The sequence below is a fragment of the Caballeronia zhejiangensis genome (assembly GCF_000698575.1).
Classification (GTDB): domain Bacteria; phylum Pseudomonadota; class Gammaproteobacteria; order Burkholderiales; family Burkholderiaceae; genus Caballeronia; species Caballeronia zhejiangensis.
The window spans coordinates 1-57,671 of record NZ_JFHD01000002.1 but is presented as its reverse complement, the minus strand read 5'-3'; the positions used below and the strand labels follow the sequence as shown (position 1 = coordinate 57,671).

Sequence of the window (57,671 nt, the reverse complement as noted above, 5' to 3'; positions counted from 1 at the left end):
GTTTGCTGTAGACGGTAGTCGCGCGCGTGCTGCGCGTTTTCCGCCACTTCCACAACATGGCCTTCGTCGCTCAGGATCTCGGAGAGCAGTTCCCGGATCCCCATTTCATCGTCTACCACCAGGATGGTTGCCATTTACGCTGCCCTTGTCTGCACTGTTGCTTTTGTCGTTCCATGATTCGCCGGCGCACCGGAGCCAGGCGTCGCGCCGGGCGCCGCGGTATCGTCCGCGAGTTGTAGAAACAGAATCGATATCTGCGCGCCTTCGATCACATCCGCGCTCTTCGAGCGGTTGCGTATGTCGATGCGCGCGCCGTGCTCGTCGACGATCTTCTTCACGGTCGCAAGTCCCAGGCCCGTGCCTTTCGCTTTCGTCGTCACGTAAGGCTCGAAAGCACGCGAAAGAATACGCGCCGGAAAGCCCGAGCCGTTGTCCGACACAGTCAGGCGAACCGCGACGCGCGCATGACCCGATGCATCGGGCTCGCCATATTCTACTGTCCTCGTTTCGAGCAGCACGCGCGGCTCCGCGACTTCGGCCACCGCATCCTGCGCGTTCTGCAACAAGTTGTGGATGACCTGGCGGATCTGCGTCGCATCGCCGCGTATCACCGGCAGCTTCGCGAGATCGACTTTGATCGGCGTCTTGCCGTCCTCGATGCCGTACAACGTCAGCACTTCCGCGACGAGATCGTTCAGTTGCAGATTGCCGAGCACCGCGGGCGGCGTGCGCGCGTATTCGCGGAAGTCGTCGACCATCTGCTTCATCGCCTGCACCTGATTGACGATGGTCGTCGATGCGCGCTTCAGCACGTCCGCATCCGGCGGCGCGAGCTTGTCGGCGAGCTTCATCTGCAGACGTTCGGCTGAAAGCTGAATAGGCGTGAGCGGATTCTTGATCTCGTGCGCGAGACGCCGCGCGACTTCGCCCCACGCGACGGAACGCTGCGCGGAGATGACATCCGATATGTCGTCGAACACGACGACGTAGCCCGTGGTTTCCGCGTCGTCGGTGTCGCTCTCGGTCACTCTCAACAACTGCGTGCCGCGCACGAGCAACGTGAGCGGATCGCTCTCGCCCGGCACCGTCACCGCAACCTGCTGCTGCCAGTGACCGCGATCGCCGACAGGATGATCGCTGCCGACCGCCGCCGCGTCGCGCTCGGCGAACGCCTTTTTGACCATCGCGCCGAACTCGGCGAGCACCTCGATCTGATCGAGCGGCTGATTGAGCAACGCGGCGAACGGTTGGCGGAAGATGCGCTCCGCGCCGCGATTCGCGGTGGAGAGACGGAACTGCCGGTCGAACACGAACACGCCCGCGGTGAGGTTCGCGAGAATGCTCTCCAGATACGCCTTCGAATGCTCCAGTGCGATGCGATTGTTCTCGACCGCCGCGCGCGCCTCGGAAAGCTGGCGCGTCATCGCGTTGAAGGACTGCGTGAGAAAGCCGAGTTCGTCGCGTGAATTGATCTCGCGTTTGGGCGTGTAGTCGCCTTCGGCCACTTCCTTCGTGCCCTGCGCCAGCAGGAACAACGGCCGCGCGAGCTGATTGCCGAGCGCGAGCGCGAGCATCATCGCGATGAAGGTCGCGAGAAAAAGCGCGAGCGTCAGCGTGCCGATATACATCTTGCGCAAGCCGGTGCGCCCGAGCCGCTTCTCCTGATATTCGCGATACGCGCGCTGCACGGCGTCGGCGTTGCGCGCGAGCTCCTGGCTCACAGGCTGCTCGATCTGCAGGAAACGGTCGACGTGCTGAAATTCGGTGGTCGTCGTCGGATCGGGAATCTTCGTGAGCACGCGCAATCGCAATGCGCCCTTCGGCCCGTTCGATTTCGGATCGCCGTCGATCTCGCCTTCGATCGCGCCGTACGGATGATCCTGCGCCTCCCGCACCATCGTGCCGGTCGGCTCGTTGGCCGGCAGGAGCGCGTAGTAATTGCCCGATGCCTGCGCGACCGTGCGCAATCCGGGCACGCGTTGCGAACTGTTGTTCGCCGCGAGATCCTCGCGGTTGTACTGATCGCGCGGCCGCTCGAACACGACGGCGTCCTGCACGCCGTACTGATCGCGCAGCCGCAAAAGCGACAGCGTGAGACTCGATGGATCGGCGCTCGCGAGCTGATCGCTCATCTGCCGGCCGCGGTTCTTGAAATCGGCGAGCGATGTCTGGAGCATGCCGCGCCCGAGCGTCAGACCGGAGGTGAGCGCGGTTTCGACATTCACGTCGAACCACGACTCGATGCTGCGCGACACGAACTGATACGAAACCACATAGATGATCGCGCCCGGCACCACGCCAACGAGCGCGAAGATGAACGCGAGCTTGGCGAGCAGGCGCGTGCCGAAGCGCCCTTGCCTCACCCTCGACACGATGATGATGAACAGGCTGATGACGATCAGCATGAAGACCATCGCCACCGCGACATTCGCCGCGTAGAGCCAGCCGTAGTAGCGGTCGAAGAACTCGGTGTTCGCGCTCGCGAGCGCGAGCATCACGAGCAGCAGGACTGCCGTGAGCGCCACCGTGGAGACCAGCAAGCGGACGACGAAACTCTTCATGTCCGTGCGGCCGCGTCGAAATCTATTTCGCACGTTCTGCCGCCGTAAAAGTAAAACGCTTCCAGTCCGAGGAAAGGTTCCAGTCGCGATTGTTCACCGCGTCGATCTGGAACGGCTTGGGCATCAATGCGATGTCGAGCTGCATACGCACCGATGCGGTATAGGTTTCGCCGCCATGCACCTGATTACGGTCGATGACATGCCATGAAGTCACATGCTTGATGACCGCGAGCGCTTCGTTCAACGATGCGAAGCGCAACTGCAGGCCGCCCGTCGACACGCGATATTCGTTCGTGAGCGGTTGAAATGACAGACGGATGCTCTGCGACACGTTGACCGGCTCTTCATCGAACCAGTACCAGCGCGGTCTCGACAGGTTGAAGTCGATCGTGAAATAGAGCGGCACGCTGCGGTTCACGGCATCTTCGAGGCTGTTGTTCAGGTCGAAGTCGAAATGCGCGTCCAAGCTCCAGCCGGCATTGTCCGCTTGCAGCGACGCGCGCTGCACGGCGATCGTCTCGGCGAACGCGGAATCGGCCGCGGCGAACGTCAGCCAGAGCGTCAGCGCAGTCCAGATGACGGCCGCGAGCCGAAGCGGAAAAAAGCGTTTGATCGTCACCGTTTCTGAAAGCGCGCGTAGAAGAATCCGTCGTGGTCCGCGAGAGTCTCCGCGTCCCGATGCGGGCTCGCGAGATTTGTACTGTCCGGTGAACCTTGCGCCGCGACCGCGCTTGCGCGCGCCGCTGTCGGCAACAATTGGCCCGGCGCGTCCAATCGTACCGCATCTTCATGTGCGGTTCCAAACCAGCGGGCCTGCTCTTCGCCCTCCTCGGGAAAGATGGAGCACGTCACGTAGAGCAGCTCGCCGCCCTTCGCGACGAGCGGCCACAGCGCGCTCACGATGCGCCTTTGCTCGGCGACGAGCGCATCGATATCCGATGCGCGCCGCAGCCAGCGGATATCCGGATGACGCCGCACGATGCCCGACGCCGAGCACGGCACGTCCGCGAGAATGCGGTCGAAGGGCGCGCCGTCGAACCATTGCGCGGGATCGCCCGCGTCGCCGATCTTGATTTGCGCGTCGAGTTTCAGACGCTGCAAGTTTTGTCCGATGCGGCCAGAACGCTCGGCGTCGCTTTCGAGCGCGATCAGATCGACGTTCGCGAGTTCGAGAATGTGGCCCGTCTTGCCGCCCGGCGCGGCGCAGGCATCGAGCACGCGCATGCCGTCCTTCACGCCGAGCAGTTGCGCGGCGAGCTGCGCGCCGGCGTCCTGCACCGACACGACGCCTTCGTCGAACCCGGGAATGCGATCGACGGGCATCGGCGTTCTCAGGCGCACCGCGTGCAGGCCGGCGGCGTCGGCTTCGATACGCGCGTCGCGGAGGCGCGCGAGATAGTCGTCGACGCTCGCGTGCCGCGCGTTCACGCGAAGCGTGAGCGGACCTTGCGCGTTGCCCGCTTCGAGGATGCGCTCCCAGGCATCCGGCTGGCCGCGCTTCACCGCGTCGATCCACCATTGCGGATAATTCCAGCGCGCGACTTCGCTTGTGCGCGCTTCGTCGATCAGCATGTCGCGCTCACGCAGAAAATTGCGCAGCACCGCGTTCACCAGGCCCTTCGCAAACGCGAATTCGCGGCGCGCGGCGATCGCGCTCACCGCCTGATCGACCACGGTGAAGGGCGAGTAAGCGGCATGCGCTTCGTCGTCGGTCAGCAGCGCGAACGCGCAGACGAGCACGTTCGCCACATGCGGCGGCGGCGCCTTCTTCACGAGCCTGTGCAGCAGCGCATCGGCGAGCGCGAGACGGCGCATGGTCCGATACGCGATGTCCTGCACCGCCCCGCGCGCGCTCGCGTGCTTCGCCGACGCGACGACCGTCTGCAACGCCGCCGGCAGCCCCGAGCCCGCGCGCACCGCGCCGACGGCCTGCGCCGCGCTGTCGAGCGCGAACGCGAGCGAATCGGGCGCGAGACGCAACGCGCTCAGACGGAAATGCGCGGCGGCGGGCCGGCGGGAAGGCTTGTCGGTCATGGCGAAACGGGGACGGTCAACGGCGACGCGCAGAGTTCGCGCGAACGGGGAATTGTAACGTGCGGGAATTGCGCGCCCGGACGGCGGCGGCCGAACAGGAAAAAGGCCGCTCCGGCGTAACCGGAACGGCCTTGCTTTACGACGTTGCAGGTTTTAGAAGCGGCCGGTGCGCGCCATTTCCATCAGGCGGGCGACGCGCTCTTCGGTCGCCGGGTGCGTCGAGAACAGATTCGCGATGCCGCCGCCCGACAGCGGATTCATGATCATCATCTGCGCAGTCGCCGGATGCTGCTCGGCGGTCGGGAACGGCACGCCGGTCGCGTATGCGTGAATCTTCTCGAGCGCACTCGCGAGCGCTTGCGGATCGCCCGAAATTTCCGCGCCGCCGCGATCGGCTTCGAATTCGCGCGCGCGGGAAATCGCCATCTGGATCAGCGCACCCGCGATCGGGGCGAGAATCGCCACCAGAATGCTCGCGATGGGATTCGCCGGACGACCTTCGTCGTCGCGACCGCCGAAGAACATCGCGAAGTTCGCGAGCGCGGAAATCGCGCCGGCCATCGTCGCGGAGATGGTCGAGATCAGGATGTCGCGGTGCTTCACGTGCGCCAGTTCGTGCGCCATCACGCCGCGCATTTCACGCTCGGACAGCACGCGCAAAATGCCCGTGGTCGCCGCGACCGCCGCGTGCTCGGGATTACGGCCCGTGGCGAACGCGTTCGGCGCGTCTTCGTTGATCAGATAGACGCGCGGCATCGGCAATTGAGCGCGCGTCGCGAGCTCGCGCACCATGCGATAAAACTGCGGCGCGGTGGTTTCGTCGACTTCCTGCGCGTTGTACATGCGCAGGACCATCTTGTCCGAGAACCAGTACGAAAAGAAATTCATGCCGAGCGCGACGATCAGCGCGAGCATCATGCCCTTCGATCCGCCGATCATTCCGCCGATCACGACAAAGAGGGCCGTGATCGCAGCCATCAGCATCGCGGTTTTGACCCAGTTGAACATGTCCGGAGCTCCTCTCCCTGTATGCAGTGCGCGAAGTGCGCGGTTGCCCCGGCCAACATGACCGGGACGACAATTGTAAGCAAAATGTTAGATAGTGGCAGCCGGAAATAATTCAATCCGAGATTGCGCGATTTATCGATGCGTCGTCGCGAGTTTGATACCGAGTCCGACGAACGCGCTGCCGACCCCGCGATCCAGCCACTTCTTCACGCCCGATTTGCCCGCGAAGCGCTCGGTGACGCTGCCCGCGATCCACGCGACGAAGCTGTTCCAGACCGTGCTCATCGCGATGAACACGACCCCGAGCGCGAGAAACGCGAGCGTCTTGTGCTGGCTGTCGGCGGCGACGAACTGCGGAAAGAACGACACGAAGAACAACACGACCTTCGGATTCAGCACGTTCGTGACGAAGCCTTGCGCGAAAAGCTGGCCGAGCGATTTCGGCGTGGCTTTTTCGTTTTGCGTCTCGCGCGCGGTTTCGGTGTCGTCGTGCTTCGCGAAAATGAGGCGCACGCCGAGATAAATCAGATAAATCGCGCCGGCAATCTTGATGACCGTGAACGCCGTCGCCGATGCAGCGAGAATCGCCGTCAACCCGAAGGCGCACGCGAGCGTATGGACGATGCAGCCAGCGGAAATCCCGAGCGCCGAAACGATGCCCGCGCCGCGTCCTTGAGCGACGCTGCGTCCGACGATGTAAGCCGTATCGGGGCCGGGCGTGACGTTGAGAAGAAAGACGGCGACGAGAAAGAAGGTGAAACCGGTAATGCCGAGCATCGAAAAACTCCAGACAGACAGGCGCGCGTTGACAACGATTTATTTTAGCGCTGCGTCTCTCCTGCCGTCCTTCACTGCAGCGTGAAACGCTGGCCCTTCGCGAGCGGCGCGCCCGCGAGAAATTCCCGCGCGGGCAAGCGCTTGCCGCCCGGTTTCTGAAGTTGCGTGAGCTTCAGCGCGCCGCTGCCGCACATAACGACGATACCGTCCGGGGAAAGCTCGGCGATGGCGCCCGGTTCGCCCGCACCGTCGACCGGTTGCGCCGCCCAGATCTTGATCGGCGCACCGTCGAGCGTGCCGAACGCGCCGGGAAACGGATCGAACGCGCGAATCTGGCGCGCGAGCTCTTCCGCCGGACGACGCCAGTCGAGCGCGGCTTCGTTCTTCGCGATCTTTTCCGCGTAGGTCGTGCCTTCGTCCGGCTGCGGCGTGGACGGCAATGCGCCATCGCGTTCGAGATCGCGCAGCGCGGCGACGATCAACTCCGCGCCCATCTGCGCGAGCCGGTCGTGCAGCGTGGCGGTCGTGTCGTCGGCGAGAATCGGCGTGCGAGCCTCACGGATCATCGCGCCGGTGTCGAGGCCGGCGTCCATCTGCATCAGCGTGATGCCGGTTTCTGCGTCGCCCGCTTCGATCGCGCGATGGATCGGCGCCGCGCCACGCCAGCGCGGCAACAGCGAAGCGTGAATGTTGATCGCGCCGCGCGGCGGAATATCGAGCACCTCCTGCGGCAGGATGAGCCCGTACGCGGCGACGACCATCACGTCGTGCGGCGTGGCCTTCAGCAAATCGATGGCTTCCGCCGCTTCCTGCGGATACTTGCCCGCGCGACGCAGCGACGTTGGCTGCGCGACCTTCAGACCATGCTCGACGGCGAAGCGCTTGACCGCGCTCGCGGTCAGCTTCATGCCGCGTCCGGCGGGCCGGTCGGGCTGCGTCAAAACCAGCGGCACGGAAAAACCGGCTGCGTGAATGGCCGCGAGCGGGGCGGCAGCGAATTCCGGCGTACCGGCGAAAACCACGCGCAGCGATTGAGTCATCGGTTACAACGCCTTTTCCAGCTTTTTCATCTTGCCGCGAATGCGCGTCTGCTTAAGCGTCGACAGATATTCCACGAAAACGTGGCCAGCCAGATGGTCCATCTCGTGCTGGATGCACACCGCGAGCAAGCCGTCGCAATCGAGCTCGAAGGTTTCGCCCTTCTCGTTCAGCGCCTTCACGCGCACCTTGTCAGGGCGCTCGACGAAGTCGTAAATGCCCGGCACCGAAAGACAGCCCTCTTCCCATTCCTTCTTCTGCTCGCTCGTCCAGACGAGCTCAGGGTTGATGAAGACCATCAGCTGGTCGTGCGCGTCCGAGACGTCGATCACGATCACGCGCTCGTGCACATCCACCTGCGTCGCGGCAAGGCCGACGCCGGGCGCGGCGTACATCGTCTCGGCCATGTCGGCGACGAGCTTGCGGATGCGGTCGTCGACCACGGCGACAGGTTTCGCCACCTTGTTCAGACGCTTGTCCGGGTAGTTGAGTATCTTGAGCAGAGCCATGATTCGGATTGTCTACGCGCGCCGCGACGCGTGTAAATCGGCCATTCGGCCAGGTTGCGGGTAATGGGGCGGCATGCCGAAGATATGCGGGTGAATCCAGTGGATTCAACGCCGCCGGCAAGCGGCCGATGGGCGTCGCTGCGGGCTTTCAAACGTGCCTGAGCGACCTTTCTTTATCTATTCCGGATCAAAAATCTTAACATGACGACCGCCGACCTGCCGACCGAGGAAGCCGCCTCCACACTCGATGCCGACGAACTGCGCGCCTGGCTGCGGCTCGCGCACGCCAAAGGGCTGCGCCCGCTCGCGCTGCGCACGTTGCTCGGTACTTTCGGCGGTCCGCGCGAGGTTTTGTGGGAGAGTTTTGCGACGCTCGCGGAAACCACCGACGCCCGCACAGCCGAAGCCGTGCTCGCGCCACCCGCGGACATCGAAGGCGTTTCGTTCGACCACTATATTGAAGCGGCTTTGGCGTGGGCATCCGAACCGGGCAACCACGTCCTGACGCTCGCCGACGCCGCCTATCCGCAAGCGCTGCTGACGATGCCCGATCCGCCGCCGTTGCTCTATGCGAAGGGCCGGCTCGATCTGCTGCAGTCGCGCGCGGTGGCCATCGTCGGCAGCCGGCATGCGACGCCGCAAGGTCTGGAGGACGCGCGCCGCTTCGCCCGCGTGCTGTCGGATGCGGGACTTGCGGTCGTGTCGGGGCTCGCGCTCGGCATCGATGCATCCGCGCATCGCGGAGCGCTGGAGGGCGCGACCGGCACGGTGTCGGTCATCGGCACGGGAGCCGATCTCGTGTATCCCGCCGCGCATCACACGCTCGCGCACGAAATCGCCCGCGACGGCGCGATGCTCTCCGAATGGCCGCTCGGCACGCCCGCGCGCTCCGCCAACTTCCCACAGCGCAACCGGCTGATCGCGGGATTGTCGGACGGCGTGCTGATCGTCGAAGCCGCGATGCGCTCCGGCTCGCTCATCACCGCGCGGCTCGCCAACGAAATGGGGCGCGATGTTTTTGCGATGCCTGGCTCCGTCCACGCGCCGCTTTCGCAGGGTTGTCATCGGCTGATAAAGGAGGGCGCGAAGCTCGTCGAAACGCCGGAAGAAGTGCTCGAAGAGTTCGGTTTCTCGTCGGCGCAGGCAAGCGCGGCGGGGTCGGCGGCAAAGCGCGGGAGGCTGCGGCCGGTGAGCGCATCGTGGGCATCGGCGGCGTTGCACGACACGCCGATGAACGCCGATGCCGCGCGCGTGCTCGGCGCGCTCGGCCATGCGCCCGCGACGCTTGAAATCCTCGCGACGCGCACCGATCTGGACGGGGCGGCGTTGCAAGGCCCGCTGCTGCAGCTCGAATTGTCGGGCCAGGTGGCCGCGCTCGCGGGCGGTCGCTATGCGGCGGTGCAGCGCTCGTGATTCCTCGTCGTGCTACATTCGCGGAAAAATGAGCCGTCCCCGCAGCCGATACCAATAAGGATCTCGCACCCGTCATGTCCGCGCTGAATCTCGATACCGACGCCGATCTCATCGCGGAACGCATCGCCGTGCCCGGCACGCTGTTCGTCGCCTGCCTGTGCGCGGAATGGTGCGGAACGTGCCGCGAGTATCGCGAAGGGTTCGACAAGCTGGCGGACGCGCATCCGGACGTCTGCTTCGCGTGGATCGACATCGAGAATCACGCCGACCGTTTCGACGATCTCGACGTGGAAAATTTTCCTACCATCCTGATCGAGGACTCGGTCACGACGCGATTCTTCGGCACGGTTCTGCCGCAGGCTTCCATCGTCGAACGGATGCTCACCGATCTGACCGCGCTGCCGGGCATGGTCGGTGCGCCGAAACTGCGCCCGGCGCTTGCTACGGCCTGATTGCGACGCCCGCGAAACGCACCTTTCGCGTCTCTCGCAACGCGCTTCGCGGGCCGGATATCGAAACGCCCGGATTCGCGGTTCGGCGCCCGCCGCGCAAAGCGTGTGCTATAAAGCGGTCGTTAAAGCAGTCCAAACCGGGCCGCTGCCAGTTACCAACCCTTTTGAGTCATGTCCAAAGCCCTGATCATCGCTGAGAAGCCTTCCGTCGCGAACGACATCGCGCGTGCGCTGGGCGGCTTCACCAAGCATGACGAGTACTACGAGAGCGACGACTACGTGCTCTCGTCCGCGGTCGGCCATCTGCTCGAGATCGCGGCGCCCGAGGAGTACGACGTCAAGCGCGGCAAATGGAGCTTCGCCAATCTGCCGGTCATTCCGCCGCATTTCGACCTGAATCCCATCGCGAAAAGCGAGTCGCGCCTCAAGGTGCTGACGAAGCTGATGAAGCGAAAAGATATCGACCGCCTCATCAACGCATGCGACGCGGGGCGCGAGGGCGAGCTGATTTTCCGTCTGATCGCGCAGCATGCGAAGGCGAAGCAGCCGGTCCAGCGCCTGTGGCTGCAGTCGATGACGCCCGCCGCGATCCGCGAAGGCTTCGCGAACCTGCGCAGCGATGCCGACATGCAGCCGCTCGCCGACGCCGCACGCTGCCGCTCGGAAGCGGACTGGCTCGTCGGCATCAACGGCACGCGCGCGATGACCGCCTTCAACAGCAAGGGCGGCGGTTTCTTCCTGACGACCGTCGGCCGCGTTCAGACGCCAACGTTGTCCATCGTCGTCGAACGCGAAGAGAAGATTCGGCGATTCGTGCCGCGCGATTACTGGGAAGTGCGCGCCGAGTTCATCGCCGCGAAGGGCCTGTACGAAGGCCGCTGGTTCGATCCGAAGTTCAAGCGCGTCGAAAACGATCCGGAGCAGCGCGATTCGCGCCTGTGGAGCCTGCCGGCGGCGGAATCCATCGTCGCGGCCTGCCGCGGCAAGACCGGCACCGTGACCGAGGAATCGAAGCCGTCGACGCAAATGTCGCCGCTGCTGTTCGATCTGACCAGCTTGCAGCGCGAAGCCAACAGCCGCTTCGGCTTTTCGGCGAAGAACACGCTCGGCCTCGCGCAAGCGCTGTACGAAAAGCACAAGGTTCTCACCTATCCGCGTACCGACGCGCGCGCGCTGCCCGAGGACTACCTGAACACGGTCAAAGACACGATGACCATGCTCAAGGAGAGCAACAACTATCTGCCGTTCGCGAAGCAGGTGCTCGACAAGGGCTGGGTGAAGCCGAACAAGCGCATCTTCGACAATTCGAAGATCAGCGACCACTTCGCCATCATCCCGACGCTGCAGGCGCCCAAAGCGCTGTCCGAGCCCGAGCAGAAGCTGTATGACCTCGTCGTCAAGCGCTTCCTGTCGGTGTTTTTCCCGGCGGCCGAATATCTCGTGACGACGCGCATCACCGAGGTTTCCGGGCATCACTTCAAGACGGAAGGCAAGGTGCTGGTCGAGCCCGGCTGGCTGCAGGTCTACGGCCGCGAAGCCGCGGGCGAGGAAGGCAATCTCGTGCCGGTGCAGAAGGACGAAAAGGTCGATGTCGAAAAGGTCGAGGCGCACGGTCTCGTGACCAAGCCGCCCGCGCGCTACAACGAGGCGTCGCTGCTTTCGGCAATGGAAGGCGCGGGCAAGCTCGTCGAAGACGAGGAACTGCGCGACGCGATGGCCGCGAAAGGTCTCGGCACGCCGGCGACGCGCGCGGCGATCATCGAAGGTCTGCTCGGCGAGAAGTACATGGTGCGCGAAGGCCGCGAGCTGATCCCGACGGCCAAGGCATTCCAGCTGATGACCTTGCTGCGCGGTCTCGGCGTCGAGGAGCTCACCGCGCCCGAATTGACGGGCCAGTGGGAGCACAAGCTTTCGCAGATGGAGCGCGGCAACCTGCATCGCGATGCGTTCATGCAGGAAATCGCGCGCATGACGCAAACCATCGTCAAACGCGCGAAAGAGTACGACTCCGACACGATCCCCGGCGATTACGCGACGCTCGAAACGCCCTGCCCGAATTGCGGCGCGCAGGTGAAGGAGAACTATCGCCGGTTCGCGTGCACGAAGTGCGAGTTTTCGATTTCGAAGATTCCGGGCGGACGTCAGTTCGAGATTCCTGAAGTCGAGGAATTGCTGCGCGAGAAGACCATCGGGCCGCTGTCGGGCTTTCGCAGCAAGATGGGCCGTCCGTTCTCGGCGATCCTCAAGCTCGCGTTGGACGACGAAATCAAAAACTACAAGCTCGAATTCGACTTCGGTCAGGATTCCGGCGGCGAAGACGGCGAACCGCCCGATTTCTCCGAGCAGACGCCGGTCGGCGCATGTCCGAAATGCCAGTCGCGCGTGTTCGAACACGGCATGAGCTATGTGTGCGAAAACTCGGTGTCGAATCCGAAGACTTGCGACTTCCGCTCCGGCAAGGTGATCCTTCAGCAGGAAATCACCCGCGAACAGATGGAAAAGCTGCTGGGCGCGGGCCGCACCGATCTGCTGACGAACTTCAAGTCGTCGCGCACCGGACGCAACTTCAAGGCATTCCTCGTGAAGCAGCCGGATGGCAAGATCGGCTTCGAATTCGAGAAGAAAGAGGCCAAACCGGGCGCGAAGACGGCGGCGAAGCGCGGCGCGACAGCGGAAGCTCAAGCCGACAGCGGCGACGACAACGGCGACAGCGATGTCGCAGTCGCCGCCAAGACCACGTCCGCGAAGACTGCAGCCAAGAAAGCGCCCGCGAAGAAGGCGGCAGCGAAGAAAGCTCCGGCGAAGAAGACGAGCTGATCGTTCTCGGAGTCCGTCAGAAAGAAAAACCCCCGCGAGAAACGTCGCGGGGGTTTTTTATTTGCGCCTGGCGCGAGCCTTTCAGAAAGGCGATGCCGCCGGCACACGCCCTCGCGTACGCGACGGTTTCGATAGCTTCGGCGCGAGCTCGCCGTCGATCGGGCGCGCGCGCGGCGCGGGCGTCGCCGGTTCGTCGGCGTGCTCGTAGTGCGAATGCGCCACCGGCCTGCCGCGGCCATCGCGAATCCACTGCTCGCCGAGTTGATGATTCGGCGTCTGGCTGAAATGCTCGACGAGGTGATCGATGAACGTCCGCACCTTCGCCGGCAAATGACGGCGGCTCGGATACGCGACGTTGATCTCGACCTGCGGCAATTGATAGTCGCCGAGCAGACGCACGAGCTGGCCGCGCGTCGTGTCGTTGCCGATCAAATAGCTCGGCAAAATCGCGATGCCCATGCCGAGCAGCGCGAACTGCCGCAGCATCTCCGTGTTGTTCGCGATGATCACGTTCTGCGGCCGCACACGCACTTCGCCTTCCGGACCGGTGAACACGCGCTCGTCGCCCCAGTATTCCGACGGCAAGCTCAGGCACGGATGCTCGAGCAGATGCTCGGGGCGCGTCGGCGTGCCGTGCGTTTCGAGATACGCGGGTGTCGCGCAGACAGTCATGCAGCCCGTCGTCAGACGCCGCGTGACGACGCTTGCGCTTTTCACCTGCCGCGCGATCACGATGCCGACATCGAAGCCTTCCTCGACCAAATCGACCTGACGATCCACCAGCGTCACGTCCGGCACGACTTTCGGATAACGCTGCGCATACGTCTGTAACACGGGCGCGAGATTATGCAGACCGAACACGACGGGCGCGACGATCCTGAGCGAACCGAGCGGTTCGTGATTGCGCGCCACCACCATTTGTTCGACGTCTTCCAGTTCGTCGAGGATTTGCCGCGCCCGCTCCAGATAAACCTGGCCGGACTCGGTGAGCGAGAGGCTGCGCGTCGTGCGGTTGAGCAAGCGCGTGCCGAGGCGTCCTTCCAGGTCCGCGACGTGCCGCGTAGCCACCGCATTGGAGATGTCCATCGCGCTTGCGGCACGGGCGAAACTCCCGAGATCCGCGACGCGAACGAACACTCTCATCGACTGCAAATGATCCATAAGACAACTCCTGCCGCTAGACGGCTCGAATTCTGCTGCAAAGCAATTCAGGATTATCCTAGGACCGGCGTTTTTGTGCAGAAGTTGCCCGGAAGCATAAAAAAATCGAAAAAAATCTGGATGTTAGGCGCGTTGCGCGGATGAAAGATCACCGATTGTTGCGATTTGCACAACACTAAGATCAGTGCAATCCGATTGATGGAATTTTGAAAGCACTTGCGGCGTCAATTTCGGCGGTGTACGCGAGGAGCAAATCGGGCCCGTCGCCGCGGGCCCGATAAAAAGGGATTGATTCAATTTTCGATATAAATCCGGCGCGCGAGCGCGCCGGATGCGACGCTTATGCGGCGAGGCGCTTCTCCATACCGGCCTTGGCGTCCGGCAGAGCTTCCGGCAAACCGTGCTTGAGCTTCGAAAAAAGCTCGTCGTGGAGCGCGAGTTCGTCGCGCCAGGCGGCATCGCTGACGGAGATGACCTGCTCGAACTGCTTGCGCGAGAAGCCGAGCGCGCCCCAGTCGATGTCCTCGTAGCGCGGCGAAATGCCGAACGCGTGCTCCTCGCCCTTCGCGGTGCCTTCGATACGGCCGATCATCCAGTTCAGCACGCGCATGTTTTCGCCGAAGCCCGGCCACACGAACTTGCCGTCGTCGCCCTTGCGGAACCAGTTGACGCAGAAGAACTTCGGCGCTTTCGCGTTCTTCGCTTCAAGGCGCTCGCCCATTTTCAGCCAGTGGCCGAAATAATCGGCCATGTTGTAGCCGCAGAACGGCAGCATCGCGAACGGATCTCGGCGCACGACGCCTTGTTGCCCCGCGGCGGCGGCGGTGGTTTCGGAGCCCATCGTCGCGGCCATGTAGACGCCTTCCTTCCAGTCGCGCGCTTCGGTGACGAGCGGCACGGTGTTGGAGCGGCGTCCGCCGAAGATGAACGCATCGATCGGCACGCCGGCCGGATTTTCCCAATCGGCATCGATCGACGGACATTGCGACGCCGGCGCGGTGAAGCGCGCGTTCGGATGCGCGGCTTTCGCGCCGGTTTCCTTCGCGATTGCCGGCGTCCAGTCGCGGCCCTGCCAGTCGATCAGATGCGCGGGCGGCGTGTCGGTCATGCCTTCCCACCAGACATCGCCGTCGTCGGTCAGCGCGACGTTCGTGAAGATCACGTTTTCCTTCAACGTGGCCATCGCGTTGAAGTTGGTCTTTTCGCTCGTGCCGGGCGCGACGCCGAAATAGCCCGCTTCCGGATTGATTGCGTAGAGACGCCCGTCGCGGCCCGGCTTGATCCACGCGATGTCGTCGCCGATGGTCGTGACCTTCCAGCCGTTCAGGTCGCTCGGCGGAATCAGCATCGCGAAGTTGGTCTTGCCGCACGCCGACGGAAACGCCGCCGCGACGTGATACTTGCGCCCCTGCGGCGAGGTCACGCCGAGAATCAGCATGTGCTCGGCGAGCCAGCCTTCGTCGCGGCCCATCGTCGAGGCGATGCGCAGCGCGAAGCATTTCTTGCCGAGCAGCGCGTTGCCGCCGTATCCCGAGCCGAAACTCCAGATTTCGCGCTTTTCGGGAAAATGGACGATGTACTTCGTGTCGTTGCACGGCCAAGGCACGTCCTTGCGCCCATCGACGAGCGGCGCACCGACGGAATGCACGCACGGCACGAACTCGCCGTTCTCGCCCAACACGTCGTACACGGCGCGTCCCATGCGCGTCATGATGCGCATGTTCGTCACGACATACGGGCTGTCCGACAATTCCACGCCGATATGCGCGATCGGCGAGCCGAGCGGGCCCATCGAGAACGGCACGACATACATCGTTCGGCCGCGCATGGACCCGTCGAACAGGCCGTCGAGCGTGACGCGCATTTCCTGCGGATCGATCCAATTATTCGTGGGGCCGGCGTCTTCGCGCCGCTGCGAGCAGATGAACGTGCGATCTTCGACGCGCGCCACGTCCGAGGGATCCGAGCAGGCGAGGAAGGAATTCGGGCGCTTCTCGGGATTGAGCTTCTTCATCGTGCCGGCTTCGACCATCTGCTGGCAGAGCCGATCGTATTCTTCCTGCGACCCGTCGCACCATTCGATGCGATCCGGCTTGGTCAGGGCCGCGATTTGCTGGACCCATTCGATGAGTCTTCGGTGCCGGACATAGGCCGGCGCTTCGATTTCGACGGCGTTTTTATGGTTGTCTTCGACTACTGCGGGCTGGTTCATCGAGCTGTCTCCGTTCTTCTGCAATGAAAACCAATGGCCCCACTGACGCTGCATGCGAGAGGCGTGTGCGACTCGAACCGCCGGGCGCTTTCGTGCATTTTGCAGCGCTGCTTTACGCGCTTTCATCGCATGAAATGCGGTTCGCGAGCCAATGCGGCGTCACGGGCATGAATCCTTACGCAGCAAACCGTACCTTTTCGCGGCTTGCGTCGCAAAGGAACAAACTGTTAAAAAGAGATACTAAGTGGCCTGTCTCCTCGCGGATCATCGTGTTTTCCGCTACTTGTGCCGAATTTCTTTATTTTGGCGCGGCCTGACGAGGCTCCTGAAAAATGGGAGTCAAGCATAACACTGCATTGCATGAACTCGTTGATGCAGCGCAATAACGACGAATAGAGCGCAATTTATCGGTATTTACCCGAACTTAGCGCTACATTCTCGCCTTCGATTAAAAAGCAGCACGTTTGATGCCTAACAAAAGCCACCCAATGCCCATGAAAATCGCCATTCTCGACGACTACCAGGATGCCGTCCGGAAGCTCGATTGCTTCCATCTGCTCGATGACCATGAGGTGAAGGTCTTCAATAACACGGTGCGTGGTCTCGGACAGTTGGCCAGCAGACTTTCGGAAGTGGACGCGCTCGTGCTGATTCGCGAACGCACGCGCATCAGCTCGCAACTGCTCGACAAATGTCCGAAACTGCGCATGATCAGCCAGACGGGACGCGCGGGCGGCGGGCATATCGATATCGATGCGTGCACGGAACGCGGCATCGCAGTGCTCGAAGGCACAGGTTCACCGATCGCACCCGCCGAACTGACGTGGGCGCTCATCATGTCGGCGCAGCGGCGCATTCCGCAGTACGTCGCAAACCTGAAGCAAGGCGCGTGGCAGCAGTCGGGGTTGAAGACATCGGCGCTGCCGCCGAATTTCGGCTTGGGCCAAGTGTTGCGCGGACAGACGCTCGGCATCTGGGGCTACGGCAAGATCGGCAAGCTCGTCGCGGGCTACGGCAAAGCGTTCGGCATGAACGTGCTCGTCTACGGACGGGAGCATTCGGCAAGCGCCGCGCGCGAAGATGGATTCGCGGTCGCCGAAAGCCGCGAGGCGCTTTTCGAACAGAGCGACGTGCTCACGCTGCATCTGCGTCTGACGGACGAGACGACGGGCATCGTCAAGCAGGACGATCTGATGCGTATGAAGCCGACCGCGCTGTTCGTCAACACGAGCCGCGCCGAACTGCTCGAAGAGAACGCGCTGCTCAACTCGCTGCACCACAACCGGCCGGGCATGGTCGCCGTCGATGTGTTCGAAAGCGAGCCGATTCTGCAAGGCTACGGCCTGCTGCGTCTGGAGAACGTGATCTGCACGCCGCACATCGGCTATGTGGAGCGCGAGAGTTACGAGCTGTATTTCGGCGCGGCGTTCAGGAACATCCTCGCGTTCGATGCGGGCGATACCTCGAGCGTTTTCAACAAGGAAGCGCTTCACCACGCGCGCCGCCGTTGAGTTTCGTCGCGGCGAAGATCAGAGCGTCGACATTTCGATCGACGGCTCGCAGCGCACCGGAAAATTCACCGAGTTCGCGATGAAGCAAAAGCGGTGCGCCTCTTCGTGCAGGCGCGCCGCGAGACCGGCGTCGCTGCCCGCGCCGATCGTCACCTTCGGACGCAGCAGCACATCGACGAAACGTCCGTCGCCCTTCGATTCCTCCTGCATCGTGCCGATGGCTTCATCGACATAACCGGTCACGGCGATCTTGTTCGTCGCGCACAAGTGCAGATACCAGAGCATGTGGCACGACGAGAGCGACGCCACGAACAACTCTTCGGGATTGTGACGCGCGGGATCGCCGCGAAACGCCGGATCGCTCGACGCCTCGATCGCCGTCTTCGTGCCGACGCGCACGAGGTGATCGCGCGAATACGCGTCGTAAGCCGATGTGCCGGAAGCGAGATTGCCGGTCCAGTCGACGGTCAGTTCGTACGTGTGTTTCTTCGCCACGGTCTGCTCCTCAAGCGAGATGCGAAGCGGTTTCCATCAGGCGCGGAAGACGTTCCAGGAAGTCTTCGCCGTCCGCGCGGCCCAGATCATAAGCATGTTGCATTTGCGCCGGACTCGTATAGTCCCAGCTCGAAATCGGCACTTTGCGCGACGGCTGGATGTAAAGGCGCTTCTGCTCGCCGTGCGGCACGACGAACATGCGCTCGCGCGGATAGAGGCGCGTGACCATCACGAGGACGAGTCCCGGCGATGGATCGAGCGCGGAGACGGGCACGTTGTCGACCATGCCGCCATCGAGAACCGGGCGGCCGTTGCGCCGGAGGATCGGCGTGAACGGCGGCGTGCTCGACGATTGCAGGATGAGATCGGCGAGATCTTCGATCGTCGCGCATTCCTGCGCCTTCACGAATTCCGGATGAAAGCCGAGCGCCTGGCCGAGCGTCGGATGCAGCGTCTTGCGCACGTATTTTTCGATGTTGTACGCGATGAGGCCCGCCGCGACCGCGCTGCGCGCGCCGAGCCAGCGCGGCAGATGCGACACGCCGATGCGGATCTCGGGCGCCGACGCGAGTTCGTGGAAGCGGTTCGCGAAGATGTCGAGCAGCGCCTGGCGATAGATGCGGTAGTGCGGAAACACCGATCGGCCGCGCAGCAGGTTGCCCCAGTAAGCGTTGCGCGTGTTGTCGCGCAGGGCGTGGGCGTAGTAGTCCATCACCCAGCGCGACTGGTTCGTGTAGAGCATGCACGCCGTGGCCGCGCCCGCCGATATGCCCGCGATGATGCGCGGCCTGAGATCCAGTTCCGGCTGGATGACGTCCCAGAAGCCGGCTTGCCACCAGCAGCGGTTTCCGCCGCCGGCGAATACGACTTGGTCGAACATTTATTTGTCGTTCACTTGTTGATGAGCGCGTAGGTAGTCGTGGCGTGCGCGGCGAGTTCGCCTTGTTCGTCGTGCATCTCGATTTCGCCGAAGACGAGATTGCGGCCGCGGCGCTGGATGTGCGCGGTGATCAGCACGTCGCCGGTTTTGACCGGGCGCATGAATGTGGTGTTGAGGGAGACGGTGGTCATCGGCTGGAACCCGCCGAGAATGTGCGAGACGGCGATGACCATCGCGGTGTCGGCGGCGGCCATGAAAACTTGCCCACAGATGACGCCGCCCGCGTGACGCAGATGATCCGAATACGGCAAGCGCAGCGTGACGGCGTTTTCGGCGATGAATTCGGGCGCGAGGCGCAGTTCCTTGACCCACGGCGCGAGGATGTCGTCGAGCAAGGCGCGGATGGCGGTTTCGTCCATGGTTCTTCTTTCGCGATGCGGTGGCTGAAGATGCGTCATGATACCGGGGCGTCGCGCGCTCGCAGACGCCCTTCAGGGACGGTTTCGTCAGAAAGTTAAGAATTTTCGCTGCGAGGGCTTGCGCTTCTGCAAAAGCTCCCGCTATAATTTCGCTTCTGTTGGGGCGTTAGCTCAGTTGGTAGAGCAGCGGACTCTTAATCCGTAGGTCGAGTGTTCGAGTCACTCACGCCCCACCAAGCATTACGAAGCCCGGTTAGCGAAAGCTGACCGGGCTTTTTGCTTTTCGTGCGCGTCGGATCAGCACGGCGTCTTTCTCATGCAACGACCGTCGCGCGCGCAGTGCATCGCAAACCCGGCCGAACGTAGCGACCTCCAACCGGGTTGATTTCGTTTGTCAGTTGTCGCATACACCTCGCCGACAACCTACGCGTCGACAATTCTCAAAGCACTTCGAACCAGGCCTTGATCTTGAGGGCCATCAACTTTCGACGCTCCTCCAGAAAGACGTCATATTCGTCGACATTTCCATACAGCATGGAGACCGGAACGCAGTTGGCTTCAAGATTTGCGATGAGATCCTCTCGCTTGTCGATGGCACCATACTTCCTGTCTCCACCTGTACATTGCATCAACAGCTCCTCGAAGTAGACTTTGGGGTCTTTCGCGCCAATCGCTATGTTGATTTCGCTTTGCGCCACGACATAATTCGCGATCTCGTTGTACATGGCCGCCTTGAATTGCTGAGTGGCCAGATGTTTCTTGGGATAGAGATGGTGCACGTCCGCCTGATTGAGTAACAGATCCATCACTGTTATATCCCGGGAGAGGAATCCCTTATCACCCAGCTTCGCTTGGGCAGCCATATAGCATAGAAAGTATGGGCTCTTAATCGAAGACGTCGTCATGAACTGCGGCAGCATCCCAGTCCAGAAACTGTCTGGCAACTCGTTCGCAATGACCGCATCGACGTATTGCTTGACGCCTTGCGATTCGACTTGTCGGATATCGAAGTCGAACTGAGACTCGGGTGATCCGCTATAGCGCCCCCGAAGCGTAGACATTGCGTACCAGCGTCGAACGATCCGCTCGAGTTCCGCCGCAGGAATGCCATTCTTGCGCCCTCGGAGATAAAGAACGTAGGCGAAATTCACTGCGTTCTGGCTGCTGATGAGCGACCTGGAGACAAATCCGGCCGAGCGCAGAATCATCGTGAATCGGTTGAAGTGCGTCTCGTTAATAAACGAAAGCACGCCGCTTTTCAACTGACCGAAGGATTGCTCCGCAATAGCCTCTTCGAACTGCTTCGTTTCGAAGTTCCGGCCCGATAGAAGCGCAACGAGATCCTGAAGCTTTCCGCGGCCGAATTCTGACGTGAACGCAACGCGCAACATGTCCGTGTAGGTGGGATCGTAAATGTCATCGTTGACATTGCAGATCCATTTCATCTTTTCGTAAAAGCCCGATGAAACGAATCTCTTGTCGGATGCTTCAATCTTTGCTTTGAAGTCCGGCGCGACGGCCAAATGGCAGAAATACTCGATCGCCTTGCGCAACATGTTTCCGCCATGCGTCTCGTTCACCGCGATCTTCGACATCGCGAAATCGGCTTGCGACAGCGATGCTCCAGCCGAGTTGACACGAATGAAGATCTCCGTGACGGTTTCGATGTCGAGATCCTCGGCCAGCTCGATGACGCCCACGTGATTGTGAACAATGCCGCGCAGTTTCTCGAGAACGTTAAAGATCCTGTCTTGCGTACATCCGTTGTTGGCGATGCAGTAGTCGCTGACCAACTGGAAAACGCTGGTCTGTGAGTCGAAGACTGCTGCTATGTCCGGCAACCAAGCACTGTTCTTGCGAATAGCCGGGTTCGATACTTCGAACGTCTCCTCTTGAGGATTGAACGCGATACGAATCTGAACTGTTTCGTAGTCGTCGTTGAGAACCTCCACACCGAGCAACGAAGCCATTAACGCTGTCACGCGCTGCTGACCGTCGATCAAAATCCGCTTGCCCATCGACGTCGAACCATCCTTGAGCTTTACGTTCGGATTCTTCCACGCAATGAGATAGCCGACCGGATACCCCTGATACAGCGAATCAAGCAGGTTCCGGACGCGAGTTGCCTCCCAAACGAATGGGCGCTGAATTTCTGGAATGGCGATTTCACCGGACTTCACCCATGTCAGCAAAGTTTCGATCGGATGAGGAGTAACGGAATAACGTTGAGTTGACATTTCTGAAACAATCTTAGCTTTTTACTCGGATGCACTACTAACTACTTGCCCCATCGCGACATCCGTTCCGGTTGAATTCAGACATCCGAATCAGATTGCCGACGCGCCCGCCCAGCCGCGGGCGCTCACTTGAAGCCGAATTATAGACTCCGGCTCTGGAGTTTTCGGACTCTCAAACCACCTCCGCCCCGCGCGCCTGCAACAACTCCCGCAACACCGAGCGATGACACCGCGCCTCATCCTCGCAATAACACCCGACCGAAAAGTTTGCGGTATGCGACAACGCTGCCAGCAAATCGAGCGTCTTGCTCGCATCCGACTCAGCCATCTCCGCTTTGAACTTCTTCACGAACGCGCGCCAATCCTTGTCGTTCTCGGCATGAAGCGCCTGCGTCACCAGTTCCGGCGTCGGCGCTAGCACCGGATACCACACGTCATAAAAATCGCGCTTCGCGAACTCGGCCTTCGGCACGCCGCGCGGCGGCCGCCGCACCGTGCCGATCCGCAATCCCTCGTTCTCCGCGCGCGGCGTTCCCAGTCTCACGATCCGTATCGTCATCATCGGTCTCCTTCGATGAACCAAAGCCGTAAAAGCATAACCGCTGACATCGCTTTGAAAGCTCCCGGGCACCCATCCAGCGAAACCGCGAATCTTCCCGTATCGTTTCGGATTATTCTCCGTCCGCTTACATCCGGAATGCCCGTCGTGCCCACCGAAGAACGCCCGCAAGACCTGCCTCACGATCCCGACGCCCCGATGACCCCGCTCGAGCGCCGCGGCATGGCCGCGATCCTGCTCTCGGTCGCGCTGGCGACGCTCGACACCGCCATCGCCAATACCGCGCTGCCCGCGATCGCCGCCGATCTGCACACGACGCCCGCGGCCTCCGTCTGGATCATCAACGCCTATCAGCTCGCGATGGTCGCGACGCTGCTCCCGTTCGCCGCGCTCGGCGGCATTCTCGGGCATCGGCGCGTCTATCTCGGCGGGCTGATCGTGTTTCTGATCGCGTCGGCGGTATGCGCGTTTTCGTGGTCGCTGCCGACGCTCGTCGCCGCGCGCCTGCTGCAAGGCCTCGGCGCGAGCGCGATCATGAGCGTCAACGCGGCGCTCATCAGCGCGATTTTTCCGCCGCACCGGCTCGGACGCGGCGTCGGGCTGAATGCGCTCGTCGTCGGGATCGCGTTCGCGATCGGGCCGACGGTCGCGTCGATCGTCCTCTCGCTCGGCACCTGGCCGTGGCTCTTCGCGGTCAACTTGCCGGTCGGCGTGTTCGCGTTGATGATCGCATGGCCGTCGCTGCCGCAGACGAAGCGCGCAGCGCACGGCTTCGATCGTTTCGCGGCGCTGCTCAACGTCGTCACGTTCGCGTCGCTGATTTTCGCGCTCGGCGAAGCGGCCCAGCGCGCGCCCGCGCACACCGTGCTCGCGTCGTTCGGCGTCGCGCTCGTCGCGGGCTTCCTGCTGCTGCGACGCGAACGCGGCCATCCCGCGCCGATGCTGCCCGTCGATCTCTTCCGCCGCCCGATGTTCGCCCTTTCGACGATGACCGCCATCTGCTCGTTCGCCGCGCAAGGGCTCGCGTTCGTGTCGCTGCCGTTCTTCTTCGAAAGCGTGCTCGGTCGCAGTCAGGTCGAAACAGGATTTCTGATGACGCCGTGGTCCGCGCTCGTCGCGCTCATGGCGCCGATCGCCGGACGTCTTTCCGATCGTCACGCGCCCGGTCTGCTCGGCGGCGTCGGGCTGGCGATTCTATGCGTGGGAATGGTTTCGCTCGCGATGCTGCCCGCAGAGCCGCATGCGCTGGAGATCTGCATTCGCATGGCGATTTGCGGCGCGGGCTTCGGTTTCTTTCAGTCGCCGAATCTGAAGGCGTTCATGTCGAGCGCGCCGCGCGAACGCAGCGGCGGCGCGAGCGGCATGATCGCGACGTCGCGTCTGATCGGACAAGCGACGGGCGCGGCGCTCGTCGCGTTGTGTTTCAGCATCGCCGGAAAGCATGGCCCGGCGCTCGCGTTGTCGCTGGGCGCGGCGTTCGCGGGCGCGGGAAGCATCGCGAGCGGATTGCGGCTCGTCACGCGCAAACAGTCGTCCGAGCGTATCGTGGGAGACGCGTCGCGCGAGGCGTGAGCGCGCTCACATCCGGCGCACTTTCACTTTGCGGCCTTTGAGCTTGCCCGCGCTCAGCTTGCGCACGGCGTCGTCCGCGACCTTTCGCTCGACGGCCACGTAGGTGACCATGTCCATCACGTTGATCTTGCCGATCTGCTTGCCGTCGAAACCCGCTTCGCCGGTGAGTGCGCCGAGCACGTCGCCGGGGCGAATCTTGTCCTTGCGGCCGCCGAGAATTTGCAGCGTCGCCATCGGCGGCTTCAGATGACCCGGTTCCGCCGACGTCAGTTCGTCGAGCGGATGCCATTCCACTTCCGCGCGCTGCGCCTCTTCGATCGCGCCGACGCGCCCCATTTCGTCCATGCTCGCGAGCGACAGCGCCCAGCCTTCCTCATCGCCGCGACCGGTGCGGCCAATGCGATGCACATGCACTTCCGGGTCCGGCGTCACATCGACGTTGATCACCGCTTCCAGTTGCGCGATGTCGAGCCCGCGCGCGGCGACATCGGTGGCGACGAGCACCGAGCAACTGCGATTCGCGAACTGCACGAGCACCTGGTCGCGCTCGCGCTGCTCCAGTTCGCCGTGCAAGGTCAGCGCTTCGAAGCCTTGCGCGGACAGAACGTCGAGCAGATCGCGGCATTGCTGCTTCGTGTTGCAGAACGCGATCGTACTGACCGGGCGATAGTGATCGAGCAGCAAGCCGACGGCATGCAGGCGCTCGTGATCCTCGACCTGATAGAAGCGCTGCTTGATCTTCGCGTTGCTGTGCTGTTCCTTGAGCTTGATTTCGCGCGGATTGCGCAGGAACTGCTGGCTCAGTTTCGCGATGCCTTCCGGATACGTCGCCGAAAAGAGCAGCGTCTGACGATCTTTCGGGCATTGGCGCGCGACCGACGCGATATCGTCGAAGAAACCCATGTCGAGCATGCGATCGGCTTCGTCGAGGACGAGCGTGCGGACCGCATCGAGCGAAAGCGTCTCGCGCTGCAGGTGATCCATGATGCGTCCCGGCGTGCCGACGATGATATGCGCGCCGTGCTCGAGACTCGCGATCTGCGGGCGCATCGGCGTGCCGCCGCACAGCGTCAGCACTTTCACGTTCTCTTCCGCGCGCGCCAGGCGGCGGATTTCCTGCGTGACCTGATCGGCGAGTTCGCGCGTCGGACAGAGAACGAGCGCTTGCACCGCGAAGCGGGTCGCATCGAGTTTGGCGAGCAGCGGCAGCGTGAAAGCAGCGGTCTTGCCGCTGCCCGTTTTCGCCTGCGCGATGAGATCGTGGCCCGCGAGCGCCGGCGGCAGGCTCGCGGCCTGGATCGGCGTCATCGACAGATAGCCGAGCTGCTGCAGATTCGACTGCATCGCCGGCGAGAGCGGCAGGCTGCTGAAAGAGGTGTCGGTGGTCATGTCGGTTATCGCTTGCCGTGCGGCGTGATGTCCTGGACTTGCTCGTAGGTCACGTCGCCGTCGTTGGTCTCGTGGCGCGTGACGTAGTTGCGCGCGCCGCACATCGGGCAGCGGAACAGCAGGCCTTGGCCCTCGTTGTGAATATCGACGTCCGACAGCGCCCAATCGGCGCCGCAGGACTGGTTTCGGCAGGTGAACATGTTCGTATTTCTCGGTTCGTGGCGCGTTCGTGCGCTCAAAGGCGAAAGTGTACGCGTGTCTCGTGGCGGCGCGGTCGGCGCAAGTCCGCAAGAAATGCTAAAGCGGGTCGTGCTACGTTTCCTGACATCGGGTTTTCTTTCCTTTCGGAGCTGGCGATGAGCGAAAAGTCTTATGAGACGCGGCTCGCGCGCGTGGTCGCGTATATCCACGATCATCTCGACGACGCGCTCGATCTCAATCGGCTCGCCGAGGTGGCGTGTTTGTCGCCGTATCACTGGCATCGGATTTATCACGCGTTTTATGGAGAGACGGCGGCGGCGACCGTCCGACGCTTGCGGCTGCATCGCGCGTCGAACGAGCTTTTGCAGGGCGCCCTGCCGATCGATTCGATCGCCGAACACGCGGGTTACAGCAGCGTGCAGGCGTTTTCGCGGGCGTTTCAGGCGAGTTATCGGATTCCGCCGGCGCAGTTTCGCAGTGAGGGCGGCGCTTCGAAATTCGTTCCTTTGGATGAAGTTCGATCAGGAGATACGGCGATGCATCAGGTCGATATTCGTAGTCAGCGTGGATTTACGGTCGCGGCGATGGAGCATCGCGGGTCGTACATGAATATCGGGCGGGCGTTCGAGATGCTGTTTCACTGGCTTGCGGTGCGCGGGCTGGTCGATCCGCGGGCGCGCTCGCTCGGGATTTATTTCGATGATCCTTCCGCCGTCGCCGAAGACGATTTGCGCTCGATCGCTTGTTGTGAGCTCTTCTCCCCCGACGATGTGAAGTTCGAACCGCCGGTTTCGCGGGTGGAAGTCGCGGGTGGGGAGTTTGCGGTGCTCACGCATATCGGGCCGTATGCGCAGCTTTGTTTTGCGTATCAGTGGTTGTATGGGGAATGGTTGCCGCGCTCCGGGCGTGAAACCGGAGAGGCGCCGGTTTTCGAGGTTTATGTGAATGATCCGAGGGAGACCGCGCCGGGGGATCTGGTGACGGAGATTTGGTTGTCGTTGCGGCAAAGCGCGTGATGCGCGAAAAGAAAAACCCGTGCCGCTTGCGCGGACACGGGTTTGGATGATGCAGAGACAATCAGCAATCAAACATCAATATTCCCCGCGCGCAGCGCGTTATTCTCGATAAACGCCCGACGCGGCTCGACATCATCACCCATCAGCGTCGTAAAGATGCCATCCGCCGCGATCGCGTCCTCGATCTGCACGCGCAGCAAACGCCGCACGTTCGGATCCATCGTCGTTTCCCACAGCTGCTCGGGATTCATCTCGCCCAAGCCCTTATAGCGCTGCTTCGAAACGTTGCGCTCGGCATCCGCGATCAGCCACTTCATCGCGCTCTTGAAATCCGTCACCGCCATCGAGCGCTCGCCGCGCTTGATCAACGCGCCTTCGCCGATCAAGCCCTTGAAGGTATCCGCCGTCGAAACAAGCTGCTTGTAATCCGCGGTCAGCTGCAGGTCTTCGTCGAACACCGTGACCTTCACGTTGCCATGATGACGCCGCTTGACATGCAGCGAGCGCAGCTCACGCACCTGATCGTAAGCCGGTTCGACGCTCACTTCCGGCTTCAGCGGGTCGGCACGCAGACGCTCTTCCAGACGCTTCGCCGATGCCTCCGCCGCTTCTTGCGACGACAGATCGATCACCACGCCGTCCATCACGGCCTCCAGCGAAGCCGCGTCGTAAATGCGGCTGAGACGATCGACGACGGCCTGCGCGAGCAAATAAGCACGCGCGAGCTCGCCCAACGCATCGCCGGAGATCGGATCGGCGCCTTCGCTCGGGATGAGTTCGGACCCTTGCAACGCCAGCTTCAACATATGCTGATTGAGCTCGTGCGCGTCCTTCATATAGCGCTCGTCCTTGCCCGCCTTGATCTTGTAAAGCGGCGGCTGCGCGATATAGATGTACCCGCGCTCGACGATCTCCGGCATCTGCCGATAGAAGAACGTGAGCAGCAGCGTGCGGATATGCGCGCCGTCGACGTCCGCATCGGTCATGATGATGATGCGGTGATAGCGCAGCTTGTCGAGGTTGTAGTCGTCCTTGCCGATGCCGCAGCCGAGCGCCGTCACCAGCGTCACGATCTGCTCGGAAGACAGCAGTTTGTCGAAGCGCGCCTTCTCGACGTTCAGCACCTTGCCGCGCAGCGGCAGGATCGCCTGGAACTTGCGGTCGCGTCCCTGCTTCGCCGATCCACCCGCCGAGTCGCCCTCGACGATATAAATCTCGGACTTCGCCGGATCCTTCTCCTGACAATCCGCGAGCTTGCCCGGCAAACCGATGCCGTCGAGCACGCCCTTGCGACGCGTCATCTCACGCGCCTTGCGCGCGGCATCGCGAGCACGCGCGGCATCGACGATCTTGCCCGTGATGATCTTCGCGTCGTTCGGCGTTTCCTGCAGATAATCTTCCAGCGCCTTCGCGACGATTTCCTCGACCGGCGCGCGCACTTCCGACGACACAAGCTTGTCCTTCGTCTGCGAGCTGAACTTCGGCTCCGGCACCTTCACCGACAGCACGCACGACAAACCTTCGCGCATGTCGTCGCCGGTGGTCTCGACCTTCGCCTTCTTCGCGATGTCGTTATCGGTGATGTACTTGTTGATGACGCGCGTCATCGCCGCGCGCAGGCCCGTCAAGTGCGTGCCGCCGTCGCGCTGCGGAATGTTGTTAGTGAAGCACAGCACGCTTTCGTTGAAGCTGTCGTTCCACTGCATCGCCACTTCGACGGTCACGTTCTCGCGCTCGCCGACCGCGTGGAATACGGTCGGATGCAGCACCTGCTTCGCCTTGTTGATGTACTCGACGAAACCCTTCACGCCGCCCGCGAACGCGAAATCGTCTTCCTTGCCGGTGCGCTGATCCGTCAAGCGAATCCGCACGCCGTTGTTCAGGAACGAAAGCTCGCGCATGCGCTTGGCGAGAATGTCGTAGTGGAATTCGACATTGCCGAAGATAGTCGCGTCCGCCAGAAAGTGCACTTCGGTGCCGCGATTTTCCGTTTCGCCGACGACCGGCATCGGCGAATACTGCACGCCGTCTTCCTCGACGAGCTCGCGGTTCTGCACGACGCCGCGCGCGAACTCCATGAAGTGCTTCTTGCCGTCGCGGCGCACGGTCAAGCGCAGCCATTCCGACAGCGCGTTCACGCACGACACGCCCACGCCGTGCAGGCCGCCCGACACCTTGTAGCTGTTCTGGTCGAACTTGCCGCCCGCGTGCAACTCGGTCATCACGATTTCGGCGGCGCTACGCTTCGGATCGTGCTTGTCGTCGCGCTTCAGACCCGTGGGCACGCCGCGGCCGTTGTCGGTGACGGAAATCGAGTTGTCCGCGTGAATGACGACGTGAATGTCGTCGCAATATCCGGCGAGCGCTTCGTCGATGGAGTTGTCCAGCACTTCGAAAACGAGGTGATGCAGACCGGTGCCATCCGACGTATCGCCGATATACATGCCCGGCCGCTTGCGCACGGCCTCCAGACCCTCGAGGATCTGGATCGACGATGCGCCGTAGCTGTTGTCAGGCTTGTTGTCGGGTTGCGAATTTGTGTTTTCAGTCATGGATTTTTTCCGGTTCTGCGTCACTGCTTCGACACTGCTTCGATAACGCTGCGATTACTGCTCGAACTTTTCAAAACACCTTAAAAACGCCAAAGGGGCGCGCCGCCCCTTGGAGTGTTCTCGGTATTGCGTGCGTCAGATACGCATCGGCATCACCACATACTTGAATTCCTCGTTCTCGGGAATCGTGATGAGCGCGCTGGAATTGGCGTCGCCAAGGCTCACCTTGAGCGTGTCGACCTTCAGATTCGCGAGCACGTCGAGCAGATACGTGACGTTGAATCCGATATCGACGGAATCGCCCTGATAAGCGATTTCCAGTTCTTCCTGCGCCTCTTCCTGGTCCGCGTTCGTGGACATGATCTTGAGCTGGCCCGGCTCGACGAGGCAGCGCACGCCCTTGAACTTGTCGGACGTGAGAATCGCCGCGCGCTGCAGCGAGCGCTGCAACTCTTCGCGGCCGATCTCGAACGTGTTCTTGTGCGACTTCGGAATCACGCGCTGGAAGTCGGGGAACTTGCCCTCGACGAGCTTCGACACCAGTTCCACCTGACCGAAGCTGAACTTCACCTGCGTCGCGGCGATGTCGATCTTCAACGAGTCGTCGATGTCTTCGAGCAGGCGCTGCAACTCGAGAATCGTCTTGCGCGGAATGATGACTTCCTGACGCGGGAACGAACCTTCGATCTTCATCGACGAGAACGCGAGACGGTGGCCGTCGGTCGCGACCGCCATCAGCTGGTCGCCATCCACCACGAGCAGCATGCCGTTCAGGTAGTAGCGGATGTCCTGCTGGGCCATCGCGAAATAAACCATGCCGAGCAACTGGCGGAACGTCTTCTGCGGAACCGAAAGGCTCGCGCCGAAGTCAGTAGCCTGGTTGACCGTGGGAAATTCGTCGGCGGCGAGCGTCTGGAGCGCGAAGCGGCTCTTGCCCGAACGCACCGTGAGACGCTTGTCGGAGAGGTCGAGCACGACTTCGCCCGAAGGCATCGCGCGCAGAATGTCGAGCAGCTTGCGCGCTGCGACCGTCGTGGCGACCTGATCGCTGCCGACGCCGAAATCGGCGCGCGTCGTGATCTGGAGTTCGAGGTCGGTCGAGAGGAACGACACATCGGCGCCGTTCTTGGTGATGAGCAAATTCGCGAGGATCGGCAACGTATGGCGGCGTTCTACGATGCCGCTCACGGTTTGCAGCGGCCTTAGAAGATTATCTCGTTCGGTCTTGACCAGTTGCATAGAGTTCCTTCGTTGATGTGACGGCCTGTCCGCCGGTTTCGCCACCAGATTTGCCCGACGGACAACCTCGTAACACGCGTTGCCGGCCCCCCGCCGGTCACTCGCGAAAACTGCGCTCGAATGCCGCCCAGGCCACGGACGGCTAAACCTATATTGTGCCTCAAAACGGAACCGCTCCCTAAAAATGGGGACGTTTTCGTTAAAAAACAGGCCGCCGGGCGCAATAAATGACGCGTGCGTTCCTGGCAAAGCGTCGATCGGTCGCTTAGCCCTTCAGCGTCTGTTCGAGCACGTGCAGTTCGTGGTTCAACTGCGCATCGGTGCCGCGCTCGGCCGCGATCTTGCGCACCGCGTGGAGCACGGTCGTGTGATCGCGTCCGCCGAACAGTTCGCCGATCTCGGGCAGGCTCTTTTGCGTCAGTTCCTTCGCCAGATACATCGCGATCTGGCGCGGGCGCGCAATGTTAGCCGGCCTCTTTTTCGAATACATGTCGGCGACCTTGATGTTGTAGAAATCGGCCACCGTCTTCTGGATGTTCTCCACCGAGATCTGCCGGTTCTGCACCGTCAGCAGGTCTTTGAGCGCTTCCTTGGTCAGTTCGATCGTGATGTCGCGGCCATGGAACTTCGAATACGCGAGGATCTTGCGCAGCGCGCCTTCGAGCTCGCGCACGTTCGAGCGCAGATGCTTCGCGACGAAGAACGCGACGTCCTCCGACAGGCTCACGCCTTCCGACAGCGCCTTCCTCATCAGAATCGCGACGCGCATTTCCAGTTCGGGCGGCTCGATCGCGACCGTGAGACCGGAGTCGAAGCGCGAGATCAGGCGATCGTCGATGCCGGAGATTTCCTTCGGATACGTGTCGCTCGTGATGATGACCTGCGCCTTGTTCGCGACGAGCGCCTCGAACGCGTAGAAGAACTCTTCCTGCGTGCGCGACTTGCCGGAGAAGAACTGAATATCGTCGATGAGCAGCAGATCGAGCGAGTGGTAATAGCGCTTGAAGTCGTCGAACGCCTTGCGCTGGTACGCCTTCACGACATCGGACACGTATTGTTCAGCGTGGATGTAGCGGATGCGCGCGCCCGCCTTGTCCATCAGCAACTGATTGCCGATGGCGTGAATCAGGTGCGTCTTGCCGAGACCCACGCCGCCATACAGAAAGAGCGGGTTGTACGAAATGCCGGGGTTGTCCGCGACCTGAATGGCCGCCGCGCGCGCGAGCTGGTTCGCCTTACCGGTGACGAAGTTGTCGAACGTCAGCACCGGATTCAGCTTCGAGCGCTCGTAGGCGGAATCGTTTTCACCCGCGGCCGAAGGCGCGCCGCCCGGACGCCACGTGCGTCGGCCGGCAGCGGCTTCGTTGGCGTCGAGGCTCGGCAGGTCGAGATCGGCCTGATCTTCCTGCGTGGCTTGCGCCTGCTGTGCCGCTTCTGTGGCGAGCGCGTTGATGTGCGCGGTGGCGTTCGCATGCGCAACGACCGTCGGCGCCTGAGGCGCGGCCGCAGCCGGCGCCGGGGCGCGCGGCGCGACGGGCGCGCTCGCGGTACGTGGCGCGGCATTCGGTCCGCCGCCGATGGCGTTGCGCGCGGTCGCTTTCGGATCGAGGACGAATTGCACGTCGATGGGCGCGCTGAAGAAGTCGCGCGCCACATCGGCGATGCGGCCCGAGAACTGGCTCTTCACCCAGTCGAGCTTGAAGCGATTGGGAGCGGCGATGCGCAAGGTGTTCGCGCCGGCATCGAAGTCGACCGGGGTCAGCGGCTTGATCCACGTGACGTACTGCTGCGGCGTGAGTTCGCGCGCAAGCAGTGCGGAACAGTGTTCCCAGAAATCGTTCATCGAATGCGGTCGTTATGGTTTGCTCCGCACCTGCGGGCCGTGCTTGCCGAACGTTCGGACAAGTCCCGGCACGGCCGAGCAGGGATGCTCCGGAGGCTTACGCCGCAAGGGTTTGCGGGCGGACGGCGGGCCGAAGCAGCGGGCGGATATTTGGGAGTAAGGCGAGATTCTAACGCCAAACGAGGGTGGCGCGCGAGTTATCCACAGGGTCAAATCAGCACGTCGGACGCGGTGGAAATGCGCCGGAATACGCGTTCGGTGGCGCTAAACTATTGACGGTCAATAGGAAAACGGTTTAAATAGCGGGTTCCGCGAAAACAGAATTCCTGAACCTCCGGCCATCGCGCTTGCAGTGACCACACTGGAGCCTTAGCCCGCGCGGTCAATCAACTCAAGTGAGAGCACCATGAAACGTACTTACCAACCTTCCGTTACCCGTCGCAAGCGCACCCACGGCTTTCGCGTTCGCATGAAGACCGCTGGCGGCCGCAAGGTCATCAACGCTCGCCGCGCGAAGGGCCGCAAGCGCCTGGCCATCTAAGTCTGCCGAGTGTTCGCTCGCGGTTGGATGTCGCACTCGACGGCGAGCCGCTCACGCGCCGCACAGAAGTCTTGAGACAGGACATCGTTCAGTTGCCGGCGCAGGCCGCGTTCCCCAAGGCCGCAAGGCTGCTGAAAACGGATGAGTTCTCATCCGTTTTTCGTTTGCGCCCTTGGCGCCGTTCGCCGCATTTCGTTCTGTACGGCAAGCCGTCCGGAAAGGAAGCGCGGCTCGGGCTGGTGATCGGCAAGAAGCAGGCGCCGCGCGCCGTCACGCGCAATCTGATCAAACGGCTTGCGCGCGATGCGTTCCGGCTGCGTCGCACGCAGTTGGACGGATTCGACATTCTCGTGCGGCTGCACGCGAAGATCGACCGCAAGGCAATGCCGAGCGCGAGCTCCCCGCCGCTTCGGGCGCTCGTCGGCAGCGAGCTGGAAACTTTGTTCGACCGTGCCGTGCGCGAAGCCGCGCGCCGCAGGGCCGAAACCGTGGCGGCGCCGCCCGAGGCGCCCGCCGTCGACGAATCATCCGGCCCGTCAGGGTCATGAAGCGCGGATTGCGCAGACTCGCCTCCACGGCAAGTCCGGCGCGCGGCGCGAAGCTTATGCAAACGGCACTCATCGCGTTGTTGCGCTTCTACAAGGTTGCTGTGAGCCCTCTGCTCGGCAACCGGTGCCGCTTTTATCCTTCCTGTTCCGACTACGCGCGCGAGGCAATCCAGTATCATGGCGCCGCGCATGGCACGTATCTCGCCGTGAAGCGGCTTTGCCGCTGCCATCCTCTTTCGGCGGGCGGCGTCGATCTCGTGCCGCCTCCCAACGCACAAGAATCTGGCGCGGACGCCGCAAGCCCCGGGCAAGACAAGCTTTCAACACCAAACGGCGCTAAAGCGCTTTCCGATCGACACTGAGACAACGCATGGATATCAAACGCACCGTCCTATGGGTCATCTTCTTCGTGTCAGTTGTCCTGCTGTTCGACAACTGGCAACGCGACCATGGGCGCCCGTCGATGTTCTTCCCGAGCGCGACGCAACCGGCGAAGACCGCCAGCAACCCGGCACCGGGCTCGGCCGCATCCGGCGCGCAGCCGTCCGAACTGCCGAACGCGCCCGCGGGCACGGCCGCTCCCGGATCGACGACGCCGCCCGCCACGGCGCAATCGCAGCTCGTCAAGTTCACGACGGACGTGTATTCCGGTGAAATCGACACGCGCGGCGGCACACTCTCGAAGCTTTCGCTGGTCAAGGAAGGCGACGGCAAGCAGCCGGACCTTTACATCACGCTGTTCGATCACACCGCGAACCACACGTATCTCGCGCGCACGGGCCTGCTCGGCGGCGATTTCCCGAATCACAACGACATCTTCACGCCCGTTCCCGGCCAGACTTCGCTGACGGGCGACGAAAAGACGCTGAAGATCGCGTTCGAATCGCCCGCGAAGGGTGGCGTGAAGGTCATCAAGACCTACACGTTCACGCGCGGCAGCTATGTGATCAACGTCGATACGAAGATCGAGAACGTCGGCACCGCGCCGGTCACGCCGAAGCTCTACATGGAGCTCGTGCGCGACAACACGCCGGTCGAGACGCCGCGCTTCTCGCATACCTTCATCGGGCCGGCGGTCTACACGGATCAGAAGCACTTCCAGAAGATCGACTTCTCCGACATCGACAAGAACAAGGCAACGTTCGAGACCTCGTCGGATAACGGCTGGATCGCGATGGTGCAGCACTATTTCGCGTCCGCGTGGATTCCGCAGCAAGGCGTGAAGCGCGACATCTACGTGCAGAAGATCGACCCGGACCTGTACCGCGTCGGCGTGACGATGCCCGCGCAGACCATCGCGCCGGGACAGACCGTGAACGTCGATGCGCGTCTCTTCGCCGGTCCGGAAGAAGAGCGCATGCTCGAAGGCATCGCGCCGGGTCTGGAGCTGGTGAAGGATTACGGCATGGTGACGATCATCGCCAAACCGCTCTTCTGGCTGCTCGAGAAGATTCACAGCTATGTCGGCAACTGGGGCTGGGCGATCGTGCTGCTCACGCTGCTCATCAAGGCCGTGTTCTTCCCGCTGTCGGCGGCGAGCTACAAGTCGATGGCGCGCATGAAGGAAATCACGCCGCGCATGCAGCAGATCCGCGAGCGCTTCAAGAGCGATCCGCAGAAGATGAACGCCGAACTGATGTCGCTGTACAAGACCGAGAAGGTCAATCCGTTCGGCGGCTGTCTGCCGGTCGTCGTGCAGATTCCGGTGTTCATCTCGCTGTACTGGGTGCTGCTGTCGTCGGTGGAAATGCGCGGCGCGCCGTGGATCGGCTGGATTCACGATCTGTCGCAGCAAGACCCGTATTTCATCCTGCCGGTGCTGATGGCCGTCTCGATGTTCCTGCAGACGAAGCTGAACCCCACGCCGCCGGACCCCGTTCAGGCCAAGATGATGATGTTCATGCCGATCGCGTTCTCGGTCATGTTCTTCTTCTTCCCGGCCGGTCTCGTGCTGTACTACGTGGTGAACAACGTGCTGTCGATCGCGCAGCAGTACTACATCACGCGCATGATGGGAAAGAGTAAGAAGGCGGCGTAAGCGCTGCGTCTGCCTCTGATGCGAAAACGCCCGGCTCTGGCCGGGCGTTTTGTTTTGGTGGAGTGGGAATTTACCGCTTCATCGATCCGTAGAACTGCTCGACGAGCTCCTCGAGCAAGTATCGATGATGCGGCGACAGCGCTTCGATCTTCGTCGCCAGTTCGAGCGTCTCCTCGGACGCGGGATATTGCTCGTCGCGCGCAAGCGGCTTCGGCGTGACCTGCGGATTGCCGCTCGGCGGCGGCCCGTAGTGCAGCCAGTGCTGGTCGACCTTGAACCAGTCGGCGAGCGTCTTCAGCTTGTCGGCGGTCGGGATCGAACGCGCGGTGAGCCACTTGTGCGCCGTCTGCGGCGAAACGGACTCGCCTTGATAGCGCAGGTTGAAGTGCAATGCGAGATCAGTCGCTCCGCGCATCTTTTCGGGTGCGCGGGTCATCGAGAATTTGAGCCGCTCGGAGAAATCGGCCTTTTCTTGTGGTGTAGGCATGGGCTGGATTGTGCGAGGCAATCGCTGCTTACCAGTCAACCAATTGCGCTACTTTTGGCGCGAGGCTGCGCCTCTTTATCTTGATTAAGTGTTGTTGTTGATTGCCGTTTGGCAGCGAGCTTGCATCATATCGCCAATCGCTGCGCGGCTTGCGTTCTTCAATGCACGAAGTTTCGCTTTCCGTTTCGTTGGGATCCTCTATCTCAAAAAAGATAATTCATACGGGACGCTTCCGACAGCGCTGGACAAAGGGAATCAGACGCCGCGATACAATGCCCGCACTTTGAAACCATCACATTGCGCATCGACATGCTGAGCAACGACACCGATCCAATCGTCGCAATCGCCACCGCACCGGGGCGTGGCGGGATCGGCGTCGTGCGGCTGTCGTTCGGTCGCGCAGGCGAGGCCGCCGCGCAAAAGGCGATGCACGCGTTGTGCGGCCAGGCGCTCGCGCCGCGTCATGCGAGCTACGTGCCGTTTAGCGACGGCAACGGCGAAGCGCTCGACCGCGGCATCGCGCTCTATTTCCCCGCGCCCAACTCCTACACCGGCGAGCATGTGCTGGAGTTGCAAGGACACGGCGGCCCGATCGTGCTGCAACTCGTCCTGCAACGGGCGATCGAAGCCGGCCGCGATTTCGGCCTGCGGCTCGCCGAGCCGGGTGAATTCACGCGACGCGCGTTTCTCAACGACAAGCTCGATCTGGCGCAGGCGGAGGCCGTCGCCGATCTGATCGAAGCGAGCACCGAAGCCGCCGCGCGCTCGGCCGGGCGTTCGCTGGAAGGCGCGTTCTCGCGCGAGATCCATGCGCTGGTCGAAGACGTGATTACGCTGCGCATGCTCGTCGAAGCGACGCTGGATTTTCCCGAGGAAGAGATCGACTTTCTCGAAGCCGCGGACGCGCGCGGGAAGCTCGCGCGCATCCGCGAGCGGCTCGACACGGTTCTCGCCGACGCGCGTCAGGGCGCGCTTTTGCGCGAGGGTTTGTCGGTCGTGCTCGCGGGCCAGCCGAACGTGGGCAAGTCGTCGCTGCTGAATGCGCTCGCGGGCGCGGAACTGGCGATCGTCACGCCGATTGCCGGAACGACGCGCGACAAGGTCGCGCAGACGATTCAGGTCGAAGGCATTCCGCTGCACATCATCGACACGGCGGGGCTGCGCGAGACGCAGGACGAGGTGGAGCGCATTGGCATCGAGCGCACGTGGGGCGAAATCGAGCGCGCTGATGTCGTGCTGCATCTGCTCGATGCGCGCGAAGGCGTGACGCCGGAAGATCAGGCCATCGCGGCGCGCTTTCCGGCTGGCGTGCCCGTCGTGCGAGTGATGAACAAGACAGACCTCGCGGGCGCGCCGTCATCTGTGCGCGATGCGGAAGGTCACGCGCGCGAAGTCAATCTGTCGGCGAAAACCGGCGATGGCATTTCGCTGCTGCGCGACGAGCTGCTGAAGATCGCGGGCTGGCAAGCGGGCGCAGAGAGCGTGTATCTCGCCCGCGAGCGTCATCTGATCGCGCTGCGCGAGGCGCGGGAACATCTCGCGCTCGCCGCCGGACATGCCGATCAACAGTCGCAAGTGCTCGATCTTTTCGCGGAAGAACTGCGGCTCGCGCAAGACGATCTCAACGCGATCACGGGCGAATTCACTTCCGATGACTTGCTCGGCGTGATTTTCAGCCGCTTCTGCATCGGAAAGTAGACGTCCAAATAACTACGCGCCCGCCGGTTTGCCGAGCTCGCGCAATTCCACGCTGAGCTTTTCGCTTTCTTCCGGCCGTCCGTGAAACGCGGCAGGCGTGTTCTGGAACATCTCGATCCGGTACACGCCATCGCAAAGCGACAGCACCATCGTCTGAACCGCGTTCAGACTCGGCTCGAGCGCCGTCGCGCCGCGCGGCCACATGCCCGCGACGGCACGCAGCAGCAACGTCTGCCCGTTCGCCATGCGCCTCACCTCGCGCACCTTCGCGACGAAACGCGGCGTCGGATGCTGGGCGAAAATCGGCTGAAGATGCGCCTCGATGCAGGCGCGCCCGTCGATGGCGCTGCCGTCGAAACCGACAAGACTGCCGCGCTCCGTGAAGCGCGCCGCCATCGCGGCCGCGTCCTGCCTGTTCCAGTCGTCGAGCAGGCCGAAATACACGCGCCGCGCGCTTGCGGTCCAATCGTCCGGCTGACTCATGCTGCTTTTTTCCATGCCGCGGCGAAAATGCCCGCGCCCATCAGGAGCGCGCCGCCGGTGCGGTTCACCGCGCGCTGCACGGAAGCCTTGCGGATCGCCTTGCGCGCGCCGGACGCGAGCAGCGCGTAGGCGAACGCGTTGGCGGCCGCCAGTCCGACGAAGGTTGCTTCGAGAATCGCGATCTGCGACACGCTCGCCGCGTGGGGATCGACGAATTGCGGCACGAACGCGACGAAGAAAATGATGCTCTTCGGGTTCAACGTCGTGACGGCGTACGCGTGGGCCATGATTCGGCTCGTGCGCAGTTCGCCGGTAGTCTGGACCGCGTCCGTATCGACCACCGGCGCGCGCCAAAGCTTGATGCCGAGGTACACGAGATACGCCGCGCCGATCCACTTCACGACCATGAACAATTCAGCCGATGCCGCCAGCACCACGCCGAGGCCGAGCATCGATGCGGTCATCGCGGTAAGGTCGCCGAGCGCGACGCCGATGGTCGTCGCGAATGCGTACTTGCGGCCGTGGCCGAGCGCGTAGGACACGACGAGCAGCACGGTCGGGCCGGGAATCGCGACGAGGATCGCCGACGCGATCGCGAACGGCAGCCATTGGGCAAGGGTCATGCTTGATCTCCAGAGTTCGATGCGTCGATTTATCCATGAACGCCGAACGCTTGCAATAGGCCGATTGGCCATCTTGACGCGCGCAGAGCGCATCGGTCGTTATGTGTTGGATCAGTCTCACGGGCGTCTAATGCAACGCACCACGCGCGCGCGGGAGGCAAATTGTCGCAGTCCTTCCGGCATACGAGCGAGCTTTCATTTCTTTTCGCGCTTCGTTTTCGCGATTTTTAACTGGATTTCAATCGCCGCTTCACTTGAAAAGCGCCTGCGACATTCTGACGTGTTGCGGTCGCACATAACATATGCTTGCAAGTTTGCCTCGCTCAACTAGCATGAGTTTTGCGGTCAGCCGCTTTTAAATACATAGCTAATTTCGAAACGGTTTCGTTTGGAGGCCATACATGAAAAGACGCGTCGGTATTCTCTTCGCGATGATGGGTTTGTTTGCAACCGTTTCCGCAGCGCAAGCCCAGGACGGCGTTATTCAGCCTCAGCAGACGTTCACTTTCAGGCCAAACTCGTATGGCTGCTTATCCAAGGACAAGTTCGATTCGGCCGATCAACACGCGAAAGCCGGCGAGCATCAGAAGATGCAGCAGTTCTTCGAGGGTTTCGAATGCATTTCGACTCCGGTCGATTCGCATTTTCGCGTGATTCGCGTGGTGGGCCATGACATCGAATTCGTCAACGCCTCAAATAGCGACACGCAAGGTATGTGGACCGCGGATCGTTTCATCGATCAATAAGCGGTTTCTCGCAAAATATCCAGCCGACAATCCGGCGCGATTATTGAATTGCGCCGGAAGCGGGATTTATCCGTGAATTAATCGTCGGCAACAGGCCATCGATCCATTCCGCCGCGATCGAAGCACGATCGTGCGCGTCGGCGTCTTCCAAATTTCCTTCGATTCCCCGCACAATGTCGGTTTCGCGCGCAAACGCTCGCGCCATCTCGACAATTCTTTTCCGCTGGCCGAAAGACCGGCGTCCGATGCTGAATGGCTCTAAAATCCACGATCTACAAGGCAGACCTGCAAATTGCCGACATGGATCGCCACTACTACGGCGATCATTCCCTGACCATTGCGCGCCATCCCTCGGAGACGGACGAACGGATGATGGTGCGCGTCGCCGCGTTCGGCATGTTCGCCGACGAGCGTCTCGAATTCTGCAAAGGCTTGTCCGACACGGATGAGCCCGATCTGTGGCAAAAGGATCTCACCGGGCAGATCCAGACGTGGATCGAAGTCGGCCAGCCGGACGAACGGCGCATCTCGAAGGCGAGTGGCCGCTCGGAGCGCGTGATCGTGATCGCGTATGCGGGAAAGACCGCGGATATCTGGTGGAACGGCGTGAAGGGCAAGGTCGAACGGTTGCAGAACGTGACGGTCTGGTCGCTCGCGGATGGCATCGCAGAAGCGCTCGGCAAGCTGGCCGAACGGACGATGCGTTTGCAGATGATGGTGCAGGACGGCGACGTCACGCTAGGCAGCGAGACTGCCGACGCCGTCGCGATCCGCTGGAACGTTCTGAAGGACGGCGCGGCCTGAACATCAGACGTCGGGCCGACCTTTGAACTCGATCATGTTGCCTTCCGGATCGAAGAAATAGAGCGACGGGCCGAAGCCTTTGGCGCCGTATCGTCGCGCCTCTTCACCGATGCGCGCGCCATGCTTTTCGAGATGCGCGCGTAACGTGTCGGCATCGAACGGTTCGACGCGCACGCACAGATGATCCATATTGCGACCCGCGCCGGGCTGACCGCTCTCCGGCCGATCGATTTTCGCGCCGACTGCCAGCAGATCGATCAGCGAACGGCCCGCGCGCATCTGCACGAGGCCGATATCGCGCTGCTCCTTCTCGACGGGACAACCTAATACGACGCGATAGAAGTCCACCATGCGGTCGAGATCGGCGCAGCGGATGACGACGTGGTCGATTTCGCGGATTTCGAAGTGCATGCGGGCCTCGCATGTTTTGTATGGCGATCAGTTTAGCCGGTTGGGGAAGTGCAGATGGGTGCAGAAATGGGAAAGGGCCTGGGGTTTAAGCCAGGCCCTCTGGATTCGTGGTGGAGAGGAGGAGGATCGAACTCCCGACCTTCGCATTGCGAATACGAACAACTTGATGTTCCTTGAGATGGATCCAGATTGATTTAATTCCGTAAAGTATTGTATTTAAACGATTTTTAGTTACCCACTCTTCCGTTGATGTTGATCGAAATACCTTCATTGCCGCATAATTTGGTTACATGGCGGTTACATGGCGGTTACATGGCATCGCCGGCTTACGAGCGAGGAGGCTAGATGGCGAAGGTAAATTTCACGGCGGCGCGGGTTGAAGCACATCGCTGCGAACAGGGTAAATCGCAGTCTTTTCTCTGGGACAGCAAGACTCCCGGACTTGGCTTGAGAGCCACGACTGGGGGAGCGAAGTCTTACATTTTCCAGGGGAAGATCCATGGCTCGACCGTGCGAATTACGATCGGAGATCCGCGGAGCTGGACGATCGACCAGGCTCAGGAGCGGGCGCGTAGTCTCCAGACTCTTATTGATAGCGGCGTTGATCCGCGCGAACAAGAAGCGGAGCAGAAGGCCGCACACGAAGCCCGGCAGGCAGCGAAGCGCCGTCAGGACGTAACCGTCGGCGAAGCGTGGGAGCACTACTTGGAGCATTTGCGAACAAAGATCTCGCCCAAAACGAAAAAACCTCGTTCCGAGAGATACATCCTGGACCACGTCAACCTTTCGTCGCCAGGCGGAGGTATTGCAAAACGCGGGGGCAAAGAGAAAGTTCGTGGGCCATTGGCTCCGCTCATGCCGCTCAAATTGACCGAGATAACGGCAGCAACTATGTCCCAGTGGCTTGAGGGAGAAATACCTCGTGGGTCAACAAATGCCGGGCATGCATTCGGTCTCTTCAAAGCGTTCATTCGGTGGTGCGACGCCCACGAGACGTACTCAGGCATTATTTCGCACGACGCCTATGCTTCGCCAAAGGTCAAAGGCATTCTCCCTCGCAGCACCGCGAAGGACGACTGCCTCCAGCGCGAGCAGCTGTCTGTTTGGTTTAGCGCAGTACGTGCCATCGCAAATCCGGTCATTAGCGCATACCTACAAGGTCTTCTGATCACAGGAGCCCGTCGGGAAGAGCTAGCCGCGTTGCGCTGGGAGGACGTCGACTTCCGGTGGAGAAGCCTGACAATGAACGATAAGATCGAAGGTACCGGCGGTCGGACTATTCCGCTCACTCCTTACTTAGCGAGTCTATTGTCGAACCTTCAACGACTAAACGAAATACCTCCTGTCACGGGGCGGCACTATGGAGCCATTCTGAGGGCGGCGTAAAGGCGCCACCTGATGGGCGGCGTAATGGCGCCACCCTAAGTGCGGCGTATTGGAGCCACTCGAGGGGCGGCGCATAGGAGCCAGCAGCATCGGGGCGAGAACGCGATTCGAACTTTCCAAGTCGGTACTCTCCGTTCTATTTGAGCGGGGCGTCCATGGCCAATCGGAGGTTCGAATTGTTCGAGTACCGCCAAGTCCTTGTCCGCATGCGGCAGGGCGATTCCGACCGCGACATCGCGCGCGGCGGCTTGATGGGACGCAAGAAGTTGACGACCGTGCGCCGGGAAGCCGAGGGGCTCGGATGGCTGGATCCGACACAGCCGTTGCCGGATGACGCCACGATCGCTGGCGTTTTCGGTCGCTCGCCGCACTTGCCGCACACCTGCGTGTCGACGGCAGAGCCGTTCCGTGAACAGATCCGCGACTGGTCGGCTGCGGGCGTCCAGGGCACCACCATCCACGCCGCCCTTCAACGCAATCACGGCTACACGGGCAGCTATGACGCCGTGAAGCGCATGCTGCGTCGTCTGGGTGCCGAGCGCAAGCCGGGGACCACGACGACGATCCTAGAGTTTCCTCCGTCGGACGCGGCGCAAGTCGACTTCGGCGCCGGCCCAGTGCTCACACATGAATCCGGCCTTCCGCTCAAGACGTGGATCTTTGTGATGACGCTTTGCTGGTCGCGTCACCAGTACGCCGAGATCGTGCTCGACCAGACGGTAGAGACGTGGCTGGCCTGCCATCGGCGCGCCTTCGAATGGTTCGGCGGCTGTCCCGGCCGGATCATCATCGATAACGCGAAGTGCGCGATCGTCAAGGCGTGCCGATATGAGCCTGCAGTCCAGCGATCCTATGCCGCGCTTGCTGAGGGATATGGATTCCGGATCGACGCATGTCCGCCGCACGACCCTGCTAAAAAAGGAATTGTTGAATCTGGAGTCAAATACGTAAAAAAATCCTTCGTACCGCTACGCGAGTTCAGGGATCTGGCCGATGCGAACCGGCAATTGCGCGACTGGGTCACGCAGCAGGCCGGCACCCGCGTGCACGGCACGACCCGCGACCTCCCGCTTGCGCGCTTTGCCATCGAACGCCCGCTGCTTGCACGCCTGCCTGACGTGCCGCCGGTGCTGGCCGTGTGGAGCGAGGTCAAGGTGCATACGGACGGCCACATCGTCTACAAGAACGCGCTGTACTCGGTGCCGTTCACGCTTGTTGGCAAGCAGCTGTGGTTGAAGGTCACCGATACCGTGGTACAGGTGTTCCACCGGCATGAACTCGTTGCGACGCATCCGCGACTACGCAAGCCTGGTGATCGGCATACGGTGCGGGATCACCAGCCGCCCGAGGCGCAGGCGTGGCTTGAGCGCGATCCGCAGTGGTGTCTGGCCCAAGCTAGAGAGATTGGGCCAGCCTGCCTTGCAGTGATCCTCGCGATGTTCAACGACAAGGTGCTCGTGAACCTGCGCGGCGCGCAGGGTCTCGTCCGTCTACGCGAGAAGTACGGCGACGCGCGCCTGAACGCCGCCTGCGAGCGCGCACTCACGTTCTCCAGCCCGAAGTATCGCACCGTTAAGGTCATTCTCGACAAGGGACTGGACGGCCAGCCAGCAGCGACGGCACAGGCGACGGAACCGGCCGACACCTACGTGAACGGTGGCCGCTTCGGCCGCGATCTCCAGTCCTTTCTACTGCATTGAACGCCATGAATCCAAGTCCCGAACTGAATATCATCCTCAGGCAGTTGCGACTGTCTGGCATCCTGGACTCCCTCGAACAGCGCAATCGGGAGGCCATCGATGGGCAAATCGCCTACACCGAGTTTCTTGCCATGCTGCTGCATGACGAAGTCGCACGACGTGCGCAGAAGAAGCTCGGCGCGCGTCTTGCCCGCGCCGGCTTTGCGATGGGCAAGACGCTCGAGACCTTCGACTTCGACCGACTGCCTAAACTAAACCGTTCGCACCTTCACGACCTTGCGACGGGCCGATACATCGACGAGAAGGTCTGCGTTCTGATGGTCGGCCAGACAGGCGTCGGCAAGTCGCATTTAGCGCAGGCGCTCGGGCACTGTGCCGCGCGCCAAGGTCGCGATGTGCTGTTTATCAACCAGACCGATCTGCTCAAGAAGCTGCATGCGGCGCGCGCCACGGATCTATACGAACGTAAGTTTCAGCAGTTCGTGCGTGTGCCACTGCTGATCGTTGACGACTTTGCGCTCAAGCCGCTTCGTGCACCCCACGATGAGGACTTTCACGACCTGATCGCTGCAAGGTACGAGCGCGCAGCCTCGATCTTGACTTCCAATTTGGACTTCAGCGAATGGGGCGACGCCTTCCCCGACAACCGCGTTCTTGGAGCTGCAACGCTCGATCGCCTGCGCCACGGCGCCTATCGTGTCGTCATCGAGGGCGAGAGCTTCCGCAAGCCCAAACCGATGCCCGACAACGGCGAAAATGCGGTTGCCAAAAACGGCAAAAAACCGCAATCTTGAAACCGTTCGAATCCGCGTTTTACCCCGCTTCTGCTGGCGCCATTACGCCGCCCATCCCCGGCGCCATTACGCCGCCCCGTGACACCTCCCAACAAGCGCCAGGTTGCGCGTCTTGCACAAAAAGGCGAGCAGTGGGGGCCGTCCGAGTGGGTCTTCGCTAGCAAGACATCTTCGGATGGGAAGATTGCAGAACCGCGTCATGCGCATAACCGCGCATTGACGCCGACAGGTTTGCCACACCTGTCGCTCCACGGCCTGCGCCGATCGTTCGGCACGCTGTCAGAGTGGGTCGAGGTTCCTGTCGGCGTTGTTGCACAAATTCAAGGGCACAAGCCGTCCGCGATCGCCGAAAAGCACTATCGACGTCGCCCCCTTGATCTGCTGCGGATGTGGCATGACAAGATCGAAACGTGGATGCTTGAGCAAGCGCAGATCGAGTCTGAGCCGAGAAATCGAAGCAACACAGATTAGCCAGCCCACCCACGGCTTGCGGTAGCTCCAACGTTAACGCGACGACGGATGGTATCGAAGTCGTTCAAAACGTCATTGCTCATTCATGCTACGTACCGTTGGTTTGAACTCCACCCGTTGCAGCTTGCAGAAGACGGATTCACACGGCCCCTTCGGGTCATGCGGAAGCAAAAGGACGCCGCATTGGCTCGCTCGATCTTCCAAGATGAAGAAGGGAGGATCGAACTCCCGACCGCAATATACCGACGGTTCGCCGCGCCGGGAACACAGAGTTGCCCCCAAAAATGCCCCCAACTTCGACTCGCTAGAAAGGCCTTCGCGGATAGGCGTGATGCACGCAAAAACTATGCCTCTCGACCTATCCAACGGAGAATCAATCAAGCTTGTCGTTCAGGCCCAGTTCCCGCAGTGCAGTCCTTACTTCCTCAATTTGCTGCTGAGACACGCCTCCGCTAGGTTCGACCTTCACCTCTAGCCTCAACGATAACCCTCCACTAGTAGCGAACTTCGCAAGGACCCGCGTGTAGAAGTTCATCCATTTTTGCGCCGGAATATCACCAGACCAAGTAAAGCGTGTCGCGGCGGGCTGAGAAGCAGGCGGCAGGACAATTTCTGATCCCTGCTGCGGAGTCGGTGGATCAGATGGTGCATGGTCTCCGCTTGTGGATTTCGTCTCCGATGGCGACGGCGCAGACTCCTCCTTCCCCTGCAGCGCTTTCGAGTAATCGATGGCAGCTTCTCTCCCGACTACATACGTCTCGTCGGAGATTTCAATATCATCTACAGACAGCGACCTCTCAAATATAAAGGGCTGATATTTTCCCTCGGGCGCCTTGCCTACATAGGCGAGTAACCCTGCCTCTACACCGCGGGATATCGTCTCCTTGATAGTGTCAGCATTGATCAGACGAGGAAACACCGGAGAGGCATAGAACATGTCCCTTATCGAGCGCGTGCTCCACTCCCTGAAGGCTGGCGACCAGTTGCGCACCAAGAAATTTGGACTGATTCCTGACTGAATTTCGTCCGCCTGCTTTAGGTGGTTCAACACAAGCTGAACAAGCGTCTCAGCAGCACTGCTGTGTACAAGTCCCAAGTCTAGCTGACGCAGTGTGTTGTCCTTTCCCAAGAACACAACGTTCTTGTAAGTACGCCAAACAGATTCGCGCAAATCACGCTGTGCTTTGCGAACATTATCGGCGAGCTGCCCCCTCTGACCTTCATCAATGTTGATAGTGGGAAGCTCCTCGCTGATTTCCTCCCAAGCAAGAAGACGTTTTGCGTCGTCATTTAGCTGAGAAGTGGACTGCGCGACAGAGAACAGCAGCGCGCTCTTGAATGTCCGCCCGGCTGTGCCGCTTTCGTTTACCAGTCCCTCGATAAACGATCGCGTCGGCTTCTCGTCCTCAAGTGTTCGCTCGGGCCCAACGACGACCAATGTAAGCACGGGCCGGTCCGGTATTTGATTGCTTCTCTCAGGAAAAAAGACCCGCTCCACCAACGCTGTGCCAGAGAACACACGCTGGACCTCGTTGCGCACGCGCTCCGCAATTAGGTCGGCCCTGATGTTAGCGCGCCTATCAGCGTATCTTTTGTTGAGATTTTCTTTGAAGCTAAAGTGATACCTGTTCCGTTCGACGGTTAGGTAGTAGCACGCATCTGCGAGCGTCTCCAACGCAGTCTCAATGTTGCCAATGTCCATTCCGGGCTCAGCCACGTCAAGTCGAACCTCCGGAACAGATGCTTCAGCTTTGGAAATACCCCCATTTGACTCGAAGAAAATGGCCGTCGCGACCTTGCGGTGAAGACGCCACTTCTTAAACTCCTCTGTAGAGTCGTTATCCAATCGGACTGCATGGCTATCCTTCTTCCCAGCGATGTCCGTACCGACCGCAGCTTCGAGGCGATGCTCGCCAAGCTGCTCAAAAAGAGCGGCTCGGAACTGAGAATCATCAAGAGGAGCAGAGCCAAGACCAATCAATGCGTCGCGATGCGCACCCCTGAAGCCTGCCTGGTATGCCTTTGCCACCCACAATGCGAGCAAACGAAGGACGCCGCGAGTCTGCTGGAAGCGAGGAAGTGCTTGCCACTTGCGCTCGAATACAGACAGGACTGTAGGATGAAATGGATAGGTTGCAGCGTAGGCCTCCCTTGACGCGTCAGCCGGGAACCAGTCCGGGACCTGATGCTTATGGTCACGAACCCAATCACCGAATTCATTGCACGTCGCGTAGGCATCGCGATTAAGCAGGACGCGCCCATCTGGGCTGAGCTGTGCTTCATCCCATTCAAATAGGCGACGGCGAATAATCTCCGAAGTCTCAGACTCAGCAGACATCATCACTGCCTTGCCCACTCGATCAAGGAGTTTCTTCAGACGGTCATAGTCAGAGAAATCCTCCGCGGTCATCTCGAGCTCAGAAGCAGGAATTGAGACCGCTAGGACGGCATTGTCTCGGCCACGCATCTCCTCCGATAAATTCTGAAGAAAATTGTAAAGTTGTGCCGCGAGGCCACTTCTGCGACTGCGACTGACGAAGTTCATCAACTCGTCCATCACGATAAGAACGGGCTGATTTTGCGGAAGGAATTTTCGGATGACATCCCCCCCTGGAGCAATGCCCTGCGCTTCATGTTCGCTGACAATCGCTAGGGCATCCGCACCGCCTAGTTGGTACGCCAGCTCGCCCCAAGGCGTCCTGCGCAAAGGTGTACCATCATCCCCTCCGCGCCCGCTGATAGGATCAAATTCCGTACCAACGAAGACAGCGACCTTTGCCTCAGGCACGGACCTAACCCCAGCTAATTCCGTCAGACGGCGCACACCTTGCCACTCCAGCGCCGCCTGTCCGTTGCGCGCAAGATGGTAAAGCAGCAAGAGCGAATGGGTTTTGCCGCCACCAAACTGCGTCGTCATGTTGAAGACAGCCGAAGTCTCCGTCTTGATGCCGGAAAGCCGGCGCAGGACTTCAGCTGCCAAGCCAGTAAGACTTTTGGTCAGGTAAGTGCGTTCAAAAAAGCGCGCGGGGTTCTGGTACACGTCAGGTGCACGCTTGTCGCGGACTTGATCCAGGTGAACCGCGAACTCAGACGCGTCTAGCGGACGATCTTCCCGCAGGTCCTCCCTAGGCGTGACCACCTTGTACCAAGGCTTGATTGCCATTTAATTCACCTCAATCAGTTGTTCGCAGCTCGACGGCGCGGAATCCGGAATAAAAGGACGTTCTGTGGAACACTTGTTCTGCAAGCCAAATTCGTTTGTGTCAGAAGCCAAGTCCCTTTTTGCGTGCCAACACGCCGTCCACCCATCGCTTTTCTTCTGTGCCGTCCGGATAAAGAGCGGACATCGCCTGACCAAGTGCCCAGAACTCTGGGGAATGGCCAACCCGCATTTCAACGATAAAGCGACGAAGCGCATCTGAGCGCCCCGAACCAAAGAGAATCATCGCTTGATGAAGCTTATTTAGTGCGGTGGAGCCCGGTTCCCCTAGTCCGTCTGGCAGATCAACGTCGCCCATCACCTCCTCAATACCAAAGAGGCCCAGTTGCTTCGACTTTGCCTTGGGACGTTGCTCCAGTGAGGACTTACCAAAAAGTCCTACGGCGCGTTCGGAAACGGAGAGAAGCCGTGCCTTGTCACCCTTTACCTCAACGAGGTCAGTCATCCCGTCAAGGTCCACCCCGAGGCCTTGCGCAAGCTTACGTGCGGCGTCAAACGGGAGCCCGAAGCCCTTTGAAGAGACCTTGATCGACACGGCATCACCATCGACGCTATCCAACTCGTCGTAGTCCTCGTCGCCCTGCTCACCGGACTCCGCTACGTCCGAGCTCGCGCCAGATGTCGTTGCGCCGGCAGCCACAGTCCATAGCCACACTGCCGTAAGTCTGGCGTCGGGCTCTAATGCGCCCGAGTCGGCCCCTTTAAAAATCAATTCGAGGGCTTCGCGCGATACGGTTGACCAGATTAGCTCCAAAAACTCCGATAGTGCGACCACGTCACCATTTGCTTTTTCGACACGCTCATAGCGCGAAAAAAGTTCGAGAGCGGGACCTAAGCACGCGAAGATAGCATCCGCCCCAACGATGCCTTCCTTTGCAAGACGCGGCATCCAAGCATGAATCCGTTTGGGCAAAGCGCCAGTAATTTCTCGCCACTCACCTACTACATATTCAGGAGTGTGCTGCCTCGGTCTACACACGAGGTGAATCGACGATGAAAGTGCGCGCTGCCGATTTGCGAGCATTCGGCCAGCCTTCTCGGTATCAATGGGCCATGACGCGGTTATGACCCAGTCTGCGTCCAGCAATGAACGCAAAAGAGCCTCCCATCCGTCAGTTGACGCGTGCGCGAACACGACGATACCGATACCGTTCTCGACCAGTTCTTGCCGGGCCACCTTCAGGCTGGCAGTGATCTTCTCTTGAAAATGTTCGCGCGTCTTCTGGATAGCCTTGGCACCCGAGTGAGGAAGATTCTGAATCGCCTCGTCCTTCTTGGGTGTCGCTGACTCTGTGAGCAGTGCAGGGTATAAATCAAATAACGATCGCTTCAGCCAAACATAGTAGAAGTCGGACAATTCCGCATATGGAATTGCAAAATAATAAGGGGGATCACAGGCTAATACGTTAACCGAATTGTTCGGAAGGATCTGGGAATCCGCTGAGCGTTGATAGACATTTCCAGATGGAATGTTCGAAATCGCAAGATTGTCGACAACCGCTTGCATTCGGGCGAACTGATACTCCAAGCCGCCAACAAGCTTCGACATAATTGGAGATGCCTCAGCGTAATTGGCTCGCATTGGAATTGACGAGCTCTGAATGAATACGGAAATCAGGCCGTCTGACAAGTATGTCGACACCGACGAGTTGTACTGAGCAAGATTGCTTACGGCGAGTGCAAGCAACGTTGTAACCGCACGCTTAAGGTCAAGTTCGTCGGAAAGATTTTCGCTAGCAGAGTAGTCTTTCACCAGACCATTTAGCGTCGAAAGTGCCAGCAATTGCCGCGCATTAAAGAGATCTTTCCATTGCCGGAAGCCATATTGCAATACGTTCAGTCGACGCGGCTCTGCCTCGCTCAGGTATTCAGTTGGAACCAAGGTCGCTTCACCATATTGGTCGATCCGTTTGGTCAATAGCATCGCGGCGTGTTCAAACGCGCGCTGGTCTTCCTCGGTCGGGTCGCGATAGAACTTAGCATCGCTCGACCTCTCGACAACCGCATAGAGTTGCGCACCAAGCTCGCCGTTCCGAGCACGCGAGCGATAAGTCTCGGGCTTCATGGTGAAGGTACAGCGTGGACAGGTGATCGAACCTGTACGGACCGTTCCCTTGCCACCACTTCCTGGCTTTCCCTGACGCACATAGGTGCGGATAGTTGCGCCCGAAACGTCTAAAGACACATAGACACCCTTGCGCTTCGCAATGGCCAAATCCGTCAACAAAGGAATTACCGCCCCGCAGCCGGGACCGGCGCAAGTCAACGTTCGCGCCCACAAATAGGCGACGACCTCCCGCGTACTGTCTGACGCGGGGTAGAACTCTCGCAAGCTTCTCTTGGCCTCGCGCAGAAGACTCTCGGAGGCCTTCTTAAATTCTTGTGCCAGACGATCTCCATATTGCGGAATATCGTGAAGCGTCGACTGATTTAGAAGAACCGGCAGGGGATTCAGGTCGCTCGCAATGGAGCTCGCTCCGAGCCGTGCCGCTTCCAGCGGTATCGCCCCGCCACCGGCAAACGGATCGACTACAACAGGAGTGGAGCCCCTCTCATTGCCAAGGGCCACGTGTGCTTCGCTCACGATTTCTCGAATGAACGACAAGATTCGCGGATCTCTGCCAGCGTCGAAATCACAGAAGTCCACGATGAGCGAAAGCAAGGCGTCTCGAAGGAGGATACGGTCGTCGAGGTACTTGCTCGGCTGGACGCCGCGCGTCAGTTCCAAGGTCTCTCGGCTGAGCAGGTTGAGATTCTGTTCGATCCACGGCGCAATACTTTTCGCGCAGTACTCGACGAACCACTCAGGACAGTCTTCGTCGGCCGGGTCAGGTACAAGCGCTGCACAAAGAACGGCGCGGCACGCCGCCAAAGGACGTCTTGCCCACCACATATGAAGCGAGGAAATGTGACCGTCTTTTCTGCCCTTGTCGCTACGCGCATGACTTGAAATACGACGAATCGGAAGGTCGACTTCAATCAGCCGCTTAAGTTGGTTCTGCATGGTTATATCTTATTTCGCGGCCTGAATTATCGCGTTTGGTTTGACTTGGTACTGCTCGATGCGAACTACTGCTTCCCAGTCCATCTGGATCGCTGGGTCCCTCACTATCTTGATCTCGGGCTCTTTACCGCAGTTGAAAACGACGTATAGCCAGTAGTCTTGACGCAAGCGCTGAGCTGTTCGGTACTCGTTGGACGAGAGCGCAACCTCTCCGATACCCGCTCGTCCCTTCACCTCAATGAATCGAACCTCCAGTGCAGAGGCAGGGTCGTCTGGATGCGGACGCCGCGAGATCAGGTCAAATCCGCGATTTTCGCTTTCTACGCTCTCTACCACCCACCCGCGGGCACGCTCCATCGAAATGACGGCATCGATGGCGATGCGCTCGATCTCATCGTCTCGAACGAATGGCGCCATCCCCGGCGCAGTGCGATCCGGATGCGGCAATATCCAGCCGACGCCAATGCGACGGATATCGCTGATCGTACAGTGTCGCTCTTGGGAAAGCTCGACCCTCCGGCGCTCCAGCCGGGAGTTGAGCTCTTCTAGCTTGTCTTCTGTCAGCTTTATATTCGCGGCAACCGGGGAATCCATTTCACCGGCAGCTTGCTGCACATGCAGCTCGGCCATGCGCATATTCTGTCGATGGATGAGTTCGTTGAGGCTGATTTCCATATGTCGCGAGATGGTCTCAATCTCTTTCGTCCGCTGACCCTTGATCTCCCCCAGGAAAGGTTGAAGGGCCTCCTGGACGAGGAAGCGCTCTGCTGCTTGCTGATTAGCCACATCTATGTCCGGCGTGGCAGTGCCCTTTGGGGCAGGTACAACGTCAAGCAAGAATGTGGGCTGCTTAATTTCCGTTTGTCCATCCAGACTCTGCACAACGATGAACAGTCGTTTATGTAGTTCGTTCCCTCGACCGTCTCGGATCGAGGACGAGAAAACGCTGAACCGGGCCGGAACCGCGCGATTCATGTCGAAGAAAATAGCGCCACGTGCAAGATCCTCGCGGACGTGCTCCTGCAGATCCTCCCTCACCACTTCGAAAAGCGGATGCCCGGGTGTTACCCAGTCGGCTGTCGGGTCTCTCTTGAGTTTGTCTTTGTCGAAGACGATTTGCTTATACTCCCGCCCCAATCGCCCAAAGCGAGGCTCCAAGCGTTCGCCGATTGCCCAAAGGTGTCTCGGCAACCGCCCGACTCGAAATGTGGCCCGGTCACGATGCGGCTCGCTGACTGTTAAACCAGTGACCGGTGCAGCCTGGATAAAAAAATCCTGGATGACTTCGGGCACTAATCGCCGCTCTCGCGCTTCCGTCGACTTACCGAGAATGGCCGACAGGTTCAACTCCTTTTTTGCCAATCCCTCGAGAGTCGAAGCGGTAATGCCGCGAAAACGCTCAATATCGACCTCTTCGACTATGCGCTGCTTAATGAGCTCCTCGGTCATATTGTTGTGCGCGTACAAGTCGCGCAACATGCGCTCTAGCTGATTCGCGGGAAACAAATCTCCAAGGACATTGAACACTTTGCCAGTCTGATTCGGATCGAGATCCAGTTCGATCTGTTCGATGCGCTCGAACAGCTTTTGCATCACACGACCTTCCCGTGTGTTAGTGGTGACGAAGTTAAAGATGAGGCAGTCTTTCTCCTGCCCGTATCTGTGAATACGGCCCATACGCTGTTCCAAGCGAATCGGGTTCCAAGGTATGTCGTAGTTGATCATTACCCAGCAGAACTGCAGGTTAATACCCTCTCCCGCTGCTTCAGTCGCAACTAAAACTTGGCACGTTTCCCGAAACTCTCGCTCCGCGTAGATACGAGTTCCAGGGGTGTCTCTGTCGCCAATTTTCATACCACCATGGATCTGCGTGACTGACAATTCCCATTCGCGGAGCTTGCCCAAGGGACGGCCATCTCGCCCGTCACCAGCAAGAAAGTCAAGTGTGTCTTTGTGCTCGGTGAAGATGAGCAGCTTCATCGTTGGGTCGGCAAACACCCCCTTTTCCTTCAGCAACCCCTTCAGGTGCCGAACCTTCACCTCCTGCTCTTTACTCTCCAGACCTTTCGCCTGGCGGATTAGAGCGGACAAGTCCGAGATTTCCTCGCGCAAGTGCTCCGGATTGAACGATGCCACCGTCTCTTCAAGGCTTGAGAGCACCTCCTGCTGCTCATCCTCAGGCAACTCATCGAAGTCGTCAGGAAGACGTCTCGAGATCTGCTCTTGCCTATACCTTTCAGGATTTTCAAGAATACGCTCGCGCTTCTCCGACATCCGCTCAAGGCTGCGCCGAACAGCGTATGTGCTCGAAGCGAACCGGCGCTGCAGCATTGCCATGGTGAAACCTACCGCGCGACCACGAGCGCTGTCGTCACGAGCAGCTCGAATTGATTGGTTTTCGACGTATCGGGTCAGCTGATCGTAAAGATCAAATTCGTCGTCGCCAATCGCAAATTCACTGGTCTTGACGATACGGCGAGTGAATAGAGCCTTCACTTGACCCGTTTCAGGGTCAGGGAAGGTCACTAGCGCTTCTTTTACCCGTCTCAGATAGAAGGGTGCTTCTTTCTCAGCCAAGGCTGCATCAAGGCTACTGATGTCCCCGTAGACATCCTTATCCAGCAGAGACAGAAACAGGCAGAAGCTCTCAGCATCTCCTTTGTGAGGCGTCGCCGTCATCAAGAGGAAATGGTCAGTCATCTGCGATAGTTGCTCTCCGAGTTGAAACGCCAAGGTCTTCTTGTCCGAACTACGTGCAGACATTTTGTGGGCCTCGTCAACGATGATGAGATCCCAGTGGCTGCGCAGAAGGGAGTCACGCGCGTCTTCAATCCGTGAAACCCACGACACGGAAGTGATAACTTGGTTTTTTTCTTGCCAAGGATTGTTGCCGTAATTCGCTCTCAGGACGTCGCTGCGAACGACCTCGAATTGCTCACGGAACTTATCCTTGAGCTCGCGCTGCCATTGAAATGACAGATTCGCGGGCGTAACGATGAGCGTGCGCTTGACCAATCCACGAATTTTCAGCTCTTTGATGAGGAGCCCGGCCATGATGGTCTTGCCGGCACCGGGGTCGTCCGCAAGAAGAAAGCGAATACGGGGAAGCCGCAAAAAGTAGTCGTAGACAGCCTCGAGCTGATGCGGAAGGGGGTCTACACGAGCGATCGAGAGTGAGAAATATGGATCGTACTCGTATGCAAGTCCGAGTCGCATCGCTTCAATACCAAGCCGAAACCGCGTAGGATCGCCGTCGAACGGCTCTGTCTCTGGGCTTGCGACCAATGTCTCCAGCTGCTCCTCGGTCAATATCGGATCATACGACCTCTCCGAGCGCAACCCTTTGCCGAACATCTTAAGAGACGTGCCGAACTCCTGCACCAGTATCACCTGCACAGGTTCAGGAAAAAGCGGGCCCGAAACTACAGCGCCTGCTTTGAGCTCTGATTTCTTCACTTCACTCCCCGGTCTTGTGGCGAACTTCCGCGCCCGTAGTTTTGCTGTCGACGAGCCGTACGCCCTTGAGTTCACAATACTGAAGCACTAGATACTCCAGCATGTTCGAGAGTGTCCGGTGCTCCTTTGCCGCTGCAAGGCGGAGCAGCTCCTTTACCTCAGACGACATCCGCAAGTTGATAGCAGTAGTTTTGCGCTCGTTCATGTTGCGCCCAGCGTCCGCACAATGTCTTTACAATGTGCCGAAATGTATCGTCAATCGAGGTGGTTGTAAATCAACTTGTGCCGATCCCGCAAAAGCAATCGATGCGGACCCACAATCCTGTTCCCCCAAGTCCTGCGGAAAGTCAAATTCGTCAAAGCAGGAAATCCTGAGTTGGCTTTCACGACTTCGGTTTCAAACGCTTGAGCCGTTGAATTGCGAAAAGGCAGGGCAGCGCTTAGTCAATGCTCACCACTCAACAAAAGCAACGCGAAGAAGAACGTGAACTTTCAGGCATTTTCGAAAGAATCTTAGAAAATTTCACCCACATATCACCCGAACGAGCATGCACCGGTATGCCTAGGCAACGCCCGTTGCCCGAACCTACATGAGGCTGATATGAACCACTCCCTGTCCTGTCCCCGTTGTAACTCGACGCGCATCGCAACGCGCGACTATGCCCGCAAAGCTGGTGGTGCCATGGGCGCCGCAGCTGGCGCTGCCGGTAGCGCAGTTGCCGCGCTTGGTGGCGCAGAAGCTGGTGCCACCCTAGGTCTGATCGCTGGTCCCGTAGGGTCGATCTTCGGTGGTCTGGCCGGTGCGCTCATGGGAGCACTTTTCGGAGGAGCGGCAGGCTGTGCTGCCGGTTCCGCTGTCGGAGAGCAGATCGACACCCATGTTCTCGACAACTACGAATGTCTTGAGTGTGGTCACGCGTTCAGCAAGTCGCGCACGTCCTGACGCCCGCATACTTTATCGCTTCCATCTTCCCGCTCAATGCCTGCGGCCCTTCGGGGCCGCAGGCATTTTTGCTTTCAGTCTCTTCCATCCATTTAAGAAGGAAACCATCATGCATTTGGTTCAAACCATGGCCTATGTAGGCGAAACGCCGTGGCACGGCTTGGGCACCCCCCTCGCAGCAAACCAGCCGCTCGAGGTCTGGGCTCGCGCTGCGGGCATGGACTGGTGCATCGAAGAAGCCGAAGTGCGGTTCGTTTCCGGCACGGCAGGCTCTTCGCTCGGCTCGATCCACGCCTTTCCCGAGCAGAAAGTGCTGTATCGCTCGGACACGAAGGCTCCCCTTTCCGTTGTCTCCCGCCGATTCCAGGTGGTACAACCGGCTGAGATTATCGAATTCTATCGAGACCTTACCGAGGCGGGCGGCTACGAATTGGAGACCGCTGGAGTTCTGCGCGATGGCAAAAAACTTTGGGCTCTGGCCCGTACTGGCCAGAACGCTACGCTCAAGAGCCGCGACCGCGTGAATGGCTATTTACTCCTTGCAACGGCATGTGACGGCAGCCTTGCAACGACGGCCCAGTTCACTAGCGTACGCGTGGTCTGCAACAACACGCTAGCAATTGCGCTTGGCGATAGCAATGGAGCCGTCAAGGTGCCGCACCGCAGCCAGTTCGATGCGCAGGCCGTGAAACGCCAGCTCGGCATCGCCATCTCTTCCTGGGATGGGTTTATGGTCCGCATGAAGGCATTGTCGGAATGCAAGGTCAACGATGCCGCAGCCGAAACCTTCTTCCGCCGCGTGCTGACCTACCCGACCACCAGCGCCAGTTCGCCCGTCGCGGCGACCAACGATAGCGCGATCAAAGCCGTTCAGGAGCTGTTCGCTGGTCGGGGCAAGGGGGCGCATATGGCCTCTGCTGCGGGCACGGCTTGGGGGCTGCTCAATAGCGTGACCGAATACGTGGATCACGCGCGTCGCGCACGCAGCGACGATCACCGCCGCGATGCCGCCTGGTTTGGAGCCGGCGCTGCTCTTAAGCAAAAGGCTTTCGAAGAAGCGATGAGGCTCGTCGCCTGAATGCATGAACCCTTTCCATCTATGCCCGGCCGGGTCTCCCCGCCGGGCATTTTCATTTGTGGAGGTCGAAATGGCTTTGCCTGAATCTAGTGCGCGTCAGCGTAGCCGCCCGGCACTGCGACTCGTAGAGACGAAAGACATGCCACGTGAGGACTGGCTGGAAGTTAGGAAATCAGGGATTGGTGGCAGTGACGCCGCCGCCGCTGTCGGGCTAAGTCCGTATCAGTCGATGCTGGAACTCTGGCTTGTAAAGACGGGGCGCGACGCGAACCTGCCGAAGCCAGATCCGGACGATACGACGGAGCCCGTGTATTGGGGAACGATTTTGGAGCCCATCGTGGCCGCGTCGTACACCAAGCAGACGGGCAACCGTGTGCGACGCGTCAACGCGGTTCTCCAGCATCCCACTGTCCCATGGATGCTTGCAAATGTAGATCGAGAAGTCTTGGGAAACCGCGACGTGCAACTGCTCGAATGTAAGACAGCCGGTGAGTTCGGTACGCGGCTCTGGCGCGATGGGGTACCGGAATACGTGACCCTTCAGGTTCAACATCAACTGGCCGTGTCCGGCAAGCAGGCGGCCGATGTAGCTGTGCTGCTTTGCGGCCAGAAGCTAGACGTGCATCGCATCGAGCGCGACGACGCATTGATTGCCCGGCTAATCGAACTGGAAGCGGCATTCTGGCGGTATGTGGAAGCCGACACCCCGCCGCCTGCCGACGGTTCGGAATCGGCGGATCGCTCGCTGCGCTGCCTGTATCCGGGCACAGGCGGCACGGTTGATTTCACAGATGACCGTCGCCTGTCGTCAGCCTTCGCTGATCTGGTCGCTGTTCGCGCCGAGATTGAATCCCGCCAGAGCCTCGAAGCCCAACTCAAACAGATCATCCAGCAGTCAATGGGCGAGGCCGACCGGGCACATTTCGAGACCGGCTCCGTGTCGTTCAAACGCAGCAGGGACGGCTCTGGCGTCGATCTGAAGCGTCTGCTCGCCGATCACCCCGAGGTCGCCACGCGGTACGCCATCACGAAGCCGGGTTCACGCCGGTTTCTCGTCTCTACCTGATTCGTTGCCCCATTCCCACTATTATCTACAGGAGCATTGTCATGCTGAAGGGCTTGAGCATTACGCCGCCCGTGGTCGGGCGGATTTCAATCGGGCGCGTCGTCGAGAAGAACGGCAAGCGTCTGCCCGAGAAGGATGATCAATTCACACTCACCACGCAGGTGCAGCAGCGCGGCGAATGGATGCTGCACCCGCTCAACGAAACGCTGCGCAAGGCGACGTCGGGCAAACTACGAGCCATCCCCGTGCGGTTCCTCTTCAACGATCCCGACCTGAACC

At 60.5% G+C, this 57,671-nt stretch carries 47 protein-coding genes, 1 tRNA gene and 1 pseudogene (1 of these 49 running past the window's edge); 21 read left to right on the top strand and 28 right to left on the bottom strand.

Annotated features, from left to right (window positions below; all coding sequences use genetic code 11):
- The 8 genes from esaR to def form a co-directional block, all read right to left on the bottom strand.
- Window positions 1-134, bottom strand: the beginning of a protein-coding gene (esaR, locus tag BG60_RS03680; protein ID WP_034470324.1) for a response regulator transcription factor EsaR. The gene continues 580 nt to the left of window position 1, outside the view; only the first 134 of its 714 coding nucleotides appear in the window; its start codon is at window positions 132-134; its stop codon lies beyond the left edge, outside the window.
- Entirely contained in the window at window positions 135-2,561 is a 2,427-nt protein-coding gene (locus BG60_RS03675) for a sensor histidine kinase (protein ID WP_034470321.1), read from the bottom strand.
- Window positions 2,562-2,583: 22 nt separating this feature from the next.
- Complete coding sequence (locus BG60_RS03670) at window positions 2,584-3,180, bottom strand: DUF4390 domain-containing protein (RefSeq protein WP_008352184.1); 597 nt, start codon at window positions 3,178-3,180, stop codon at window positions 2,584-2,586.
- Window positions 3,177-4,595 carry a 16S rRNA (cytosine(967)-C(5))-methyltransferase RsmB gene (gene rsmB / locus BG60_RS03665; RefSeq protein ID WP_034470319.1) on the bottom strand — a complete coding sequence of 473 codons (1,419 nt, stop codon included), beginning with the start codon at window positions 4,593-4,595 and terminating at the stop codon, window positions 3,177-3,179. The genes BG60_RS03670 and rsmB overlap by 4 nt, the downstream gene beginning before the upstream one ends.
- Window positions 4,596-4,748: 153 nt before the next feature.
- Entirely contained in the window at window positions 4,749-5,603 is an 855-nt protein-coding gene (htpX, locus tag BG60_RS03660) for a zinc metalloprotease HtpX (protein ID WP_008352188.1), read from the bottom strand.
- 132 nt (window positions 5,604-5,735) lie between these two features.
- Window positions 5,736-6,380 (bottom strand): LysE family translocator, encoded by a 645-nt coding sequence (locus BG60_RS03655; RefSeq protein ID WP_008352189.1) that lies wholly within the window; start codon window positions 6,378-6,380, stop codon window positions 5,736-5,738.
- Window positions 6,381-6,451: 71 nt separating this feature from the next.
- Window positions 6,452-7,420, bottom strand: a complete 969-nt coding sequence (fmt, locus tag BG60_RS03650) for a methionyl-tRNA formyltransferase (protein ID WP_034470317.1) — start codon at window positions 7,418-7,420, stop codon at window positions 6,452-6,454.
- A 3-nt stretch (window positions 7,421-7,423) separates the two neighbouring features.
- Window positions 7,424-7,927, bottom strand: a complete 504-nt coding sequence (gene def, locus BG60_RS03645) for a peptide deformylase (protein WP_008352192.1) — start codon at window positions 7,925-7,927, stop codon at window positions 7,424-7,426.
- A 201-nt stretch (window positions 7,928-8,128) separates the two neighbouring features.
- On the opposite strand from def, the gene dprA reads away from it, so the two are divergent.
- The 3 genes from dprA to BG60_RS03630 all read left to right on the top strand — a co-directional run bounded on the left by dprA (window position 8,129) and on the right by BG60_RS03630 (window position 12,609).
- Window positions 8,129-9,340 carry a DNA-processing protein DprA gene (dprA, locus tag BG60_RS03640; protein ID WP_051996405.1) on the top strand — a complete coding sequence of 404 codons (1,212 nt, stop codon included), beginning with the start codon at window positions 8,129-8,131 and terminating at the stop codon, window positions 9,338-9,340.
- 74 nt (window positions 9,341-9,414) lie between these two features.
- The gene (locus BG60_RS03635; RefSeq protein WP_008352194.1) at window positions 9,415-9,792 is read left to right on the top strand and encodes a thioredoxin family protein; all 378 of its coding nucleotides are present in this window, start codon (window positions 9,415-9,417) and stop codon (window positions 9,790-9,792) included.
- A 171-nt stretch (window positions 9,793-9,963) separates the two neighbouring features.
- Entirely contained in the window at window positions 9,964-12,609 is a 2,646-nt protein-coding gene (locus BG60_RS03630) for a DNA topoisomerase III (RefSeq protein ID WP_034470315.1), read from the top strand.
- A gap of 81 nt (window positions 12,610-12,690) precedes the next feature.
- Here BG60_RS03630 and BG60_RS03625 read toward each other — a convergent pair whose 3' ends face one another.
- Both BG60_RS03625 and BG60_RS03620 read right to left on the bottom strand, forming a co-directional pair.
- Window positions 12,691-13,770 (bottom strand): LysR family transcriptional regulator, encoded by a 1,080-nt coding sequence (locus BG60_RS03625; protein WP_008352196.1) that lies wholly within the window; start codon window positions 13,768-13,770, stop codon window positions 12,691-12,693.
- 340 nt (window positions 13,771-14,110) lie between these two features.
- Window positions 14,111-15,982, bottom strand: coding sequence for a phosphoenolpyruvate carboxykinase (GTP) (locus BG60_RS03620; protein WP_034470748.1), 1,872 nt, complete (start codon window positions 15,980-15,982; stop codon window positions 14,111-14,113).
- A gap of 494 nt (window positions 15,983-16,476) precedes the next feature.
- Between BG60_RS03620 and BG60_RS03615 the strand changes: the two genes are divergently transcribed.
- Complete coding sequence (locus BG60_RS03615; RefSeq protein WP_008352199.1) at window positions 16,477-17,493, top strand: D-2-hydroxyacid dehydrogenase family protein; 1,017 nt, start codon at window positions 16,477-16,479, stop codon at window positions 17,491-17,493.
- An 18-nt stretch (window positions 17,494-17,511) separates the two neighbouring features.
- Here the strand turns inward: BG60_RS03615 and BG60_RS03610 are convergent, their stop codons facing one another.
- The 3 genes from BG60_RS03610 to BG60_RS03600 are packed head-to-tail and all read right to left on the bottom strand — an operon-like array spanning window position 17,512 to window position 19,287.
- Window positions 17,512-17,988 (bottom strand): OsmC family protein, encoded by a 477-nt coding sequence (locus tag BG60_RS03610; protein WP_034470313.1) that lies wholly within the window; start codon window positions 17,986-17,988, stop codon window positions 17,512-17,514.
- Between the two features lie 10 nt (window positions 17,989-17,998).
- Window positions 17,999-18,868, bottom strand: coding sequence for a patatin-like phospholipase family protein (locus BG60_RS03605; protein WP_034470311.1), 870 nt, complete (start codon window positions 18,866-18,868; stop codon window positions 17,999-18,001).
- An 11-nt stretch (window positions 18,869-18,879) separates the two neighbouring features.
- Complete coding sequence (locus BG60_RS03600) at window positions 18,880-19,287, bottom strand: PaaI family thioesterase (RefSeq protein ID WP_034470308.1); 408 nt, start codon at window positions 19,285-19,287, stop codon at window positions 18,880-18,882.
- 160 nt (window positions 19,288-19,447) lie between these two features.
- Here BG60_RS03600 and BG60_RS03595 point away from each other — a divergent pair.
- Window positions 19,448-19,523, top strand: a tRNA-Lys gene (locus BG60_RS03595).
- A gap of 204 nt (window positions 19,524-19,727) precedes the next feature.
- On the opposite strand, the gene BG60_RS03590 is transcribed toward BG60_RS03595, so the two are convergent.
- Window positions 19,728-21,524 carry a GmrSD restriction endonuclease domain-containing protein gene (locus BG60_RS03590; protein ID WP_034470305.1) on the bottom strand — a complete coding sequence of 599 codons (1,797 nt, stop codon included), beginning with the start codon at window positions 21,522-21,524 and terminating at the stop codon, window positions 19,728-19,730.
- A 172-nt stretch (window positions 21,525-21,696) separates the two neighbouring features.
- The gene (locus BG60_RS03585) at window positions 21,697-22,083 is read right to left on the bottom strand and encodes a DUF488 domain-containing protein (RefSeq protein WP_034470746.1); all 387 of its coding nucleotides are present in this window, start codon (window positions 22,081-22,083) and stop codon (window positions 21,697-21,699) included.
- A 198-nt stretch (window positions 22,084-22,281) separates the two neighbouring features.
- On the opposite strand from BG60_RS03585, the gene BG60_RS03580 reads away from it, so the two are divergent.
- Window positions 22,282-23,655 (top strand): MFS transporter, encoded by a 1,374-nt coding sequence (locus BG60_RS03580; RefSeq protein WP_034470744.1) that lies wholly within the window; start codon window positions 22,282-22,284, stop codon window positions 23,653-23,655.
- Between the two features lie 6 nt (window positions 23,656-23,661).
- Here the strand turns inward: BG60_RS03580 and dbpA are convergent, their stop codons facing one another.
- Both dbpA and BG60_RS03570 read right to left on the bottom strand, forming a co-directional pair.
- On the bottom strand, window positions 23,662-25,044 hold the full coding sequence (dbpA, locus tag BG60_RS03575) for an ATP-dependent RNA helicase DbpA (protein WP_034470302.1): 1,383 nt from the start codon (window positions 25,042-25,044) through the stop codon (window positions 23,662-23,664).
- A 5-nt stretch (window positions 25,045-25,049) separates the two neighbouring features.
- Window positions 25,050-25,244, bottom strand: coding sequence for a hypothetical protein (locus BG60_RS03570; RefSeq protein ID WP_008352215.1), 195 nt, complete (start codon window positions 25,242-25,244; stop codon window positions 25,050-25,052).
- A 156-nt stretch (window positions 25,245-25,400) separates the two neighbouring features.
- Between BG60_RS03570 and BG60_RS03565 the strand changes: the two genes are divergently transcribed.
- Window positions 25,401-26,261, top strand: a complete 861-nt coding sequence (locus BG60_RS03565) for an AraC family transcriptional regulator (protein ID WP_034470300.1) — start codon at window positions 25,401-25,403, stop codon at window positions 26,259-26,261.
- A gap of 68 nt (window positions 26,262-26,329) precedes the next feature.
- Here the strand turns inward: BG60_RS03565 and gyrB are convergent, their stop codons facing one another.
- The 3 genes from gyrB to dnaA all read right to left on the bottom strand — a co-directional run bounded on the left by gyrB (window position 26,330) and on the right by dnaA (window position 31,895).
- On the bottom strand, window positions 26,330-28,813 hold the full coding sequence (gene gyrB, locus BG60_RS03560; protein WP_008352217.1) for a DNA topoisomerase (ATP-hydrolyzing) subunit B: 2,484 nt from the start codon (window positions 28,811-28,813) through the stop codon (window positions 26,330-26,332).
- A 135-nt stretch (window positions 28,814-28,948) separates the two neighbouring features.
- Window positions 28,949-30,052 (bottom strand): DNA polymerase III subunit beta, encoded by a 1,104-nt coding sequence (gene dnaN / locus BG60_RS03555; protein ID WP_008352220.1) that lies wholly within the window; start codon window positions 30,050-30,052, stop codon window positions 28,949-28,951.
- A 265-nt stretch (window positions 30,053-30,317) separates the two neighbouring features.
- On the bottom strand, window positions 30,318-31,895 hold the full coding sequence (gene dnaA, locus BG60_RS03550; protein WP_034470297.1) for a chromosomal replication initiator protein DnaA: 1,578 nt from the start codon (window positions 31,893-31,895) through the stop codon (window positions 30,318-30,320).
- A gap of 406 nt (window positions 31,896-32,301) precedes the next feature.
- Here dnaA and rpmH point away from each other — a divergent pair, with 406 nt between their 5' ends.
- From rpmH to yidC, 4 genes are all read left to right on the top strand, one after another.
- Window positions 32,302-32,436, top strand: a complete 135-nt coding sequence (gene rpmH / locus BG60_RS03545) for a 50S ribosomal protein L34 (protein ID WP_004198824.1) — start codon at window positions 32,302-32,304, stop codon at window positions 32,434-32,436.
- 83 nt (window positions 32,437-32,519) lie between these two features.
- Window positions 32,520-32,984 (top strand): ribonuclease P protein component, encoded by a 465-nt coding sequence (gene rnpA, locus BG60_RS03540; RefSeq protein ID WP_308196617.1) that lies wholly within the window; start codon window positions 32,520-32,522, stop codon window positions 32,982-32,984.
- 56 nt (window positions 32,985-33,040) lie between these two features.
- Window positions 33,041-33,346 (top strand): membrane protein insertion efficiency factor YidD, encoded by a 306-nt coding sequence (gene yidD / locus BG60_RS03535; protein ID WP_033536595.1) that lies wholly within the window; start codon window positions 33,041-33,043, stop codon window positions 33,344-33,346.
- Between the two features lie 8 nt (window positions 33,347-33,354).
- On the top strand, window positions 33,355-35,022 hold the full coding sequence (gene yidC, locus BG60_RS03530; protein ID WP_008352228.1) for a membrane protein insertase YidC: 1,668 nt from the start codon (window positions 33,355-33,357) through the stop codon (window positions 35,020-35,022).
- Between the two features lie 70 nt (window positions 35,023-35,092).
- On the opposite strand, the gene BG60_RS03525 is transcribed toward yidC, so the two are convergent.
- Window positions 35,093-35,509, bottom strand: a complete 417-nt coding sequence (locus BG60_RS03525) for a transcriptional regulator (protein WP_034470291.1) — start codon at window positions 35,507-35,509, stop codon at window positions 35,093-35,095.
- 309 nt (window positions 35,510-35,818) lie between these two features.
- Here BG60_RS03525 and mnmE point away from each other — a divergent pair, with 309 nt between their 5' ends.
- On the top strand, window positions 35,819-37,207 hold the full coding sequence (gene mnmE / locus BG60_RS03520) for a tRNA uridine-5-carboxymethylaminomethyl(34) synthesis GTPase MnmE (protein WP_008352230.1): 1,389 nt from the start codon (window positions 35,819-35,821) through the stop codon (window positions 37,205-37,207).
- Window positions 37,208-37,219: 12 nt separating this feature from the next.
- On the opposite strand, the gene BG60_RS03515 is transcribed toward mnmE, so the two are convergent.
- Window positions 37,220-37,690: an SgcJ/EcaC family oxidoreductase gene (locus BG60_RS03515; protein ID WP_008352231.1), complete on the bottom strand. Its 471-nt coding sequence runs from the start codon at window positions 37,688-37,690 to the stop codon at window positions 37,220-37,222.
- Window positions 37,687-38,313: a LysE family translocator gene (locus tag BG60_RS03510; RefSeq protein WP_008352232.1), complete on the bottom strand. Its 627-nt coding sequence runs from the start codon at window positions 38,311-38,313 to the stop codon at window positions 37,687-37,689. Before BG60_RS03510 ends, BG60_RS03515 begins: the two co-directional genes overlap by 4 nt.
- Before the next feature lie 401 nt (window positions 38,314-38,714).
- Between BG60_RS03510 and sap1 the strand changes: the two genes are divergently transcribed.
- Together sap1 and BG60_RS03500 are read left to right on the top strand one after the other, a co-directional pair.
- Window positions 38,715-39,059: a surface attachment protein Sap1 gene (gene sap1 / locus BG60_RS03505; protein ID WP_008352233.1), complete on the top strand. Its 345-nt coding sequence runs from the start codon at window positions 38,715-38,717 to the stop codon at window positions 39,057-39,059.
- A gap of 252 nt (window positions 39,060-39,311) precedes the next feature.
- Entirely contained in the window at window positions 39,312-39,863 is a 552-nt protein-coding gene (locus BG60_RS03500) for a YaeQ family protein (protein ID WP_033536561.1), read from the top strand.
- A gap of 3 nt (window positions 39,864-39,866) precedes the next feature.
- On the opposite strand, the gene BG60_RS03495 is transcribed toward BG60_RS03500, so the two are convergent.
- A complete protein-coding gene (locus BG60_RS03495) occupies window positions 39,867-40,274 on the bottom strand; it encodes a VOC family protein (RefSeq protein WP_008352235.1) in 408 nt (135 codons plus the stop codon).
- A 345-nt stretch (window positions 40,275-40,619) separates the two neighbouring features.
- On the opposite strand from BG60_RS03495, the gene BG60_RS03485 reads away from it, so the two are divergent.
- The 4 genes and pseudogenes from BG60_RS03485 to BG60_RS36735 form a co-directional block, all read left to right on the top strand.
- Window positions 40,620-41,660, top strand: a complete 1,041-nt coding sequence (locus BG60_RS03485; protein ID WP_051996403.1) for an integrase family protein — start codon at window positions 40,620-40,622, stop codon at window positions 41,658-41,660.
- A gap of 176 nt (window positions 41,661-41,836) precedes the next feature.
- A complete protein-coding gene (gene istA, locus BG60_RS03480; protein ID WP_200889179.1) occupies window positions 41,837-43,360 on the top strand; it encodes an IS21 family transposase in 1,524 nt (507 codons plus the stop codon).
- Between the two features lie 5 nt (window positions 43,361-43,365).
- The gene (istB, locus tag BG60_RS03475) at window positions 43,366-44,154 is read left to right on the top strand and encodes an IS21-like element helper ATPase IstB (protein WP_008352246.1); all 789 of its coding nucleotides are present in this window, start codon (window positions 43,366-43,368) and stop codon (window positions 44,152-44,154) included.
- An 81-nt stretch (window positions 44,155-44,235) separates the two neighbouring features.
- Window positions 44,236-44,625, top strand: a pseudogene (locus BG60_RS36735) (tyrosine-type recombinase/integrase); the annotation flags it as partial.
- Window positions 44,626-44,998: 373 nt separating this feature from the next.
- Here BG60_RS36735 and BG60_RS03470 read toward each other — a convergent pair.
- The 4 genes from BG60_RS03470 to BG60_RS40270 all read right to left on the bottom strand — a co-directional run bounded on the left by BG60_RS03470 (window position 44,999) and on the right by BG60_RS40270 (window position 54,474).
- Window positions 44,999-47,788, bottom strand: coding sequence for an ATP-binding protein (locus BG60_RS03470; protein WP_008352254.1), 2,790 nt, complete (start codon window positions 47,786-47,788; stop codon window positions 44,999-45,001).
- 100 nt (window positions 47,789-47,888) lie between these two features.
- Window positions 47,889-50,849: a DUF1156 domain-containing protein gene (locus tag BG60_RS03465; protein WP_008352255.1), complete on the bottom strand. Its 2,961-nt coding sequence runs from the start codon at window positions 50,847-50,849 to the stop codon at window positions 47,889-47,891.
- 9 nt (window positions 50,850-50,858) lie between these two features.
- Window positions 50,859-54,305, bottom strand: coding sequence for a protein NO VEIN domain-containing protein (locus BG60_RS03460; protein ID WP_033536370.1), 3,447 nt, complete (start codon window positions 54,303-54,305; stop codon window positions 50,859-50,861).
- 1 nt (window position 54,306) lies between these two features.
- Window positions 54,307-54,474 (bottom strand): hypothetical protein, encoded by a 168-nt coding sequence (locus BG60_RS40270; protein ID WP_326929443.1) that lies wholly within the window; start codon window positions 54,472-54,474, stop codon window positions 54,307-54,309.
- An 883-nt stretch (window positions 54,475-55,357) separates the two neighbouring features.
- On the opposite strand from BG60_RS40270, the gene BG60_RS03450 reads away from it, so the two are divergent.
- The 3 genes from BG60_RS03450 to BG60_RS03440 form a co-directional block, all read left to right on the top strand.
- A complete protein-coding gene (locus BG60_RS03450; RefSeq protein WP_008352262.1) occupies window positions 55,358-56,326 on the top strand; it encodes a DUF932 domain-containing protein in 969 nt (322 codons plus the stop codon).
- 70 nt (window positions 56,327-56,396) lie between these two features.
- The gene (locus BG60_RS03445; RefSeq protein WP_051996401.1) at window positions 56,397-57,392 is read left to right on the top strand and encodes a YqaJ viral recombinase family nuclease; all 996 of its coding nucleotides are present in this window, start codon (window positions 56,397-56,399) and stop codon (window positions 57,390-57,392) included.
- A 41-nt stretch (window positions 57,393-57,433) separates the two neighbouring features.
- Window positions 57,434-57,671: recombination directionality factor (locus BG60_RS03440; protein WP_034470286.1), on the top strand; the 238-nt coding region annotated here is incomplete at its 3' end.

Bases quoted from the DNA above. Each gene is read 5' to 3' on its own strand.
- BG60_RS03445 (WP_051996401.1), top strand. From the start codon at position 56,397: ATGGCTTTGCCTGAATCTAGTGCGCGTCAGCGTAGCCGCCCGGCACTG.
- yidD (WP_033536595.1), top strand. From the start codon at position 33,041: ATGCAAACGGCACTCATCGCGTTGTTGCGCTTCTACAAGGTTGCTGTG.
- gyrB (WP_008352217.1), bottom strand. From the start codon at position 28,813: ATGACTGAAAACACAAATTCGCAACCCGACAACAAGCCTGACAACAGC.
- BG60_RS03625 (WP_008352196.1), bottom strand. From the start codon at position 13,770: ATGGATCATTTGCAGTCGATGAGAGTGTTCGTTCGCGTCGCGGATCTC.
- BG60_RS03615 (WP_008352199.1), top strand. From the start codon at position 16,477: ATGAAAATCGCCATTCTCGACGACTACCAGGATGCCGTCCGGAAGCTC.
- BG60_RS03600 (WP_034470308.1), bottom strand. From the start codon at position 19,287: ATGGACGAAACCGCCATCCGCGCCTTGCTCGACGACATCCTCGCGCCG.
- BG60_RS03470 (WP_008352254.1), bottom strand. From the start codon at position 47,788: ATGGCAATCAAGCCTTGGTACAAGGTGGTCACGCCTAGGGAGGACCTG.
- BG60_RS03485 (WP_051996403.1), top strand. From the start codon at position 40,620: ATGGCGAAGGTAAATTTCACGGCGGCGCGGGTTGAAGCACATCGCTGC.
- mnmE (WP_008352230.1), top strand. From the start codon at position 35,819: ATGCTGAGCAACGACACCGATCCAATCGTCGCAATCGCCACCGCACCG.
- rsmB (WP_034470319.1), bottom strand. From the start codon at position 4,595: ATGACCGACAAGCCTTCCCGCCGGCCCGCCGCCGCGCATTTCCGTCTG.
- BG60_RS03500 (WP_033536561.1), top strand. From the start codon at position 39,312: ATGGCTCTAAAATCCACGATCTACAAGGCAGACCTGCAAATTGCCGAC.
- BG60_RS03565 (WP_034470300.1), top strand. From the start codon at position 25,401: ATGAGCGAAAAGTCTTATGAGACGCGGCTCGCGCGCGTGGTCGCGTAT.
- BG60_RS03580 (WP_034470744.1), top strand. From the start codon at position 22,282: ATGACCCCGCTCGAGCGCCGCGGCATGGCCGCGATCCTGCTCTCGGTC.
- BG60_RS03630 (WP_034470315.1), top strand. From the start codon at position 9,964: ATGTCCAAAGCCCTGATCATCGCTGAGAAGCCTTCCGTCGCGAACGAC.
- yidC (WP_008352228.1), top strand. From the start codon at position 33,355: ATGGATATCAAACGCACCGTCCTATGGGTCATCTTCTTCGTGTCAGTT.
- htpX (WP_008352188.1), bottom strand. From the start codon at position 5,603: ATGTTCAACTGGGTCAAAACCGCGATGCTGATGGCTGCGATCACGGCC.
- dbpA (WP_034470302.1), bottom strand. From the start codon at position 25,044: ATGACCACCGACACCTCTTTCAGCAGCCTGCCGCTCTCGCCGGCGATG.
- BG60_RS03450 (WP_008352262.1), top strand. From the start codon at position 55,358: ATGCATTTGGTTCAAACCATGGCCTATGTAGGCGAAACGCCGTGGCAC.
- BG60_RS03675 (WP_034470321.1), bottom strand. From the start codon at position 2,561: ATGAAGAGTTTCGTCGTCCGCTTGCTGGTCTCCACGGTGGCGCTCACG.
- BG60_RS03570 (WP_008352215.1), bottom strand. From the start codon at position 25,244: ATGTTCACCTGCCGAAACCAGTCCTGCGGCGCCGATTGGGCGCTGTCG.
- BG60_RS03655 (WP_008352189.1), bottom strand. From the start codon at position 6,380: ATGCTCGGCATTACCGGTTTCACCTTCTTTCTCGTCGCCGTCTTTCTT.
- rpmH (WP_004198824.1), top strand. From the start codon at position 32,302: ATGAAACGTACTTACCAACCTTCCGTTACCCGTCGCAAGCGCACCCAC.
- BG60_RS03515 (WP_008352231.1), bottom strand. From the start codon at position 37,690: ATGAGTCAGCCGGACGATTGGACCGCAAGCGCGCGGCGCGTGTATTTC.
- BG60_RS03510 (WP_008352232.1), bottom strand. From the start codon at position 38,313: ATGACCCTTGCCCAATGGCTGCCGTTCGCGATCGCGTCGGCGATCCTC.
- BG60_RS03605 (WP_034470311.1), bottom strand. From the start codon at position 18,868: ATGTTCGACCAAGTCGTATTCGCCGGCGGCGGAAACCGCTGCTGGTGG.
- dprA (WP_051996405.1), top strand. From the start codon at position 8,129: ATGACGACCGCCGACCTGCCGACCGAGGAAGCCGCCTCCACACTCGAT.
- BG60_RS03590 (WP_034470305.1), bottom strand. From the start codon at position 21,524: ATGTCAACTCAACGTTATTCCGTTACTCCTCATCCGATCGAAACTTTG.
- def (WP_008352192.1), bottom strand. From the start codon at position 7,927: ATGGCTCTGCTCAAGATACTCAACTACCCGGACAAGCGTCTGAACAAG.
- BG60_RS03585 (WP_034470746.1), bottom strand. From the start codon at position 22,083: ATGACGATACGGATCGTGAGACTGGGAACGCCGCGCGCGGAGAACGAG.
- istB (WP_008352246.1), top strand. From the start codon at position 43,366: ATGAATCCAAGTCCCGAACTGAATATCATCCTCAGGCAGTTGCGACTG.
- sap1 (WP_008352233.1), top strand. From the start codon at position 38,715: ATGAAAAGACGCGTCGGTATTCTCTTCGCGATGATGGGTTTGTTTGCA.
- dnaN (WP_008352220.1), bottom strand. From the start codon at position 30,052: ATGCAACTGGTCAAGACCGAACGAGATAATCTTCTAAGGCCGCTGCAA.
- BG60_RS03635 (WP_008352194.1), top strand. From the start codon at position 9,415: ATGTCCGCGCTGAATCTCGATACCGACGCCGATCTCATCGCGGAACGC.
- BG60_RS03465 (WP_008352255.1), bottom strand. From the start codon at position 50,849: ATGCAGAACCAACTTAAGCGGCTGATTGAAGTCGACCTTCCGATTCGT.
- BG60_RS03495 (WP_008352235.1), bottom strand. From the start codon at position 40,274: ATGCACTTCGAAATCCGCGAAATCGACCACGTCGTCATCCGCTGCGCC.
- dnaA (WP_034470297.1), bottom strand. From the start codon at position 31,895: ATGAACGATTTCTGGGAACACTGTTCCGCACTGCTTGCGCGCGAACTC.
- BG60_RS40270 (WP_326929443.1), bottom strand. From the start codon at position 54,474: ATGTCGTCTGAGGTAAAGGAGCTGCTCCGCCTTGCAGCGGCAAAGGAG.
- BG60_RS03525 (WP_034470291.1), bottom strand. From the start codon at position 35,509: ATGCCTACACCACAAGAAAAGGCCGATTTCTCCGAGCGGCTCAAATTC.
- fmt (WP_034470317.1), bottom strand. From the start codon at position 7,420: ATGACTCAATCGCTGCGCGTGGTTTTCGCCGGTACGCCGGAATTCGCT.
- BG60_RS03620 (WP_034470748.1), bottom strand. From the start codon at position 15,982: ATGAACCAGCCCGCAGTAGTCGAAGACAACCATAAAAACGCCGTCGAA.